This window comes from Paenibacillus cellulosilyticus (assembly GCF_003182255.1).
Classification (GTDB): Bacteria; Bacillota; Bacilli; order Paenibacillales; family Paenibacillaceae; genus Paenibacillus_T; species Paenibacillus_T cellulosilyticus.
Map to the genome: position 1 here is coordinate 115344 of NZ_QGTQ01000003.1, position 57671 is coordinate 173014.

Annotated in this window: 45 protein-coding genes (1 of these 45 only partly in view); 44 read left to right on the forward strand and 1 reads right to left on the reverse strand. The window is 53.5% G+C overall.

The annotated features are described in order from the left end of the window. Positions 1–61: 61 nt before the first annotated feature. From dapF to spoVM, 16 genes are all read left to right on the forward strand, one after another. Positions 62–892 (forward strand): diaminopimelate epimerase, encoded by an 831-nt coding sequence (gene dapF, locus DFQ01_RS05615; RefSeq protein WP_110042906.1) that lies wholly within the window; start codon positions 62–64, stop codon positions 890–892. A 413-nt stretch (positions 893–1305) separates the two neighbouring features. Continuing rightward, positions 1306–1566 (forward strand): extracellular matrix/biofilm regulator RemA, encoded by a 261-nt coding sequence (gene remA / locus DFQ01_RS05620; RefSeq protein WP_044479181.1) that lies wholly within the window; start codon positions 1306–1308, stop codon positions 1564–1566. A 13-nt stretch (positions 1567–1579) separates the two neighbouring features. Beyond that, entirely contained in the window at positions 1580–2197 is a 618-nt protein-coding gene (gmk, locus tag DFQ01_RS05625; RefSeq protein ID WP_110042907.1) for a guanylate kinase, read from the forward strand. A gap of 15 nt (positions 2198–2212) precedes the next feature. Next, on the forward strand, positions 2213–2440 hold the full coding sequence (rpoZ, locus tag DFQ01_RS05630; RefSeq protein WP_110042908.1) for a DNA-directed RNA polymerase subunit omega: 228 nt from the start codon (positions 2213–2215) through the stop codon (positions 2438–2440). 132 nt (positions 2441–2572) lie between these two features. After that, positions 2573–3796 carry a bifunctional phosphopantothenoylcysteine decarboxylase/phosphopantothenate--cysteine ligase CoaBC gene (gene coaBC, locus DFQ01_RS05635; protein ID WP_110042909.1) on the forward strand — a complete coding sequence of 408 codons (1224 nt, stop codon included), beginning with the start codon at positions 2573–2575 and terminating at the stop codon, positions 3794–3796. Then, complete coding sequence (gene priA, locus DFQ01_RS05640; protein ID WP_110042910.1) at positions 3793–6318, forward strand: primosomal protein N'; 2526 nt, start codon at positions 3793–3795, stop codon at positions 6316–6318. The genes coaBC and priA overlap by 4 nt, the downstream gene beginning before the upstream one ends. Positions 6319–6403: 85 nt before the next feature. Continuing rightward, positions 6404–6901 (forward strand): peptide deformylase, encoded by a 498-nt coding sequence (gene def, locus DFQ01_RS05645; protein ID WP_110042911.1) that lies wholly within the window; start codon positions 6404–6406, stop codon positions 6899–6901. Between the two features lie 7 nt (positions 6902–6908). After that, complete coding sequence (gene fmt / locus DFQ01_RS05650) at positions 6909–7862, forward strand: methionyl-tRNA formyltransferase (RefSeq protein WP_110042912.1); 954 nt, start codon at positions 6909–6911, stop codon at positions 7860–7862. Beyond that, positions 7859–9400, forward strand: a complete 1542-nt coding sequence (gene rsmB, locus DFQ01_RS05655) for a 16S rRNA (cytosine(967)-C(5))-methyltransferase RsmB (RefSeq protein WP_110042913.1) — start codon at positions 7859–7861, stop codon at positions 9398–9400. The genes fmt and rsmB overlap by 4 nt, the downstream gene beginning before the upstream one ends. Positions 9401–9503: 103 nt before the next feature. Then, positions 9504–10574, forward strand: coding sequence for a dual-specificity RNA methyltransferase RlmN (gene rlmN, locus DFQ01_RS05660; protein WP_110042914.1), 1071 nt, complete (start codon positions 9504–9506; stop codon positions 10572–10574). Positions 10575–10580: 6 nt separating this feature from the next. Beyond that, the gene (locus tag DFQ01_RS05665) at positions 10581–11345 is read left to right on the forward strand and encodes a Stp1/IreP family PP2C-type Ser/Thr phosphatase (RefSeq protein WP_110042915.1); all 765 of its coding nucleotides are present in this window, start codon (positions 10581–10583) and stop codon (positions 11343–11345) included. Further along, positions 11342–13510, forward strand: a complete 2169-nt coding sequence (pknB, locus tag DFQ01_RS05670; RefSeq protein ID WP_110042916.1) for a Stk1 family PASTA domain-containing Ser/Thr kinase — start codon at positions 11342–11344, stop codon at positions 13508–13510. Before DFQ01_RS05665 ends, pknB begins: the two co-directional genes overlap by 4 nt. Continuing rightward, positions 13503–14429, forward strand: coding sequence for a ribosome small subunit-dependent GTPase A (rsgA, locus tag DFQ01_RS05675; protein WP_110042917.1), 927 nt, complete (start codon positions 13503–13505; stop codon positions 14427–14429). Before pknB ends, rsgA begins: the two co-directional genes overlap by 8 nt. Before the next feature lie 3 nt (positions 14430–14432). Further along, the gene (gene rpe, locus DFQ01_RS05680) at positions 14433–15077 is read left to right on the forward strand and encodes a ribulose-phosphate 3-epimerase (RefSeq protein ID WP_110042918.1); all 645 of its coding nucleotides are present in this window, start codon (positions 14433–14435) and stop codon (positions 15075–15077) included. A 5-nt stretch (positions 15078–15082) separates the two neighbouring features. Next, complete coding sequence (locus DFQ01_RS05685; RefSeq protein WP_245946553.1) at positions 15083–15400, forward strand: hypothetical protein; 318 nt, start codon at positions 15083–15085, stop codon at positions 15398–15400. Between the two features lie 157 nt (positions 15401–15557). Continuing rightward, positions 15558–15638 (forward strand): stage V sporulation protein SpoVM, encoded by an 81-nt coding sequence (gene spoVM / locus DFQ01_RS05690; protein ID WP_010345573.1) that lies wholly within the window; start codon positions 15558–15560, stop codon positions 15636–15638. A gap of 382 nt (positions 15639–16020) precedes the next feature. On the opposite strand, the gene rpmB is transcribed toward spoVM, so the two are convergent. Continuing rightward, complete coding sequence (rpmB, locus tag DFQ01_RS05695) at positions 16021–16209, reverse strand: 50S ribosomal protein L28 (protein WP_110042919.1); 189 nt, start codon at positions 16207–16209, stop codon at positions 16021–16023. 537 nt (positions 16210–16746) lie between these two features. Between rpmB and DFQ01_RS05700 the strand changes: the two genes are divergently transcribed. The 28 genes from DFQ01_RS05700 to DFQ01_RS05835 form a co-directional block, all read left to right on the forward strand. Beyond that, the gene (locus DFQ01_RS05700) at positions 16747–17106 is read left to right on the forward strand and encodes an Asp23/Gls24 family envelope stress response protein (RefSeq protein WP_110042920.1); all 360 of its coding nucleotides are present in this window, start codon (positions 16747–16749) and stop codon (positions 17104–17106) included. Positions 17107–17164: 58 nt separating this feature from the next. Further along, positions 17165–18922 carry a DAK2 domain-containing protein gene (locus DFQ01_RS05705; protein ID WP_110043265.1) on the forward strand — a complete coding sequence of 586 codons (1758 nt, stop codon included), beginning with the start codon at positions 17165–17167 and terminating at the stop codon, positions 18920–18922. A gap of 56 nt (positions 18923–18978) precedes the next feature. Beyond that, complete coding sequence (locus DFQ01_RS05710) at positions 18979–19845, forward strand: DegV family protein (protein WP_110042921.1); 867 nt, start codon at positions 18979–18981, stop codon at positions 19843–19845. 5 nt (positions 19846–19850) lie between these two features. Then, positions 19851–21899, forward strand: a complete 2049-nt coding sequence (gene recG, locus DFQ01_RS05715; protein WP_110042922.1) for an ATP-dependent DNA helicase RecG — start codon at positions 19851–19853, stop codon at positions 21897–21899. A 187-nt stretch (positions 21900–22086) separates the two neighbouring features. Next, on the forward strand, positions 22087–22374 hold the full coding sequence (locus DFQ01_RS05720) for a stage VI sporulation protein F (RefSeq protein ID WP_110042923.1): 288 nt from the start codon (positions 22087–22089) through the stop codon (positions 22372–22374). A gap of 394 nt (positions 22375–22768) precedes the next feature. Then, positions 22769–23737: an aldo/keto reductase gene (locus tag DFQ01_RS05725; RefSeq protein WP_110042924.1), complete on the forward strand. Its 969-nt coding sequence runs from the start codon at positions 22769–22771 to the stop codon at positions 23735–23737. 107 nt (positions 23738–23844) lie between these two features. After that, positions 23845–24954 carry an ABC transporter ATP-binding protein gene (locus DFQ01_RS05730; protein ID WP_110042925.1) on the forward strand — a complete coding sequence of 370 codons (1110 nt, stop codon included), beginning with the start codon at positions 23845–23847 and terminating at the stop codon, positions 24952–24954. 37 nt (positions 24955–24991) lie between these two features. Continuing rightward, the gene (locus DFQ01_RS05735; RefSeq protein ID WP_110042926.1) at positions 24992–27952 is read left to right on the forward strand and encodes an extracellular solute-binding protein; all 2961 of its coding nucleotides are present in this window, start codon (positions 24992–24994) and stop codon (positions 27950–27952) included. Continuing rightward, positions 27939–28838, forward strand: a complete 900-nt coding sequence (locus tag DFQ01_RS05740; RefSeq protein ID WP_342769982.1) for a carbohydrate ABC transporter permease — start codon at positions 27939–27941, stop codon at positions 28836–28838. Before DFQ01_RS05735 ends, DFQ01_RS05740 begins: the two co-directional genes overlap by 14 nt. A 4-nt stretch (positions 28839–28842) precedes the next feature. After that, entirely contained in the window at positions 28843–29691 is an 849-nt protein-coding gene (locus tag DFQ01_RS05745) for a carbohydrate ABC transporter permease (protein ID WP_425452369.1), read from the forward strand. 14 nt (positions 29692–29705) lie between these two features. Then, positions 29706–31865 carry a YIP1 family protein gene (locus DFQ01_RS05750; protein ID WP_174812422.1) on the forward strand — a complete coding sequence of 720 codons (2160 nt, stop codon included), beginning with the start codon at positions 29706–29708 and terminating at the stop codon, positions 31863–31865. Next, a complete protein-coding gene (locus DFQ01_RS05755; RefSeq protein ID WP_110042929.1) occupies positions 31862–34135 on the forward strand; it encodes a DUF5696 domain-containing protein in 2274 nt (757 codons plus the stop codon). Before DFQ01_RS05750 ends, DFQ01_RS05755 begins: the two co-directional genes overlap by 4 nt. Further along, a complete protein-coding gene (locus tag DFQ01_RS05760) occupies positions 34132–35001 on the forward strand; it encodes a carbohydrate ABC transporter permease (RefSeq protein WP_110042930.1) in 870 nt (289 codons plus the stop codon). The genes DFQ01_RS05755 and DFQ01_RS05760 overlap by 4 nt, the downstream gene beginning before the upstream one ends. Before the next feature lie 29 nt (positions 35002–35030). Further along, positions 35031–36044, forward strand: a complete 1014-nt coding sequence (locus DFQ01_RS05765; protein ID WP_110042931.1) for a carbohydrate ABC transporter permease — start codon at positions 35031–35033, stop codon at positions 36042–36044. Between the two features lie 200 nt (positions 36045–36244). Continuing rightward, positions 36245–37576, forward strand: coding sequence for an LLM class flavin-dependent oxidoreductase (locus tag DFQ01_RS05770; protein ID WP_110042932.1), 1332 nt, complete (start codon positions 36245–36247; stop codon positions 37574–37576). Positions 37577–37578: 2 nt separating this feature from the next. Then, the gene (locus tag DFQ01_RS05775) at positions 37579–38895 is read left to right on the forward strand and encodes an LLM class flavin-dependent oxidoreductase (protein ID WP_110042933.1); all 1317 of its coding nucleotides are present in this window, start codon (positions 37579–37581) and stop codon (positions 38893–38895) included. Positions 38896–38920: 25 nt separating this feature from the next. Further along, positions 38921–40306 carry an ABC transporter substrate-binding protein gene (locus DFQ01_RS05780; protein WP_110042934.1) on the forward strand — a complete coding sequence of 462 codons (1386 nt, stop codon included), beginning with the start codon at positions 38921–38923 and terminating at the stop codon, positions 40304–40306. Positions 40307–40374: 68 nt separating this feature from the next. Continuing rightward, positions 40375–41709, forward strand: a complete 1335-nt coding sequence (locus DFQ01_RS05785; protein ID WP_110042935.1) for an LLM class flavin-dependent oxidoreductase — start codon at positions 40375–40377, stop codon at positions 41707–41709. 37 nt (positions 41710–41746) lie between these two features. Further along, positions 41747–43165: an ABC transporter substrate-binding protein gene (locus tag DFQ01_RS05790; protein WP_245946554.1), complete on the forward strand. Its 1419-nt coding sequence runs from the start codon at positions 41747–41749 to the stop codon at positions 43163–43165. Positions 43166–43242: 77 nt separating this feature from the next. Beyond that, positions 43243–43998 (forward strand): NADPH-dependent oxidoreductase, encoded by a 756-nt coding sequence (locus DFQ01_RS05795; RefSeq protein ID WP_110042936.1) that lies wholly within the window; start codon positions 43243–43245, stop codon positions 43996–43998. A gap of 90 nt (positions 43999–44088) precedes the next feature. Beyond that, positions 44089–45468: an LLM class flavin-dependent oxidoreductase gene (locus tag DFQ01_RS05800; protein ID WP_245946569.1), complete on the forward strand. Its 1380-nt coding sequence runs from the start codon at positions 44089–44091 to the stop codon at positions 45466–45468. Between the two features lie 461 nt (positions 45469–45929). Further along, a complete protein-coding gene (locus DFQ01_RS05805; protein ID WP_110043269.1) occupies positions 45930–46892 on the forward strand; it encodes an aldo/keto reductase family protein in 963 nt (320 codons plus the stop codon). A gap of 207 nt (positions 46893–47099) precedes the next feature. Beyond that, entirely contained in the window at positions 47100–47693 is a 594-nt protein-coding gene (locus DFQ01_RS05810; protein ID WP_110042937.1) for a PadR family transcriptional regulator, read from the forward strand. Continuing rightward, on the forward strand, positions 47690–49591 hold the full coding sequence (locus DFQ01_RS05815) for an ABC transporter ATP-binding protein (RefSeq protein ID WP_245946555.1): 1902 nt from the start codon (positions 47690–47692) through the stop codon (positions 49589–49591). Before DFQ01_RS05810 ends, DFQ01_RS05815 begins: the two co-directional genes overlap by 4 nt. Beyond that, the gene (locus DFQ01_RS05820; protein ID WP_110042938.1) at positions 49588–51354 is read left to right on the forward strand and encodes an ABC transporter ATP-binding protein; all 1767 of its coding nucleotides are present in this window, start codon (positions 49588–49590) and stop codon (positions 51352–51354) included. The genes DFQ01_RS05815 and DFQ01_RS05820 overlap by 4 nt, the downstream gene beginning before the upstream one ends. After that, complete coding sequence (locus DFQ01_RS05825) at positions 51329–53257, forward strand: ABC transporter ATP-binding protein (protein WP_245946556.1); 1929 nt, start codon at positions 51329–51331, stop codon at positions 53255–53257. The genes DFQ01_RS05820 and DFQ01_RS05825 overlap by 26 nt, the downstream gene beginning before the upstream one ends. Positions 53258–53383: 126 nt before the next feature. Beyond that, positions 53384–54325, forward strand: a complete 942-nt coding sequence (cysK, locus tag DFQ01_RS05830; RefSeq protein WP_110042939.1) for a cysteine synthase A — start codon at positions 53384–53386, stop codon at positions 54323–54325. Positions 54326–54596: 271 nt separating this feature from the next. Continuing rightward, positions 54597–57671: the 5' portion of a sugar-binding protein gene (locus DFQ01_RS05835; protein ID WP_174812421.1), read on the forward strand. The gene runs 1428 nt beyond the window's last position; the window shows 3075 of its 4503 coding nt (coding positions 1–3075); its start codon is at positions 54597–54599; the stop codon falls past the right edge of the window.

Sequence of the window (57671 nt, forward strand, 5' to 3'; positions counted from 1 at the left end):
AAAATGTCGGCGGCTGCTCGCTAGCGGCTGCTTTTATGACTTGCAGAAGGGACCGATTTCAATGGAATTTGTGAAAATGCACGGACTTGGCAATGACTTCATCGTCGTAGCAGGAGAACAAGCGCTGCCTGAGAATGCATCGGAACTGGCGATCGAGCTTTGCAACCGATTCTTTGGTATCGGAGCGGATGGTCTTGTTTATATTCTGCCTAGCGAAAAGGCGGATTTCCGGATGCGCATCATCAACTCCGACGGTTCGGAGGCTGAGCAGTGCGGTAACGCAATCCGCTGCGTATCCAAATATGTGTACGACAACAAGCTGATCGACCGCACGAACATTACGATTGAGACGCTTGGCGCAGGCGTTCAGCCTGTACAGCTTAACGTGAAAGATGGCGTCGTAGAGACGGTACGCGTTGACATGGGTGAACCGATTCTGAAAGGTCTGCAGGTGCCAACTACGATCGATGCCGATCGTGTAATCGAGCAGCGTCTTGAAGTGGACGGACGTACATTCACATTCACGGCCGTATCGATGGGCAACCCGCACTGCGTTATTTACGTGGACGATGCGGTCAATTTTGATCTTGCGGCATGGGGACCAAAAATTGAAACGCATCCAACGTTCCCGCGTAAAACGAATGTAGAGTTCGTTACGGTAAACTCTCGTTCGCAAACGGATATGCGCGTATGGGAGCGCGGAGCAGGCCCTACGCTTGCATGTGGCACAGGTGCTTGTGCAACGGCTGTATCCTCTGTACTGAACGGTCTGACAGACCGCAACGTGACGGTTTCGCTCAAGGGCGGCGACCTGTTCATCGAGTGGAACGAGGCAGACAATCATGTGTACATGACAGGCCCAGCGGCGGTTGTGTTCGCAGGCAAGCTTTAATAATTCAGGAACCAATAGTGGGGTCGGGCAGCCGATCCCACTTTCTGCTCTATCAATGAAAGCGGATTAATGACTTGATATGAGCATAAGGGGTCATTGACGAGTCCCGCACCCGTACGTGGATAGTCAGCCGCAAGTGGAGCATTTGGTCGAATTTCGGTGTTTTTCGCCGATATTCAGCTGATTTATACAAAAATAGCTTGTGAGATGCATTAAAATCCTTTAAAATAGATAAACAATGCACTTGCCATGCCGGTACGAGAGTATGAGAGCCTCTGGATTCGTCAACACTAGTGCAGGGCTCTGCCAAACCTTTCTTTTTTCCGGCAGCCGGGACTTGCTCGTTCCGAATCTTAGCAAGCATTTTTCATTCGTACGCAGTTTGCATGTGAAGACCGGAGGGGGAAGTTGAGATGGCAATCAAGCTTATCAATATCGGATTCGGCAATATCGTGTCCGCCAATCGGATCATCTCGATCGTCAGTCCGGAATCGGCACCGATCAAGAGAATTATCCAAGAGGCGCGGGATCGTCATATGTTGATTGATGCAACATACGGTCGCCGGACGCGTGCAGTCATCATTACGGACAGTGACCATGTCATCCTGTCTGCTGTGCAGCCAGAGACTGTGGCGCATCGTCTGTCCGCCAAAGATGACGATAATGACGAATAGTACGGGGAGTCTTATGAACAGAGGATTATTGATCGTTTTGTCCGGGCCGTCCGGAGTTGGCAAAGGAACGGTGTGCGCTTCTTTGCGTCATCGTATGCCTGAGCTCGTTTATTCCGTATCTGCGACGACGCGCAGCCCGCGGCAAGGCGAGATTAATGGAATCAATTATTTCTTCAAATCGCAGGAACAATTTCAAGATATGATCGCGAATGACGCGCTGCTGGAATGGGCCGAATACGTTGGTAATTATTACGGCACGCCGCGTGATTTTGTCGATCGGACACTTGCTTCGGGCAAGGACATTATTCTTGAAATTGAAGTGCAAGGTGCGCTCAAGGTGAAACAGAAATTCCCTGAGGGCGTATTTGTATTCTTGATGCCGCCTTCGCTCGATGAGTTGAAGTCGCGCATTACAGGCCGTGGAACGGAGAATGCGGACGTTATCGATCACCGTATGACGGTTGCAGTCGAAGAGATGAACCTGCTTCAGCATTACGACTACGCTGTCGTGAATGATGAGATCGATGCTGCATGCCAGCGAATCCAAAGCATCATTACTGCAGAGCACTGCCGCGCGGATCGGTTAATGACCGAACTGCCGCAAATGCCTGCAGCTTCAGAGAAAGCATAGATGAGGTGAGAGGATATGCTGTATCCATCCATTGATGAAATGATCGAGAAAGTAGACAGTAAATACAAGCTGGTTGTGGCGGCATCCCGTCGCGCGCGTATGCTGCGCGAAGGTTCAAAGCCAGAAATTCGCAACGCGAAGTCGCACAAGCAGGTAGGCGTAGCGCTTGAAGAGATTTACCATGATATGCTCGTGGTTGAATCGGTAGAGCCTGCAGCATCCATTAAGAACAAGAACAGGTAAGATCGGCAGAGGCGAGTGAACTGCCGGCGATATCGCATGCTTGACTCGCCCTATACTGGCCGAACAGAACGGCAGAAAAGTGACAACCGGATTGCGGTTGTTATTTTTTTGTTTTCGGAAGGGAGCGATCGGATGAAAGGGAAAACGATTGTACTCGGCATCACGGGTGGTATTGCGGCTTATAAGGGCGCCGCGCTGTGCAGCAAGCTGACGCAGGCGGGGTTCGATGTGCATGTCATGATGACAGAGGGCGCAACGCAATTCATCACGCCGCTTACGCTTCAAGCGCTATCCCGTAATCCTGTGCATACAGGCGTATTTGAAGAGCAGAATCCTAATGTAATCACGCATATCGATTTGGCTGATCGCGCAGATATGATCATCGTCGCTCCAGCGACGGCGAATACGATTGCAAAGATGGCACATGGACTGGCGGACGATATGCTTAGTTCGACGCTGCTTGCAGCAACTTGTCCCGTAGTCGTAGCCCCGGCAATGAATGTACATATGTACGAGCATCCTGCTGTCCAGCACAATTTGCGCCTGCTTGCGGAACGTGGCGTTACTTTCATCGAGCCGGAGACTGGCCAATTGGCGTGTGGTTATGTGGCCAAGGGGCGTCTCGCAGAGCCTGAGTCCATCGTGGCGATCGTATGCGACATGTTCGCTGAGTCCGCACGGAAGCCGCTCGCGGGGAAGAAAGTGCTCATTACGGCGGGCGGAACGGTGGAACGACTTGATCCGGTGCGCTATTTGACGAATGATTCCTCTGGCAAAATGGGCTTTGCGCTCGCTGCTGCCGCTCGCGACTTCGGCGCTGATGTAACGGTAGTCGCGGCGAAGACGACTGCCAAGATTCCCGATGGCATCTCGCTTGTTCGTGTTGAATCGGCTGAGCAAATGCTTGAAGCGGTATTGTCGCGGTTCGAGCAATCGGACCTCGTCATTAAGTCTGCGGCTGTCGCCGATTATCGGCCGGTCGTACGAGCAGAGTCCAAGATCAAGAAGAGCGGTGATCGGATTATGCTCGAACTGGTCAAGACAACCGATATTCTACAGACGCTAGGCGAACGGAAAACGTCACAGTTTCTAATTGGCTTTGCGGCAGAAACCGGAGACTTGGATCATTACGCAATGGACAAGCTGCAGCGCAAGCGCGCTGACCTTCTCGTTGCCAACGACGTGAGTGAAGATGGTGCGGGCTTCAATACGGATACGAATATTATTCGGATATACGACAAGGACGGTTTGGTTGAAGCTTTGCCGATTATGTCCAAGCTCGATGCGGCCAAGCGTGTGCTCAAGCTAGCGTCAGAACGGATGACCCAGACGGAGGCCAAGGAGGTGCGCGAATGATCGCGCGCGTCATTGTAGATGTGCCGAGCCGTCAGACGGATCGGCCTTTTGATTATGAAGTGCCGCAGGAGCTTCAAGGCTGGATCGAGCCCGGAAGCCGTGTTGGCGTACCGTTCGCAGGACGCGTGCTTCAAGGCTTCGTTATTGGTCTTGCTCCGCTGGATACGGCTGAAGTAGACCGATCGAGACTGAAGGCAATCGCCGAACTGCTTGATCCGCTGCCGCCGCTGCGACCTGATCTCATTGAACTTGCAGAATGGGTCAGCGACAAGTACTGCTGTACGATGATTGCAGCGCTGCAAGCGATGCTGCCAGCAGCACTTAAAGGCAAGGCGGAGCGATATGTCCGTTGGAGCGAGTCGTTCGAAGCCAATGAGCCTGCAGCCGCAGCGGCGGTACTGCTGCCCGAAGGCATGCGGGAATGGTTGAAGCGCAGTGGGGCAGTCAAGCTTGATGCACTTCGTGAACGTTTTCCGGACGCCGCCGAATATGTGAAGGCCGCCATTCGATTAGGCCTGCTCGAGGAGCAGGTGGCGATCCGAGACAAAGTCAGTATCCGCAAGGTTCTGACGGTGTTCCCGCCGGATAATGTAGAAGAAGCGGAGATCGCAATTGAACAGTGGCCTGCTCGTGCTGCGAAGCAGAGAGATATTCTTGCTCACATGCTTAGTGTGGGTACTTCGATGCCGATGCAGCAGCTGCTTGCGGAGACGGGCTCTTCGGCTTCGGTCGTCAAGGCGGTTGCCGATAAGGGCTGGCTTACCATTCGTGAGGTCGAGACGGAACGTGATCCTTATGCGGGGCGTTTGTTTAAGAAGACTGAACCGCTGAAGCTGACAGAAGGCCAAGCGCAGGTGCTGGAGCAGATTGCAGCTTCCGTCCACGCTCGTGAACCGAAGCCGTTTCTGCTTCATGGGGTAACGGGTAGTGGTAAGACAGAAGTATATTTACAAGCCATTCAAGAGTGCCTCGATATGGACCGGCAGGCAATCGTACTCGTTCCGGAGATCTCGCTTACGCCGCAGATGGTGGAGCGCTTCAAGGGACGATTCGGCGATGCGGTAGCGGTGCTGCATAGCCGGTTGTCGCACGGTGAGAAGTACGATGAGTGGCGCAAAATTCGAGAGCGCCGCGCGCAGGTAGCGGTCGGCGCTCGGTCGGCCATATTCGCTCCGTTCGAATCGATTGGCTTAATTATTATCGATGAGGAACATGAATCGAGCTATAAGCAGGAAGAAAGTCCGAAGTATCATGCTCGCGACGTTGCAGTGAAGCGAGCGAGGCAGCACGGCGCTGCCGTCGTGCTCGGGTCAGCAACGCCTTCGCTCGAATCATATGCAGCGGCAACTGCGATACGCTCGCAGCATGGCAGCGGTGCGTCAGCAGCGGCTGCGCTGCTGACGATGCCTGGACGCGTTGCAGATCGCCCAATGCCGCCGGTCGAGGTCATCGATATGCGCAGTGAACTGCAAGCGGGCAATCGTTCGATGTTCAGCCGCAAGCTGTATGAAGAGCTCGCTAATCGATTGGAAAGAGGCGAGCAATCGGTACTGCTGCTTAACCGGCGCGGATATTCGACCTTCGTCATGTGTCGATCCTGTGGCTACACAGCGATGTGTCCGCACTGCGATATTTCATTGACCTATCATCAGAAGACGCGCCTGCTCCGCTGTCACTACTGTGGACATTCGGAAGGTGCACCTGCCAAATGCCCATCCTGTGAGAGCGAGCATATCAGATTCTTCGGTACGGGTACGCAACGGGTTGAAGAAGAACTGGTGAAGCTGTTCCCGGGTATTCGCGTCATTCGGATGGACGTCGATACGACGACGGAGAAAGGCTCGCACGAGAAATGGCTCAAGCTGTTTGGCGAGCGGAAGGCGGATGTGCTCCTTGGTACGCAGATGGTTGCAAAAGGTCTCGACTTTCCGTATGTGACGCTCGTCGGGGTTATTGCAGCAGATACTTCGCTCCATCTGCCGGACTTCCGTTCAGCCGAACGGACCTTCCAACTGCTGACGCAGGTGGCGGGACGCGCAGGACGGCATGAGCTGCCCGGTGAAGTCGTTATCCAGTCGTATGCGCCGGAGCATTATGCGATTCAGACCGCGCAGCAGCATGATTACGAGTCGTTCGTTCGGGAAGAGTTGATGCATAGGAGGGCAATGGGTTACCCGCCATATTGCCGGTTAATCCTAATCACGATGTCGCATGAGCAGCTGCCGATGTTGACCGATGTTGGCGAACGATTCGCACAGCGGCTGCGTGATGCGGCGGGCGTCGCGGGCGTCTATGGCAGAGTGGATGGAACGAGTGGACCCAAGGCGTTGGACGTGCTTGGTCCTGTTGCTTCGCCAATCGCACGTATGAAAGATCGCTACCGTTTTCAATGTATGATAAAATATCGTGGAAACGTTGATGCAACTGGCTTGCTCAACAAAACGCTCCAGCCGTTCCTGCAAGGGACGGAAGGCCGCGGCGTGCAGTTCGGGATTGATGTTGATCCTCATATGATTTTATGAGATAGATACCAGCTAGGCGGCGATTGCGCCGTACTTATTCATCCTATCGAAATTAATTAATCATCTAAGAAAGAAGGGAAACTTCATGGCAATTCGTATTATTGTGAAAGATCCAGATCCAGTTCTGCGTGAGGTTGCGAAGGAAGTAACGAAATTCACGCCGAATCTGCATAAGCTGCTTACCGATATGGCAGCAACGATGTATGACGCAGAGGGCGTTGGCCTTGCTGCGCCTCAAGTTGGCATCTCTAAGCGTGTCATTGTTGTCGATGTTGGCGATGAGCGCGGTCTGATTGAGATGGTGAACCCTGTGATCACCCATAGTGAGGGTGATCAATACGGTCCAGAAGGCTGCCTCAGTATTCCGAACCTGAATGGCGATGTGAGCCGCTTCAACCGTGTCGTTGTAGCAGGCCAAGACCGCAACGGCAATCCGTTCGAGGTTGACGCTGTTGGCTATCTGGCTCGTGCGTTCCAACACGAAATCGATCACTTGAACGGTATTCTGTTCACCGATATTGCAGAGAACGTATTCGACATCACGAAGCAACAGCAGCAGCGCCGGCGCAAGGACGGAGAGTGAGCCTTACATGAAAATCGTGTTTATGGGGACGCCATCATTTGCGGTCTCTTCGCTTGAACGCGTGCTGGAGGGCGGCCATGAGGTGGTCGCCGTCTTCACGCAGCCAGATCGTCCGAAGGGCAGAAAACGTGAGCTGACGCCGCCGCCTGTGAAAGCGGCTGCAATCAACCACGGTATTCCCGTTCATCAGCCTGAACGTATGCGCAGCGAGGAAGCAATCAAGCTAGTTGAATCGCTGAAGCCGGACTTAATCGTAACGGCTGCATATGGTCAGATCCTGCCCCGTGCTGTACTCGAAGTACCTCGTCTGGGCTGTATTAACGTACACGGCTCGTTGCTGCCGAAATATCGCGGAGGCGCACCCATTCAGCGTTCCATTATTAATGGTGAACGCGTAACGGGCGTTACCATCATGTACATGGCTGAAGGTCTTGATACTGGCGATATGATTAGCCGCATTGAGGTGCCAATTGAAGATACGGATACATCCGGAACGTTATTCGAGAAGTTAAGCATCGCAGGTGCGGATCTGCTCGCACGCACGCTGCCTCAGATCGAAGCAGGCAATGTTACGGCAGTTCCGCAGGTGCACGAGGAAGCGACTTATGCTCCAAACTTGACGCGTGAGGATGAACGGATCGATTGGTCCCGCAGCGCACGTCAGCTGTTCGATCAAGTACGCGGCTTGTCGCCGATGGCAGGCGCCTTCACGCTTTGGAATGGTGAGCCGTTCAAGGTGTGGCGCTGCGTCGTAGAGCGTGCTGAGTCTGCAGAAAACGGTGCACAGGCGCCGGGTACGGTGCTGTCAGCTGATGCGGAAGGTATCGTCGTTCAGACTGGCACAGGTACACTCCGCCTGCTTGATATTCAGCCAGCCGGCAAACGTACGATGCCCGCGGCGGAATGGTTGAAAGGTGCACGTCTTGAACGTGGACAGCAGTTCGGCGGTGACGGGCAATGAATAATGCTAAAACGGGCGGCAGCACAGTCGGAAACGGCAATCGCCCTGCGAATAAATTAAATGCGAAGCCTCGTACAGCAGGAGGCAAGGGGTCCGGTCAGAAGCCAGGCTCTAGGCCGAATGGGGCTGCTGGCAACGGTGGTGCAACAGCTAAACGTCGTCCTGCTACAGCTCGCGAAGTAGCGCTCGACGTACTTATTAAGGTAGAGCGAGAGCAGGCGTTCAGCAACCTTGTGCTGAATACGGCACTGCAGCATGCAGAGCTGTCTCGTCCTGATGCTGGACTTGCAACGGAGCTTGTATATGGGACGATTCAACGTAAGTTGTCGCTTGACTATGCACTCGCTGAGCTGGCATCGAAGGGGCTCGCGAAGCTGGAGCCATGGGTGCTGCAGCTGCTTCGGCTTAGCGCTTATCAGATTTTGTTCCTTGATCGCGTGCCCGCACACGCAGCGGTGAACGAAGCGGTCACGATCGCGAAGCGCCGTGGACATGCCGGTATTTCCGGCATGGTGAACGGAATGCTTCGCAACCTAATCCGGCGCCGCGAGGAGTTGTCGTCGGAAGCGGCGGCCGGCCAGCGAGGGCTTAGCCCGGCCCGCCGCATCGCGCTCCGCCACTCGTATCCCGAGTGGCTCGCTGCCCGCTGGATCGCCGCCTATGGCGAAGCGGCGGCGGAGAGCATCTGCGCGGCTGGCAATGAGCCGCCGCGCGCCAGCATTCGCGTCAATCCGCTTCGCGGGACGCGCGACAATGCGATCTCGATGCTCGCAGACGCTGGCATCGAGGCGGAAGCTTCGACGCTGTCTCCTTACGGCGTCGTCGCTCGAAGAGGCGGCAGCCTCGCGGACACGATTGGTTTCCGCGATGGCCGCTGGACGGTACAGGACGAGAGCTCGATGCTCGTCGCTCAGGCGGCTCAGCCGGCACCAGGCATGACGGTGCTCGACTGCTGTGCTGCGCCAGGCGGCAAGTCGACGCATCTGGCTGAACTGATGCGCAACGAGGGACGTGTGATCGCGAATGATTTGCATCCACATAAGCGGGCTCTAGTGGAGCAGCAGGCGCAACGGCTTGGACTGAGCTGCATTGAGGCCGTTACAGGAGATGCAGCGGAGCTGGGCAGCCGATTCGCGCCATCGAGCTTCGATATCGTGCTGTTGGACGCACCATGCTCTGGTCTAGGCGTAATCGCTCGAAAGCCAGAGATCAAATGGACGAAGTCAGAGGATGATATTGCGGCGATTGCTTCGATTCAACATCAGCTGATTGATTCTGTTGCAAGCTTGGTTAAGCCAGGTGGTCGTCTCGTATACAGTACATGTACGATCGAGCGAGACGAGAATGAGAAACAAATTGAGCGTTTCCTTAAGCAGCATGCCGACTATGAACTGGATACGAATTGGCCGGATGAACTGCTTGCTTCGCTGCGCGAGGCAGGGGCTGTCGGAGCTGACTTCCGCGGCGATGTTCAACTGCTGCCAAGCCACGTAGGAAGCGACGGTTTTTATATAGCAACGCTCCGCAGACGGGCCTAGCTGGGCCTTTGTGGTCTGCGATAGGTGTTTGTGGTAAAATAAATCATCAGCGGATGCGTATATGACGCGTCCGTCTTATTTTAGACGTAGGTGTGATAACTAAATGGCAAAAAAAATTACTCTGCCGGAAAAGCCTGCCATATATGACTATACGCTCGAAGAGCTGCAGCAATGGATGAAGGACAACGGCGAACCAGCCTTTCGTGCTGGACAATTGTTTGACTGGTTGTATGTCAAACGCGTACGGAGCTTCGAGGAGATGTCGAACCTGCCGAAGTCGCTGCGCGACAAACTCGTCTCGCAGTTTGGTTTCGTTACGCTTACCGAAATTACGAAGTTCGAGTCGAAGGATGGAACAGTCAAATTTCTGTTCAATCTCCATGACAACCACGCAATCGAGACCGTTGTTATGCGGCATAACTACGGCAACAGCATTTGCGTTACGACGCAGGTCGGCTGCCGTGTCGGCTGTACGTTCTGTGCCTCGACGCTTGGCGGCCTGAAGCGGGACCTGACAGCGGGTGAGATTGTCGCACAAGTTGTATGGGCGCAGCAGCTGCTTGATGCAACTAATGAGCGTATATCGAGTATTGTAATTATGGGAATAGGCGAGCCGTTCGAAAATTACGACGCAACGATGAATTTCCTGCGTATTATGATTCATGAGAAGGGGCTCAACATTGGTCAGCGCCACATTACAGTCTCGACTAGTGGCATCGTGCCGAACATTTATCGTTTCGCGGATGAGAACACGCAGATTAACCTGGCGATTTCGATCCATGCGCCGAACGATGCGCTTCGTTCGAAGCTGATGCCGGTTAACCGTCGTTTCCCGTTCAACGATGTGATGGAGTCGCTTCGCTACTACATTGCGAAGACGGGTCGACGCATTACGTTTGAATATGCATTGATCGGTGGCGTTAATGACCGCCCTGAGCATGCAGAAGAGCTTGCGCAGGTGCTGCAGGGCATGCTGTGCCACGTTAACCTGATTCCGGTTAACCACGTGCCTGAGCGCAACTATGTGCGTACTCCGCGCGACGATATTTTTGAATTCCAGCGCATTCTCGAAAGGAACAAAATTAATGCGACGATTCGCAGGGAGCAGGGCCACGATATCGCGGCTGCATGCGGCCAGCTGCGGGCGAAGCATATGGAATCCACTGCGAGGTGATCCGGATTGATAATTGCTAGCCGTACGGATATTGGACGCGTCCGACAAGTAAATGAGGACAGTCATTGGGCTGTGCAGCTGCCTTCTGGCATAGTTGCTGCAGTCGTTGCTGACGGAATGGGAGGTCATCTCGCAGGCGAGGTGGCCAGCCGCATGACGGTTGATTCGCTTCAAGCATCGATCAGCAACGCGGCAGCTGGAATGACGGACGAGGAATGCGAAGCAATGCTCCAGTCAGCGGTTAAGCAGGCAAACGAAGTTGTGTATACGACAGCTTCGAGCAATGAGCAATATAGCAATATGGGAACAACAGTTATTATCACTCTCGTTGAGGGTGAACGGGCGGTTATTGCCCATGTTGGCGACAGCCGTGTATATAAAGCAAATGCAGAAGGACTCGTACAGCTTACAGACGATCATACGCTGGTCAATGAACTTGTGAAGTCCGGGCAGATTACACCCGAGGAAGCTGCTGTGCATCCTCGCCGCAATGTGATCATGCGCGCTGTTGGCACAGATCCTGAGGTAAGCGCCGATGTGTCGGTCTATTCTTTTGCGCCATCAGACATTCTCTTGCTGTGCAGCGACGGGTTAACCGACATGGTTGGCCATGATCTCATGCTGGAGACACTGCGTACGGAAACCTTGGATCTTGACGGAAAGGCGGAACGTCTCGTTTCGCTGGCGCTGCATGCAGGCGGCGATGATAATATTACCGTTGTGCTCTTGCAGGGTGACGCCAACAGAATCGAGGGGAGTGTCGAACATTGATCGGACATGAGCTTGGAGGACGTTACGAAATTATTTCTCGGATCGGCGGCGGCGGCATGGCGCTCGTGTACAAAGCCCATGACGTGCTGCTTAACCGTAAGGTTGCAGTTAAGGTGCTTCGTCAGCAATTCGTGCATGACGAAGAGTTTATTCGACGGTTCCGTCGAGAAGCGCAATCAGCGGCATCTCTGTCGCATCCGAATGTTGTGAGCATTTATGATGTTGGACGGGAAGACGATGTTCACTTCATTGTTATGGAATATGTAGAAGGCAGCAATTTGAACGAGATCATTCATGAACGCGCTCCCTTGCAGCCAGAGGAAGCGGTACATATTGCTGCGCAAATCTGTGATGCGCTCGTTAGTGCGCATCAGAATCAAATTATTCATCGTGATATTAAGCCTCATAATATATTAATTGGCAATAACGGCAGAGTGAAGGTGACCGATTTCGGCATCGCACGCGCTGTGACCGCATCGACTATTACGCAGACCGGTTCTGTAGTTGGCTCCGTGCATTATTTCTCGCCGGAGCATGCGAAAGGGACAAGCACAGGAGAGAAATCCGATCTTTATTCCTTAGGTATTGTGCTGTACCAAATGCTGACTGGCAAGCTGCCATTCCATGGCGAAAGCCCGATCAGTGTTGCGCTTAAGCATCTGCAGGAGACGTTCGTGGAGCCGCGGGCGCTTAATTCGCTTATTCCACAAAGCGTTGAGAACGTCATTTTGCGCGCCATGCGCAAAAATCCGTCCGAACGTTATGCGTCAGCTGGCGATATGCTGCGTGATCTGGAAACATGTTTGCTGCCAGAGCGCCTGCATGAGCCGAAGGCAGTATTTACAGCAATCGCGGATGATTTGGACGAGACGCGCGTCATGCCTGCTATTCGTCAGACAGCATCGGCGGGGCGCATCGACGATCGCTCTGTACAGTCCTCTCAAGAACGCACACCTGCTGGTGCGACCCTTCATGGCACGCAGCAGATTGAGTGGGAGGAGGATGCGAAACGCAAGCCATGGTGGAAGCGTCCCGTGACGTTGATCATCGCCACGCTCATCATTATCGCTGGTCTCTACTTTGCGGTGAGATCTGTTACGAACAGTCTTGACGTGCCTGAGGTTCAAGTTCCGTCTGTCATTAATATGACATTGGAAGAAGCCAAGCTGAAGCTCGAAGAACAAGGCTTGATGATCGAGGAACCCGTTATATACGAGTATTCGGATGATGTTGCCGAAGGGTACGTATATGATCAATCCAAGATGAACATGAAGGTTAAGGAAGGCGCGTACATTAAGCTATACGTCAGCAAAGGCAGCGAGCTTTCGACGATGAGCAATTACGTCGGTCAACCGATCGCGAATGCGAAAGAGGACCTGGCAGCACTAGGCATCGAAGATACACGTGTTACGACGACACAGGAATTCAGCGACCAAGAGCCGGGCACGATCCTAGCACAGACGCCAGAAGCAAATGCGCAATTCGATCCGAAGACGGAAACCGTGCATTTCACGGTAAGTAAAGGTCAGGAAACAGTCGAAATGCCGCAGCTGGTAGGCAAGAAGGAAGCAGAAGCGAAGGTGCTTCTGAGCCAGAAAGGCCTGAAACTGTCGGATGATAATATCGTAAGAGAAGAGAGCTACGAGCCAGAAGGCACCGTTATTGGCCAGTTCCCTTATCAAGCGGGCGAAGAGGTCGGCAAAGGCGCCGAGGTTTCGATTACAGTAAGCTCGGGCTTGCCGAAGGACGCAATTGAACGGACGCTCAACCTTCTTATTTCGCCGGCGCAGGCAGGTACGACAAGCGAGATCAAAATTACGTACTCCGACGCAACGGGTGAGAATAAAGCTTGGGGCACGCGCAAAATTAAAGATACGCAGCGCTTCTCCGTAAAGGTTATCGTAGCGCCGAATAAGGATGCTACCGTAACCGTTATGCGTGATAATCAGCTCGTTGATTCGTTCCCGGTCACATATGAGGACAATTCAGCTCCGATTGACCAGACGATACCAGGTCAAGGGCAAACGGAGACTGAGCAGCAGCCGTCGGAGCCAACCACAGGTACGGTAGGAACTGACGATGCCACCGCAACAACGAATGATCAGCAGACAACTGACAACAGCTCGCCAGATGGCGGGGATGAGGATACCCATCAACATGACTAATAATAAAGAGCTGCAAGGCACGATTGTCAAAGCGCTTGCCGGCTACTACTACGTTCAGCCTGCCGATGTGCAGGCTGAACGTGTACAATGCCGGGCGCGTGGTGTTTTTAAGAAGCGTGGCGTGTCGCCGCTCGTCGGGGACCGCGTTCATTATTCCATGACGGATAATGGAGAAGGAACGGTTGAAGAAATCCTGCCGCGAGAGTCGGAGTTAATTCGCCCTCCTGTGGCGAATATCGAGCTTGCCGTACTTGTGTTTTCAGTCACGGAGCCGGAGCTGAGCTTTCAGCTGCTGGACAAGTTCCTCGTACATATTGAGCATGCGGGTCTGGACACCGTGATCTGTTTAAGTAAAAGCGATTTGACGGAAGCGGAGGGCAAGCTGGGCGAATCTGCCCGAGAGGCGCTGCAGCGCGTTAAGAACGTTTATGAACCGCTTGGCTATGAAGTATTCTTGACGAGCGCCAGCCGCTCGGAAGGCTTCGATCAACTGCGCGACAAGCTTAATGGAAGCTTGTCTGTATTCGCTGGGCAATCGGGCGTGGGCAAGTCCTCCATGCTGAATGCGCTTGTTCCAGGCTTATCGCTTGAGACGAATGCGATAAGTGATCGGCTCGGACGAGGTAAGCATACGACTCGACATGTTGAGCTTATTGATATTGGGCATAACGGTTTCGTGGCAGATACGCCTGGCTTTAGCCAGCTTGATTTTCAGGAGCTTGGAATTGAAGATTTAGGCTATTGCTTCCGCGAGATGCGAGAGCTGTCACCATCTTGCAAGTTCAGAGGCTGTACGCATGTGCATGAGCCGGGCTGCGCCGTCCTAGAGGGGTTGGCTGAAGGCACGGTGGATGCAGGGCGGCACGCTCACTATATAACGTTCATGGAAGAGATGAAAGAGAAAAAGCGGAGGTACTAACGTATGACTATTATTGCACCGTCGATTTTATCGGCTGATTTTTCGAAACTGGGAGAGGACGTACTGGCAGCTGAGCAAGCCGGCGGGGATTGGATTCATATCGACATTATGGATGGTCACTTCGTGCCAAACATGACGTTTGGTCCGATTGTTGTTGATTCGATTCGTAAGTATACGAAGCTCCCATTCGATGTACATCTGATGATCGAGAAGCCAGAGCTGTACATCCCGGCCTTCGTGAAGGCTGGTGCAGATCGGATTACGGTACATGCAGAGGCATGCGTTCACCTGCATCGCGTTATCCACCTGATCAAGGAGCATGGCTTGCCAGCAGGCGTTGCGATTAACCCAGGAACACCTGTATCGGCCGTTGAACCGGTGCTGGAGGACGTAGATCTCGTTCTTCTCATGACGGTTAATCCAGGCTTCGGCGGTCAATCGTTTATTCCGCAATCGGCTGCTCGTCTTCGTCAGTTGCGCACGATGCTGCAAGAACGTGGACTTGAGCGTATGCACGTACAAGTAGATGGCGGCATTAATGCTGAGACGGCGGCAATCGTGCGTGAAGCAGGCGCGAATGTGCTTGTTGCAGGCAACTATGTATACGGATCGGCTGATCGCGCTGCGGCAGTCGCATCGCTGCGGTGATGGGCATGAGTAAACGTGTGAAGCCTGTCATTGACGTTGACCTTGATGAGGATGAGCGCAAACCGCGCACGGTGCTGATCGTTATTGTATTTAGTTTCGTCTGCGGACTTTGCTTGAGTCTGTTCGCTTCGATTGGCGGCCCGATCAAATATTTGTTCTCACTGCTGGCGCTTATTGTCGGGATCAAAATGTTCGGCAAGCTGGATCGGGTAGGACCGCGAATTTGGTTCGTCAGCTTGTCGATTATATGGTATTTAGTTCTGACTGTCATTATTGCTTTTGTCATGTATATTCAAGATAACCCGCTGCCGGCAACCGGCTAGCCTCATGTCCGCTCTGGAATAGGACGACTTGATCATGCATAGGATGGTTACATGAACGAAGGCTCTTGAGATGCACTGGGGTTTGCAGGTTCGTGCAGCATTCATGTAGGCAGTCAGTACCACATTTCGATGAGCGCGCTTTGGGGAGGGATGGAGCATGAAATTTTACACGATCAAGCTGCCGAAATTTTTGGGCGGTTTCGTCAAGGCCATCTTGAATACGTTCCAAAAAAACTAATGCGGCCGATTCGGCGATAGTACGATCGTGGAATGGTACACGAGGGATGTTCCACTACGCATGTTCGGAACATGCCCTCTAGCGCCGCATGCAATTTCTACCCACCTAAATCCTCCCTGCTAGGGAGGACCCCATGGGACTCCCGTCCCCTGGACCCCGGAAGGGAAGACGTGAGATAGGCAGAGATGCGCTCGCATACATAGATGTTAGGACTCGCATGCCCTACGGGCAAAGCTTACTTTTGTTGCGTGACAGAGTGCTAATACGAAAAGAATAAAACTGTGATAGGTGATATTCTTCTCAGAACTTATAAATACAAATAACAAAAAGACCGCATCCGTAGGACGCGGTCTTTCGTTGGTTGCGCAGAACGCAGACCTTATTATACGCGAGTTACTTTGCCGGATTTCAGCGCGCGAGCGCTCACCCATACGCGTTTCGGTTTGCCGTCGACGAGGATGCGCACTTTTTGTACGTTTACGCCCCAAGAGCGGCGGTTTTTGTTGTTAGCATGGGATACGTGGTTGCCCGTGCTTGGCGATTTGCCAGTGATTGCACATTTGCGAGACATGGATACACCTCCTTAATTGAAGCGGAGCATACGGCTTCGCAAGCATCCGCCCACATGAGGCAGAGCAGAACAGCATGGAAAGCATCCGCTGAAAATACCTTGATATACGTCATCGAATACTGCGACTTCCAGAGGAAGCGGCATATAAACATACCCAAGTATCGTATCACAATTTCCTTTTCCTTGTCTAGTCCTGAGGGGGCGCTGACATCGGATTCATGAGCAAATAAAGTGCCATTCTTAAGATAGGAAGCGAAAAACAGCCATTCTATTGCATTTGAGCTAGCCGAATGTCGAAAAACATTGTAGAATGTCGTTAACACTTTGTTTTACGCCCATTTATTAAGTTTCTGGGGCCAATGGGTCAAATGTGTGAACGTGTAAAGCGGTCTGAGCCAGGGCACAGGTCTGTCTAGGTTTGGATGCGTTTACATCTATTGAAAGATGAAGTGGTGTACGCTTCTATATCTGTATTCTTTATAGTACAATGTTGAAAAGTCCACAATAGAGATACATGAGGAAAAGGAGCGAGTTTCCATGCCACTGCAGCTTAGCACTGAACTTGGAAAAGTGTTGATTACTGATGAATGCATTGCCGTTATTGCAGGTTCCGCGGCATTGGAATGCTACGGTCTTGTCGGTATGGCATCCCGCAAGCAATTGAAGGATGGAATATCCGAGCTGCTGGGACGAGATAATTTGTCCCGCGGTGTCGAAGTGCGGAACGAGCAGGATCGCTTAAACATCGACTTGCATATAATCGTGAGCTATGGAACCAAAATATCCGAGGTTGCGCATAATATTCAAACGAAGGTCAAATATGTGCTCAATGATGTGATCGGACTTGAGGTTGATCAAGTACAAATATTTGTACAGGGCGTGCGGATACTTAAGTAGTTAGGAAGGGGAATAGTCGTTGAGCAAGCGCACGATTAATGGAATCGATTTTGCCCGAATGGCTGCTGCCGGGGCTGATCAATTAAATCACAACGCTGAGCGCGTGAACGCGTTGAATGTTTTTCCAGTACCAGACGGCGATACGGGTACGAATATGAATTTGACGATGACATCTGGGATGAAGGAGCTGCAAGGTAAAACCTCTCCACATCTAGGGAAGGTCGTCGAAGCGTTATCCAAAGGATTGCTGATGGGTGCACGGGGCAATTCGGGCGTTATTTTGTCACAGCTGTTTAGAGGTTTTGCGAAGTCTCTCGCAACGTTGGAGGAAGCAGGTCCGGTACAACTGGCTGCTGCGCTGCAATACGGCGTTGATATGGCCTATAAGGCTGTTGTAAAGCCGGTTGAGGGTACAATTCTTACCGTTGCCCGCGAAGCGGCGAAGCATGCTGTCACGATATCTCGTCGCATCGGTACTGCGGACGAGCTCATGCGTGAAGTGTATGAGAAAGCGAATGAGGCACTGCAGCGCACACCGGAACAACTGCCGGTATTGAAGCAGGTTGGCGTCGTCGATTCCGGCGGTCAAGGTCTTGTTTATATATACGAGGGTTTCGCACGCGTATTGTCCGCATTGGATGCGCCGCAGCAGGAAGCATCGGAAGCAACAGCAGTTACTGAAGCGGCATTGCCTGAGGATGTTGGCATGGCTGATCGTCTTCGCAGCGCAGTAGCCGGTCGTCCGGGACATTCCGCGCAAGCGCGTTTGGCGACGGAAGACATTGAGTTCTTATATGACATGGAATTTTTTATCGATCGTAATAAGGCTGCGAAGAATGCACCGGTATTCAACGAGCAACGCTTCAAGGAAGCGCTCGCGAAGGATGGCGACTCCATCCTTGTCATCGAAAGCGATGATGTTATTAAGGTGCACGTTCATTCTCGCAAGCCTGGCGATGTGCTGAATCTCGCACTGCCATTCGGCGAATTAATCGATATTCATATATTAAACATGCGGGAGCAGCATCGCGACCTGCTGGAAGATGAAGGGCATGGTGAGCCTAACTCGCTGCCAAGTCCAGAAGCGCTTGCAGCTGCTGAAGTGCTGACAGGTGGAGCTGCGCCGCAGACGACATCACCAGAGCAGGTGCACGAATATGCGCCATTCGGCATCATTGCCGTTGCCATGGGTGAAGGTATCGCGGAAATTTTACTCGATAACAATGTCGACATTGTACTGTCGGGCGGACAAACGATGAATCCGAGCACGGAAGATTTCGTGAAGGCGATTGAAGCTTTGCCAGCAGAGCATATTTTCCTGCTGCCGAACAATGGCAACATTATTCTCGCAGCCGAGCAGGCCGCAGAGCTCGCAGGACGCAGTGTGTCGGTATTGCCGACTCGCACGGTGCCACAAGGGCTTGCTGCAGCACTTGCGTTCCGTGAGGATGAGTCGATCGAACGCAATGGCGAGCTGATGAAGCGCGCAGCAGAATCGGTTCGCTCGGGACAAATTACGCAAGCGGTTCGCGATACGTCGATTGACGGTATTGCCATTCGCGAAGGTGATTTCATCGGTATACAAGAGAAAGCGATCGTCGTATCGACATCGGATTTGAGCGATGCTTGCCGTACATTGCTTGGCGGCATGCTTGAAGAGGGTGGCGATCTGATCACGGTGTTGACAGGCGAGGATGCAGATGCTGGCGTTACGAGCCAGCTGAAGCAGTGGCTGAACACAGAGCATCCGGAAGTGGAAGTAGAAGTGCTCGAAGGTGGCCAGCCGCTGTATCCATACGTATTCGCAGTTGAATAACAGCGAAGCTTACGCTTATAATCACTACTAATCAGAGGTAGAAGGAGGAGGCGCGTATGACAACGATTCGAATCGTGACGGACAGTACGGCGGATTTGCCGGCTGATGTACGGAAGCAGTTTGGGATCGAGATGGTGCCGCTTCAGCTTTCATTTGGCGACGAGACGTTTCTAGATGCCGTAACGATTGAGACCGACCAATTCTATAAGAAGCTGGCCGCATCGGACCAACTGCCAAAGTCGTCCCAGCCGTCGACGAATGCGTTCAAAGAGCTGTATGAACGCATTCTGACGGAAACGCCGGATGCACACATTATTTCCATTCATTTATCCGCTTCATTAAGTGGTACTTATCAATCTGCTGTCATCGGCAGTACGATGGTGGAGATCGAAGACGCTGAGTCGCGCATTACGGTGTTTGACTCCAAATCGGCCTCAATCGGGATTGGCGTACTCGTACTGAAAGCAGCGGAAATGGCTGCAGCAGGCAGCTCGAAGGAACTGATAATTGCTGTCCTTGAGCAGCTTCGCACTGATACGAAAATTTATTTTCTCGTTGATACGCTCGAATATTTGCAGAAAGGCGGCCGTATTGGCAAAGCCTCGGCTGTCATCGGTTCCTTGCTTAACATTAAGCCCATCTTGACGCTCGACGAGGACGGCGTTGTTTCCTCGATTGATAAAGTGCGTGGGCAGAAGAAAGCGATGCTCCGTATTATGGAGCTGCTGGGCCAGAAGTTCAACGGCCAGGAGCCCGTTACGGTGACGTTCGCTTATGCACAGCGGATCGAGGGCGCGCATGAGATGAATGAACTGTTGAAATCCCATTTCAACGTTCAGGGTACGACTTATTTTGAGCTTGGTCCTGTTATCGGCACGCATGCCGGTCCGGGAACAGTAGGTCTTTTTATGCATAGGGTGTGAGAGGAATGAAGCTGGATCAAATTCCGGTCCGGCAAGTTAAGGGCGTGAGCGCGCAGAAGGAAGGCGAGCTTCACGCCTTTGGCGTCCGTACGGTTGCCGATTTGCTGGACTATTATCCGTTCCGGTACGAGGATTACCGGCTGCGGGATTTGGCGGAAGCCAAAGACGGGGAGAAGGTTACGGTTCAAGGCGTTATACGCAGTGTACCACTGTTGGCACGATTCGGCCGGGGCAAAGCGCGGTTGACGTGTCTGGTTGAGGTTGAGCATTTTCTCGTAAAGGCGGTTTGGTTTAATCGGGCCTTCCTGCAGGATCAGCTGACGCTTGGCCGCGAAATTACGATTACAGGCAAGTGGGAAGCGCATCGTCATCAAATGACGGTGTCTGATTCCGAGTTTCCAGACCGCGGCAAAGCCCGAACGGGAACGCTGCAGCCGGTCTATTCAGTCGGCGGGGGATTGACGAACTCGTGGATGCGCAAGACGATCGGGCAAGCGCTCGTGCAGTTCGGCGATCTGATCGAGGAGAGCTTGCCTGCGGATATTGTGGCGAAGCATCGGCTTATGCCGCTGCGTGAAGCCATTATGCTCATTCATCATCCTGATGGGACCGCGGAAGGGCAGGCCGCGCGGAAGCGGCTCGTCTACGAGGAGCTGTTCTGGTTCCAGCTGAAGCTGCAAGCCTATCGATCGTTGCAGCGTTCGCGTTCGGAAGGTATGGCGTTTCCGATCGACAGCGCAACGATTCGAGAATTCGCAGCTACGCTGCCTTTCGAGCTGACGGATGCACAGAAGAAGGTTATTAACGAGATTACGCAGGATCTTCGTCAAAAGCACAGCATGAACCGCCTGCTGCAGGGTGATGTCGGCTCCGGTAAGACGGTAGTCGCGGCGACTGCGCTGTATGCCGTTGCGAAGGCTGGTTATCAGGGGGCGCTGATGGTGCCGACCGAGATTCTAGCCGAGCAGCATCTGCGATCGCTGCAGCGGTTGTATGAAGGGACAGGCATCGAGGTTGCGCTGTTGACGGGCAGCTTAACGGCTCGCCGCCGGCGTGATGTCATTGCAGGCTTGCAAATGGGACTTATTCATATCGCGGTTGGTACACATGCCCTTATTCAAGATGATGTCATGTTCCGCTCGCTTGGTCTTGTCGTTACCGATGAACAGCACCGGTTCGGAGTGAATCAGCGAAGCATTCTTCGCAGGAAGGGCTGGAGCCCAGATGTGCTGACGATGACGGCGACGCCGATACCGCGTACGCTGGCTATTACAGTATTCGGCGATATGGATGTCTCTACGATTAAGGAACGGCCGAAGGGGCGTAAGCCGATTAAGACGCATTGGACGAAGCCTTCGGCAATGGAGCGTGTGTTCGAGTTTATCGAACGTGAAGTAGCGCTTGGCCGTCAAGCCTATGTCATCTGTCCGCTAATAGAAGAATCAGAGAAGCTCGACGTTCAGAATGCGATTGAGATGCATGCAACGATTGCGATGTCGCTGCCGAAGCTGAAGGTCGGCCTATTGCATGGGCGGATGACGCCAGCAGAGAAGGACGAGGCGATGGGGGCGTTTGGCGCTAACGAGACGCAGGTGCTGGTCGCAACGACGGTCGTCGAGGTCGGCGTGGATGTACCGAACGCAACGGTGATGGTCATTATCGACGCAGAGCGGTTTGGACTATCGCAGCTCCACCAGCTGCGGGGCCGTGTGGGCCGCGGTGAGCATCAGTCGCATTGCATTCTAGTAGCAGATCCGAAGTCCGAGAATGGACGCGAGCGGATGAAAGTCATGACCGAAACGGATGATGGCTTCGAGGTTGCAAGGCGGGACCTTGAGCTGCGTGGACCTGGTGATTTCTTCGGAACGAAGCAGAGCGGTGTTCCTGACTTCAAGTTGGCTGATATGGTCGCAGATTTCGAGGTATTAGAGGAAGCTAGAGACGATGCAGCTGAATTGGCCGGGGCAGAAGATTTCTGGACGAATCCAGAGCGGGCTTCGATGCGCAGTCGATTGCTGCAGGATCCTCTATTCCAAGGCGAGCAGCTCGATTAATAATCGAAGCGTAGGTAAGCGTTCTGCCTTCGCTTCGATTTCTCCGGAATGAAGCCTACTACGCCGTTGCACGGATGGCGATAGTCGTTTCACCTTGAGAGGCAACTTCTGGGGACGAACGGCATATGTATAAGCGATTGCCACATACGGCGGTCGGTTGCCGTTCCGCCGGCTGGAGGTGTTTCCCATGAGCTATCAGAAATTCGGCATCCGGCCTGATTTGGTCGAGCGGGTTAAATTCAAAATGAAAAACCCGGTCGTCAAGGACCGGATGAAGCAAATGCTTGCGAACGTGAACAAGTTTGATCTTCAGGACCGCGCAAAGGTGCGCAAGCTGGTCAAGTCGGCTGCTGCAGCGCTATCGGAAAATTTGACGGATACACAGGAGGAGCAAATTATTACGTTCATCCTGAGTCAAAAAATCGACCCGAACAATACGTTCCATTTGTTGAAGCTATGGGCGACGTTCCGATAAGGAACAGACCAGCTGCGCGACATCGGTTGTGACAATTAGAGGCTGGCTGTTAGAATCGACAGTCGTGCCGAAGCATGAAGGCAGCACCGTTGTAAGTCGGCGGGCTGCTTTTTTGTTTAAATGAGCGAGTTGTTTTTTTGAAAATGGCCGGTGATTGCTGGTTGACGAGCCTAACGGACTGTGATAAATTTAACACACCGCATGGGAATACTAGGAATTAACTTGACAATATCCATAAGCGCTCGCTAGTAAACTGGAGGCGTATGGCATGGTTAGCAATAACCATAGCTGTGCGCCTCTTTTTGTTTTTATTTTTGGCATGCGCAAATAACGAGGTCTCGAAGCTAGTTATTTGTTCATGAAATCGATAAGACCATGATAGGAGGATACACAGATGGAATATCGCAAATTTGGCAGAACAGGATTGAAGGTTTCGGCGGTAAGCTTGGGGACGATGGCATTCGGGCGTTGGATTGATGAAGAGGCGTCTGCGACGATTCTAGATTTGGCGCTGGACAATGGCATTAATCTAGTGGACACCGCGAATGTTTATGGTGAAGGTGAATCGGAGCGAATTCTCGGCCGATTGTTGAAGGAAAGACGGCAGGATATCGTATTGGCAACGAAGGTGCATGGGCGCGTAGGACAAGGCGTGAACGACGGCGGTCAGAGCCGGTATCATATTTTCAAAGCGGTAGAGGATAGCTTGCGTCGGCTTCAAACGGATTATCTCGATTTGTATCAGGTACATCGGTTCGACCCGAATACGCCGTTGGAGGAAACGCTTCGTGCGCTGGACGATCTGGTCCGTCAGGGCAAGGTTCGCTATATCGGCGCTTCGAACTTCGCGGCTTGGCAGCTAGCGAAAGCGCATGGTATCAGCGCCTTGCATGGGTTAGAACGGTTCGAAAGTCTCCAGCCCGAGTACAGCCTCATCTCGCGTGAGATTGAGCAGGAAATCATTCCATTCGTACAGTCCGAGCAGGTAGCCGTCATCGTGTATAGTCCACTCGGCAGAGGTATATTGTCCGGCAAGTATCGTGCAGGAGAGGCACCGCCGGAGGGTTCGCGCCTAGCCGCAGGCGAGCAGCGTCTTGAGCAGCTGCTGCAGAAGAATGCGCTCACCGTCGCAGAGGCGATTCGGCCGCTTGCGGAGGAACAAGGCCTTGCGCCTGCACAATATGCGCTGTCGTGGGTGCTCAGTCGTCCGGGCATTACATCAGCTATTCTCGGCGCTTCCAAGCCGGAGCATATTACAGAAGCGGTTAAGAGCTGGCATGTGCGGCTAAGTGAGGATGACCTGAATCGCGCAGATGAAGCGCTTGCCCTAGCATTACAAGGCCGAGCAGCCGTACTTAACTGAGCAAAGACGATTAAATAACGAATTGCATACATTCTACCGTTCCAATGGGGGATATCTGGTGAAAGCGCGGATATCCTCTTTTTGATGGACGAAATGGGGGATACATGATGGCAGGTGTTCGCATCCAGCATCTGTACAAGCGATATGGCAAGGAGAAGCAGGCGGTTGTATCCGATTTTGAGCTGGAGATCAAGGATAAAGAGTTCATCGTATTCGTTGGCCCTTCCGGCTGTGGCAAATCTACAACGTTGCGAATGATTGCAGGTCTGGAGGAAGTGACGGAGGGCGAGATTTTTATCGACGATCAGCTGGTGAACAAGCTGCCGCCGAAGGATCGAGATATCTCGATGGTGTTCCAAAACTACGCGCTGTACCCGAACTTAAGCGTATACGAGAATATTGCATTTGGTCTTCGGATGCGGAAGCTGCCGAAGCATGAGATCGATCTGGCTGTTAAGCAGGCGAGCCGCGTGCTGGAGATAGAACCGTATTTGCACCGCAAGCCGAAGGATCTGTCCGGTGGTCAGCGGCAGCGCGTTGCGCTGGGACGAGCGATCGTTCGTAACCCGAAGCTGTTCTTGATGGACGAGCCGCTCTCGAATCTTGATGCGAAGCTTAGAGTGACGATGAGGATGGAAATTACGAAGCTTCATAAAAAGCTTGGTACGACGTTCATCTACGTGACGCATGATCAAATCGAAGCGATGACGATGGCCGACCGAATCGTGGTCATGAAGGGCGGCATCATCCAGCAGTGCGATACGCCGGAGCGCGTCTATTCTAAGCCTGCGAATATGTTCGTGGCGGGGTTTATCGGCTCGCCGCCGATCAATTTCATTCAAGGCCGCATTGTTGAAACGCCTATCGGGCGATTAGAATTTCAGACCAATCGATTTCAGCTCAAGGTGAATGAAGCAGAGGAGTATATTTTGCGGTCTAATAACCAAGTAAACAAGTCTATTATACTTGGAATTAGGCCGGAGAACGTGAAGCTGGAAGGGCTGTTCTCAGAGACGATTATTACCGGTATCTATCGAGACAATGAGCTGATGGGAGCTGACCGGTTCCTGTACTTGGATATCGGACAGGAGAAACCGCTCATCGCCCGGGTCGACCCGGACAATCGGTTCAATGAGAATGAGAAAGTAAAGGTAGAGCTCGATCTGTCGAAGGCGCACTTCTTCCATCAAGAGACGGGCGTACGATTGACGGAGTAATCGCCGCGTGAATTGAAGGAGGGGGTGGCAGGTCGTCATGAAGAAGAAGCAGTATTGGTTTCTCGGAACGGGTCTAGTGTTCATCGCAGCGGTGCTGTATTTGTCCATAGGGCCGAGTGGGTCTGCTAACGATGACAACGATCATATAACGGACGTCCGTTTCGAGGATTTGACCGCTAATTATGAATACGATCAAGATCCATATTACAGCGAAGCACTTGCGAAGTGGCAGGAGCAAGGGCTTAAGGATGCATCTACTACGGTACAGATTGATGGTTCTTCGCCGTCGAGCGTATCAGATGAACAAACGATTCAAACGGGCAGCTATGGCGGCAAATCCAATGTGCTCGTATGGAACACGGCCAAGTCCGGTTGGGTGGAGTATTCGTTCCAGACCTCGGAAAGTGCACTGTATGAAATTCACGCTTCCTATCTGCCGCTGAAGGAAGAGGGACGAAAGGCAGCTGTCCAGTGGGATGTGACGATAGATGGCAAACATCCATATCGAGAAGCATCCGCTATCGCGTTGTATCGAACATGGGAGGATGCGCGGCCGATCTTGACGAACAGTGACGGCGATCAGATCCGGCCTCGCTCGACCGATATTTCGGAATGGAGCGACAAGCCTTTCGTGGACTCTGGCGGTGCTTATTCAGAACCGCTGAAGTGGTACATCCCTGCTGGTAAGCATACGATTCGGCTGCAGGGTCACGAGCCGGTTGCGGTCGAGCGGCTGTCGCTCGTACCGGCTGAGAAGATTCCAAGCTATGAGGAAGTAAAGGCGAGTCAAGCAAATGTACCGGCAGCAGCAGGAGAAGCAATTACGCTGCAGGCGGAAGATTTTACGTATAAGAATGACCCTGCGATTAAGTTGTTTTCAGACAAAAATGACCGCTCCATACCGCGCTATGCAGGTCGCATTATTTATAATACGGTCGGCGGACTGCGGTGGCTGGAACAAAATCAGGAAATTACGTGGACGTTCGAAGTACCGAAGACGGGCCTCTACAAATTTGGTTTCCGCGCGCTGCAAAACACGATTGCGCAGAAAACATCGTTCCGAACGATCCGAATTGACGGCAAGGTGCCGTTCAAAGAGTTCGAGGCTTACGGGTTCCCTTATCGCGCAAGCTGGGAAGGGACGGTGCTTCAGGATGCGAATGATCAGCCGTATCTGGTGAAGCTTGAACAAGGCAAACATACGCTGTCGCTGGCGGTGACGCTGGCTCCGGTCAAATCGGCGCTGATCGATCTCGAGCGGCTCAATGCGCATCTGGATGCGATCGATTGGGATTTGCGGACGGTGACAGGTTCCAATAGCAAGAAGACGCTTGACCGTAACCGGACTTGGGATATGGAACAGGACTTCCCGGGGCTTACGGACAAAATGAAGCTTGCGGCAGACGCGATGTCTGTGCTGTCCAAGCGGCTCGTTGCCGCCAATGGCAATAAGGACTCGATCAGCCAAGGGCTCGATACGTCGGCGAAGGACCTTCGCTCGCTTCTGCGCAAGCCGGAGGAGATTCCGTACAACGTGGATGAAATCTCCTCGATGCGGGAGAAATTCGGCACCTTCATCGAGACGTTGATGAAGCAGTCGCTGCAGCTCGATGAGGTGTATATCATTCCGGCAGCAGCTCAGCCGCCGAAAATGACAGCGAACCTACTGGCAACCGTGTGGGGAAGCGTGCAAAATTTCGGCTATTCATTCGACTCCCGCGACAGTCTGCGGGACATGGATCAGACGAAGCTGAATGTCTGGGTGCAGCGCGGCCGCGACTATGTCGACCAGCTGCAGCAGTTGGCGGATGAATCGTTCACGCCGGAGACTGGCATAGAAGTGAAGGTCAATCTGCTGCCGAATCCCGAGCTGCTGCTCATGTCTAATAGCGCAGGCGTCCAGCCGGATGTGGCGCTCGGCTTGACACAGGATTTGCCGGTCAACTATGCGATACGAGGATCGCTGGTCGATCTGTCGAAGCTCGACGGCTTCAACAAGCTGTATCCGCAGTTCAGCCCTGGATCGTGGCTGCCGCTCTATTATAACGGCGGTTATTACGGGGTGCCGGAGACGCAGTCGTTCCAAGTGCTCTATTACCGGAAGGACATCTTCAAGCGGCTTGGCTTGGAAGTGCCGCAGACGTGGGAAGAGGTGTACGACCTGCTGCCGACGCTGCAGCAGAACTTCATGAACTTCTATATTAATCCGAAGGAGTTCGCGACGTACTTTTATCAGAATGGCGTCGATTTCTACGAGCCAGGCGGACTGAAGTCTGCACTTGATACGCCTGCTGCCTACAAGGCGTTCAAGCAGTGGACCGACTTATTCAACACGTATGCGATCGATCGTGAAGTATCAAGCTTCTATCAGCATTTCCGCAATGGGACGATGCCGGTTGGCATCTCGGACTACAACATGTATGTCCAGCTGTCCGCGGCTGCGCCAGAGCTGAATGGCCGATGGGGCATCGCGCTGCTGCCAGGCGTGAAGCAGACGGACGGAACCATTACGAGATGGGCTGGCGGCGGACAGCGGACAGGCGTTATTTTCGAACGGTCGAATAAGCAAGAGGAAGCATGGAAGTTTCTGCAGTGGTGGCTGTCGACAGATACGCAGGAGCAATACGGCTCCGATCTGGAAGCGATGAATGGCGTAGCCTTCCGCTGGAACACGTCGAATGTCGAGGCGTTCCGCAAGCTGCCATGGAAGCAGGAGGATGCAGACGTTATCTTAGGCCAGTGGAAATGGTACAAGGATATCCCGAACGTTCCGGGCGGTTATTTCCTCGATCGCGAGCTGGGCAATGCTTGGACCCGTTCTGTCGTTGGCACGACGAATTATATGTCCTCTCTTGAACAGGCGGCGCGGGACATTAATCGCGAGCTTCTGCGCAAGCAGCAGGAGTTCGGCTTTGCAGACAAGCTTGGACACACCTTGAAGAAGCTGGATATACCTGTCGTAGATCGGCCTTGGGAAGGGATGGATGGAAGTGAGTAGGCTGTGGTCGTTTCGAACGTCGTATCTGTTTATTGCACCGTTCTTGATATGCTTCACGCTGTTCATCGTCATTCCGATTATTGCCGCTGTGGGCTTAAGCTTTACGTACTACAACGGCATTGAGCGGCCGCGTTTTATCGGGTGGAGCAACTTTCAATATTTGATCTCGCAGGACCTGTTGTTTCTGAAATATGCGATCCCGAACACGTTCAAGTTCGCGATTATCGTTGGACCAGGGGGCTATGCAGCGGCATTCCTGCTGGCATGGCTCATCTCCAAGCTGCGCGGCAGCGTACGCAAATGGGTGGCGCTTGCGATGTACACGCCGTCGCTCACGATCGGCATTGCGATGACGATCATCTGGCTGCCGTTGCTGTCGGGCGACCGAATCGGTTATCTCAACAGCATCTTACTGAAGCTCGGATTGATCGATGTGCCGAAGCTGTGGGTGACGAATCCTGATCTGCTCATGAACTCGATGATCGCCGTTACGTTGTGGTCGAGCATGGGGGTTGGCTTCCTGGCTATGCTGGCCGGCATTCTCAACGTCGATACGACGCTGTATGAGGCAGGCAAAATCGACGGCATCCGCAACAGCCTGCAGGAGCTGTGGTTTCTGACGATTCCTTCGATGAAGCCGCAGATGCTGTTCGGCGCCGTTATGGCCATCGTCACGACCTTCAAGACGGGATCGATCGGCGTTCAGCTGTCAGGGCAGAACCCGACGCCGTCGTATGCGGGTCACCTGATCGTCAACCATATCGATGACTACGGATTTATCCGGTTTGAAATGGGCTATGCGGCAGCGATATCCGTCTTCCTGCTCATCGTCATGTACGGAGCCAACAAGCTTAGCTGGAGCTTGTTTGGTTCGAAGGAGGAATGAGCTTGTGAGATCGTCCAATCTAGTCGCGCGAATCAGCTTCAACACCTTCATGCTCGCTTTATCGGTGTTTATGATTTTGCCGATCATTTATATTTTCAACCATGCGTTCAAGCCGTACCATGAGCTGTTCGTTTACCCGCCGACGTTCTTCGTGAAGGAGCCGAACGTGCAAAACTTCGTTGAACTGTTCTGGGTGACGGCGAATTCGATCGTGCCGGTGACGCGGTATTTGTTCAACAGCGTGGTCATCTCGGGGCTCAGCGTACTCGGTGTAACGATCGTTAGTGCGTTATGTGCATACCCGCTGTCGAAGCATCCTTTTCCGGGCAAAAAGTTCATCTTCTCCACGATTATTCTGATGCTTATGTTCACGCCGGAAATCGTGCAAATTCCGCGTTATCTCGTCGTCAGCGAGCTCGGCATTATGAATACGTATTGGGGGCATCTGCTGCCGATTCTCGCATCGCCGGTTGCGGTGTTCCTGCTCAAGCAATTCATCGATCAAATTCCGGACTCGTTGATCGAGGCTTCGAAGATTGACGGTGCGAATGAGGTGGTTACATTCGTACGAATTGTCATTCCGATGTGTATGCCTGCAATTGCCACCGTCGCGATTCTGGCCTTTCAGAACTCGTGGGGCAATATCGAGACGTCGACGTTGTTCATGCAGGATGATGAGATGAAAAATTTCCCGTACTTCCTCTCGACGCTCACGAACAATCTGGCGAATAACGTGGCACGGCAGGGGGCGGCGGCGGTCGCTGCGCTTATCATGCTTATTCCGAACTTGATCTTCTTCATCATTCTACAGAGCAAGGTCATCTCTACGATGGCGCATTCCGGCATCAAATAATGGGGGGAGTCTGTTTGAATACCCAATGGCTGCGGATCGTGTCCGCCCTGGCTCTCCTGCTCACTTCGACCATTCTCGCCCTGCCTGGCTCTGGCTCGCGCGCCTTCGCCTCGCAGCTGCCTTATGAAACGTATTATAAGGACGGCTTCGGCCAGCTCGTGAAGACGCAGGCAGCGTACTTGCCAGCGGGCGTTCTTGGTTATAATCTGGCGACTGCTGATGCGGCCGCAGTCAGCAGCGGAACAACTGCGACGACGAAGCTGCCGCTTAATCAGCCGAAGGATCTGTTCGTCGATGAGCAGGACAATATTTATATCGCCGATACAGGCAACAATCGAATCGTTCAGCTGGATTCAACTGGACAGTTCGTTCGGGAACTAACCGTTCCAGACAGTCCGCTCAAGAAGCCAAGCGGCGTGTTCGTCAATAAGGAAGGGAACATTTACGTTGCGGATACAGGCAATAACCGGGTCGTGACGCTGGATGCCCAAGGCAGACTGCTGAAGTCGCTCGATCGTCCGAAGTCCTCGTACCTCCCCGCTTCCTTCAAGTATGATCCGATTAATCTGATCGTGGACAAAAGGGGCTTCATCTACGTCACGACGCTTGGCGCATATCAGGGGCTTGTCGAGCTCGATCCGGACGGTAATTTCATCGGCTTCTTCGGACCGAACCGCGTCAAGTTCTCGGTATTCGATTCGTTCAAGCGGTTCGTCTACACGCGTGAAATGTATCAACGCGAGCTGAAGAAGCTGCCAGGCGCAATCGCGAATTCGACGATTGACCGCGAAGGCTTCATCTATACCGTCACGAAGGAAATTCAGACGAACCAGATCAAGAAGCTGAACATCGCGGGTCTCGACCAATTGCCGGGCAAGAGCGATTTTGCTTCGCTGCAGAGCGGACGGTCGTTCGGGGAACTGCTGCACTGGCAGCGGGATCTCAGCCCGCAGCTGAATGACATTACGGTCGATAATGACGGCAATATTACGGTAGTCGATTCCATATGGAATACGATCAGCCAATATGACCGCAGCGGCAATCTATTGTTCTTCTGGAGCAGCGATACGATTACCGCGACATCCAAGACGGGTGTCGTGAAGACGCCGGCTGCAATCGCGAACAATTCGAAGAACGAGCTGCTCATTCTCGACGGCACGAACAATCTCATTCAAGTGCTGCGGCCTTCAGCGTTCGGCAGCCTCGTACATGAAGCGAATGCGCTGACGCAGGAGGGCAAGTACGTGGAGAGCGAGCCGCTCTGGAACGAGGTCAGAAGGCTAAATGCGCAGTATTCACCTGCATTGATCGGTTTGGCGAAGGCGGCCTACAAGCAGGAGGACTACCAACGCGCTCAGCAGTTGTTCTATGAAGCGGGCGTTATTGGCGGCTATTCGGAATCGTTCTGGCAAAATCGGCTGGCGTGGTTCCAACGGCATTTTGGGCTGTTTATGAACATCGTTATTGCTGTTGGCGTTGTATTGCTCCTATGGGGTAAGCTCAAGCATCGACTGAGATTCGCTTCAGGCTGGTCGCTGCCCGTGCCATCGGAGCATTCGCTGGCAAGCAGACTGCGTCATCTATTCGTGTTGATTAAGCAGCCGGTCGACGGATTTTACTCTATTCGTTACGAAGGCAAAGCGAGCCTGGCGAGCAGCTTGATCATACTCGCAGCTGCGATTGCCGCATTTGGTTACATGGAAGCGGGAACGAGCTTTGTTTTCAACCCGAAGGTGCAGATCGGCATCGATCTTGTTCCATTGACGGTGCAGTTCATCGGCATATGGGTGGGATGGGTAGTATCGAACTATCTAATCAGCTCGCTGCTTCGTGGTGAGGGACGGTTCAAGGACGTATTATACGGCAGTTCTTATGCCTTATTTCCTATTATCCTCATTGGAATACCTGTCACATTGTTGTCCCGAGCAATGACATTGGATGAACTGTCGATCTTTCATTTCTTGAAGCTGGCCATTGTGCTCTGGACGGCGCTGCTGTTCATCTGGATGGTGCAGGGCATACACAATTACACGTTCATCGAAGCGATCTTCGTCATTGTGCTGTCGCTCATCGCGCTGACGATTATCGTCATTCTGATCTTTATTCTGATCAGTCTGAGCAACGAGCTGATCAACTTCATTAATTCCTTGTATCAGGAGGTGATTATCCGATGAGCAAACGCAGATGGAATGGATGGCTCATAGCTCGATTGGTGCTTTCCACGGCTGTGCTGCTGGTCATGGGATGGATTACGCTGCTGATCTGGAATCCCTGGGGAGACGATGTGGAGCAAAAGGTGGATGCTGCTGCGCTGTTCAATACGGCCGAGCATGTCCCTTACAAGGCAGGGCTGCCGAATGAGCAGGGCTTTCAGCTGTTCGCCGAGTCGGATCGGTTGAAGCTGCTGGTCGATCCAGCTACGGCGCATTTCCAAGTCGTCATGAAGGATACGGGGAAAGTGTGGCGCTCCTACCCAGACCCGACGCATTGGAAGGATGAGAAGGCGACCGGCACTTGGAAAAATCAACTGACTTCGCCCATTATCATCGAGTACGTCAATGCGAACAACTACAAGGCGTCATCGGTATCGAATGGGTTAATTGAGAACCAAGGATACTTGGAGGATTTCAAACAGACCGAGAAAGGCTTTACGGTCACGTTCGCTTTTCCCAAGATCCAATTCAAAATCCCGATCGAAGTCGAGCTGGATAACGACTATGTAGAAACTCGAATCAAAGATGCCGGCATCGTCGAAGGCAGCTTAAGCCTGCTGAACGTTAAGCTGTATCCGTTGTTTGGCGCGGAGCCGTCTGTCGGCCAGGATGGTTATATCGTACTCCCAGACGGTTCGGGATCGCTCATCCAATTCCAGCAGGATCGTACGATGCAGCAGCTGACGTACAACGAAAGCGTCTACGGACCGGATGCATCCTATTACTATGAATACACCGATAGGCAGCGGATCGCGATGCCGGTATATGGGCTTAAATCTGGTGATCAAGCGTTCATCGCGATTCTGACGCAAGGCGAATCGTTCGCGAACGTCTTCGCCGCGCCTTCCGGCTCGATAGGCAGCTCCAACTGGGTGACGGCAGAGTGGCAGTATCGGAAGCGCTTCTATCAAAGCGTTAGCAAAAGCACGGGCGAAGGCTTCTACACGTACAGCGGCGATCGGTTCAACACCGATACGCGTGCGACTCGGTACTATTTGCTCGGGACGGAGCAGAGTGATTACACAGGCATGGCTGCCGCCTATCGAAACTACTTGATCAACGAGCGGGGGGTGAAGCCGATCCAATCGCCGAGAAAGGATATTCCGTTCTTCCTCGATCTCGTTGGCGCTGACATTGAGAAGGGGCTCTTCTTCGATTCCTATCTGAAAGCAACATCGACCGACGATGCGAAATCCATCGTCAGCCGATTGTATGACAGCGGCATTAAAAATCAGCAGGTGCTGTTCGCCGGCTGGCAGCAGGACGGCTACAGCACGCATGGCGGCTACTTCCCGGTCGATAAGCGGATTGGCGGCAATGAGGGGATGAAGTCGTTCATCACATTCGCGCATTCGCTTGATATTCCGGTTTATCTGACAGCTAATTATACGCTCAATACGAATGGCGACGATGGCTTCTGGTGGCGGAGAGACGGCCTGCGCAATATGGCGGGCACCGTACTGGAATATAAGCCGAAGAATCATGATCAGGATGCCAGTGATTATGTAAGCCCAGGGTTCTATAAGAAGGTCGTGGAGTCTGATCTGAAGAACTTCAAAGCGCTGGGCGCAGATGGCATCGATTTCGAGGACGGCATTACGCAGCAGGTGAATACGGACTACAACTCTCGCTATCGCGCTAGCCGCGGTGATGTGGTCGATATTCAGCAGCAAATTGTGCAAGAGACGAAGGAGCAGCTAGGCTCCGTCGCTGCGAGCAATGCGAATTTCTATGCATTGGATCAGCTGGATCATATCCATCGTCTTGCGAGTGATTACTCGTATGATGTGTTCGTGACGGAATCGATTCCTTTTGCCCAGATTGTGCTGCATGGGCTCAAGACGTACACGCTTGAATGGTCGAACCTGCGTGACGAGTGGGACGATGAGTTTCTGCGCAGCATCGAGTTCGGCGCATACCCGACGTATGTGCTGAGCGGCGACCATGCAGATGATCTCAGACGTTCTTATTCTTTGTGGTATTACAGCCTGAATGTGAACGATTGGATCGACCGAATCCAGGAGGAGTATGCGAAGGCGAATGCCGCGCTTGCGCCTGTGCAGGATCGGTTTATTACCGCTCACCGCACGCTTGCTCCGGGGGTTAAGGAGACGGTGTACGATGGCGGCTATCGCATTATCGTCAACTACAACGAGACGGACTATGCCAAGGATGGTCTGGTCGTACCCGCTAACAACTATGTCGTCAGAGAAGGGGGCACACAGCCATGAAACTAGGCCGCAGACTAGAAGCACAGACGCTGCGCAAGCTGGAAGGCTCCTTGTTCATTGCGCCATGGGTGTTCGGCTTCCTGACCTTCGTCGCGTTCCCGCTTGGCTTCTCGCTCTACATGAGCTTTCATCAGGTCAAAATCACGGTAAACAGCGTGCAGTATACGTTCATCGGCTTCAAGCACTACCGTGAAATATTAATAGCGAACGGCAGCCTTCTCTATGAGGAGCTGTTCCCGTTCTTGCGCGAATCTGCCATGATGATTCCGATCATTCTTGTTTTCTCGCTGCTGATCGCGATCCTGCTCAATTTGAAGTTTCCGGGCCGGACGCTGTTTCGGGTTATTTTCTTCCTGCCGGTCATCTTCTCTTCGGGTCAGATCGTCCAGGAGTTTATTGCACAGGGGGAAGGCTCGCTCAGCATTATGGAGACGCTGCGGATCGATTACTATTTGCAGGAATACGTTCCTGGCGCATGGGCGGCACCGATTCAGAAGGTCATGGGTTCTTTCGTACTGGTGCTGTGGTATTCCGGTGTGCAGATTCTGATCTTCTTGGCGGGGCGTCAGACCTTGCCGGCTGCTGTGTATGAAGCATCCCGGATTGACGGATCAGGACCTTGGAGCACGTTCTGGAAAATAACGCTGCCGGGACTCGTGCCCTATATTTTCCTCAATCTGATGTACACCGTCGTAGATCTGTTCACCTTCCCGTCCAATCCGATCGTCAGCCGGGTCAATACGACCAACTACGGCAGCTCGAGCGCGCTCGCTTGGATTTATTTCACGATCATTCTGGTGTTCGTGCTGCTGACGCTGCTGCTGTACAGCCGCGTGGACAAATCGTTGTCAGGCAGCAAGAAGTAACCGCTCGTTAAGAAAGAGGTGAGAACAAGATGGGATTCTTAGATAGAGTCAGCGTGCCGCTTGAGCGGATGAATCGCGTCCCGAAGCTGCGAGGCAAGCTGGATGATCTGCAGCGCAATCGGAAGCTTCGCAGCAACCTGGAGCTGCTGCGATATCGGGTGCTCGGCACGGAAATCGATAAAGGGCTGCTGTTCAAGGCAGCTGTCTATATCATTCTGATCAACGTGGCCTTCATCTACCTGAAGCCGATTCTGTACATGATGACGACGATGGTGAAGGATGCGCGCAATATTCTTGATCCTTCTGTCATTTGGGTGCCGAAGTCGATTTATTGGGGGCATCTGAAGGAAGCGGCCGATATGCTGCATTACGGGAAGAGCTTCCTAATCAGCCTGTCGCTCGCTTCATCAGTGGCTGTCCTGCAGGTATTCTCCTGCGCGATAGCGGGTTACGCGTTCGCGCGGCTGGACTTCCCATTCAAGAAGCTGTGGGGCGCGCTGCTGCTGTTTACGTTCATCATGCCGCCGCAGATCACGATCCTGCCGTCGATCATGCTGTTCAAGAGCTTCGGCTGGCTGAATACATTCCTGCCCATGGTAGTGCCGGCGCTGTTCGGTCATGGGCTGAAGGGGGCATTGTTCGTCATTATTTATCGGTCTTTCTATTCGACGCTCCCGAAGGAGCTCGACGAAGCGGCACGGATGGACGGAGCGGGTCCGTTCCGCATGTTCTTCCGCGTCATGTTCCCGATCGCCCGCTCGGCAACGGTTGTTGTCGTGTTGTTCTCGTTCGTGTGGAACTGGAACGACTTCTACTTCCCTTCGCTCTATATGTTCACGGCTGAGCATGTGCCGCTGTCGATTACGCTTGCCCGGATGGCAGGGGAAATGAAGACCGCAGAAGGGGCAGGCGAGCTGACAGTATACGCGGAGGCGATCAAGATGGCGGCGTCGTTCCTGATCATTATGCCGCTGCTCTTTGTCTATTTGTTCGCGCAGCGCTGGTTTATCGAAGGGGTTGAACGATCAGGGCTTGTGGAGTAACGATCGAATGATTGCGCTGAAAAAAGTTCGGTTGAATCGGTTGACAGTTTTGGTTGATCCGTGGTAGATTCATATCCAATACGATATATCGTATTAAGTTCATAAGAATTGTCGGTATTAATCAACCGGATAGCCGGAGATTGCCTTAGGGGCATCTCCGGCTATTTTTATTTGCTTGAGAGAAAAGGGAGGGGATCACGATGAGTCAGCATGAGCGCAAGCTGCATTTGAATGCTTTTCTAGCTGCTACCGGCCATCATGAGGCATCATGGCGGCATGAAGATACGCACCCTGAGCGTGGCGTTGATATCCAGCACTACATCGAGTTGGCGCGCATTGCTGAGCGGGGGCTGCTCGACTCCGTGTTTCTGGCAGATGGGTATTGGGCGCATTCAGGTGCGCTGGAGCCATTCACGCTGCTGGCAGCCATTGCTTCGGTCACGAAGCATATCGGTCTTATTGCTACCGTGGAGACGACTTATAATCAACCGTTTCATGTTGCACGCAAATTCGCCTCTCTTGATCATATCAGCAAGGGCAGAGCGGGTTGGAATATCGTCACTGGCGCTGGCCCTGCTGCTGCGCATTTCAGTAAGGAGCAGCATCCGGTCCATCATGAGCGGTATGAATCGGCGGAGGAGTTCGTGGAGATCGTCAAACGGCTGTGGGACAGCTGGGAGGATGATGCCGTCCGCAATGACAAGGCGAGCGGTGTGCTGTACGACGATTCGAAGATCCATACGATCGATTGGCAGTCGGAGCGATACGCCGTGAAGGGGCCGCTCAACATCGCTCGTCCGGTGCAGGGCTATCCGGTGCTCGTCCAAGCAGGCTCCTCTGAGACGGGCAAGGAATTCGCTGCGCGATTCGCAGAGGTCATCTTCACGGCTCAGCTCACAATCGAGGAAGCCCGCGACTTCTACCGGGATGTAAAGGCGAGGCTGCCTCGCTACGATCGTACCGCAGATCAGCTGCAAATCCTGCCGGGCTTAAGCCCGATTCTCGCGGATTCGGAAGCGGAGGCGAAGGAGCTTGAGCAGGAGCTGTGGCGGCTGACAGATCATCAAGGGGCGATCAAGCGGCTGTCGGCGCAGCTGGGCGTCGATCTATCGAATCATTCGCTTGATGAACCGCTCACCGTAGAAGGTATCCTGACCAATGAACAAGTAACCGGCATGAAGAGCCGCCATCAGCTCATTGTTGATCTGATCGAGCGCGAGAAGCCGACGCTGCGTCAGGTGGTGAACAAGCTGGCAGGCGCGAGAGGTCACTTTACCTTCACCGGTACGCCGCTGCAGCTGGCGGACACGATCGAGCTGTGGTTCAAGACTGGCGCTTCGGACGGCTTCAACATTATGCCGCAAATTTACCCGAGTGGTCTGGAACGGTTCGTCGAGCAAGTCATTCCTGAGCTTCAGAACCGCGGCTTATTCCGTACCGCTTACGAGGATTCTACGCTGCGAGGCAATCTGGGGCTGGCACGCCCTGCGAACAGCCTGCTGGCGAATAAATTCAATCAAGAGGTGGTTTAGCAATGAGCAAATCGAATCGCAAAGTGCATCTGAACGTGTTTCTCCGCGCAACGGGTCATCATGCAGGCGCATGGCGCCACCCTGATTCCCATCCTGAGCTTGAGCTCGATATCGAGTATCTCGCCAAGCTGGCGCAGATCGCTGAGCGAGGCAAGCTCGACTCCGTATTTCTTGCCGATGGTTATGCGGGAGGAGGCAGCAAGCTGGAGCCCTTCACGCTGCTGTCTGCGCTTGCGACGGTCACGAAGAACATCGGCCTGATCGCGACGGTCGGCACGGTCTACAATGAGCCCTTCCATGTGGCGCGGCAATTCGCCTCGCTCGACCATATTAGCGGCGGCAGAGCCGGCTGGAATATCGTCACCGGCGCAGGCTCGGCTGCACATAACTTCAGCCGCGACGAGCATCCCGAGCATGCGCATCGCTACGAAACAGGCGAAGAGTTCGTGGAGGTTGTGAAGCAGCTGTGGGACAGCTGGGAGGATGACGCGCTTTTGTACGACAAGCAGGGCGGCAAGCTGGTCGATGCGAACAAAGTGCACGAGATTAACTTCAAGGGTCGGACCTATTCGGTCAAAGGGCCGCTGAACATTCCGCGGCCGCCGCAAGGTTATCCGGTGCTGGTGCAAGCCGGCTCGTCCGAGCTTGGCAAGGAGCTGGCGGCGAAGACGGCCGAAGTTATTTTCACGGCGCAGCAAACGTTTGACGCGGGCCGAGAATTTTACAGCGATGTGAAATCACGACTTGCTCGCTATGGCCGGACGGCGGATGAGCTCGTCATTCTGCCAGGGCTTGCACCAATCGTCGCCGATACGGAGGCGGAAGCACGCGATATCGAAGAAGAGCTGCACAGCTACGTAGATACGAAGCGGGCGCTTGAGAATTTGTCCGAACGGTTCACCGTCAATCTGAACGATTACGATCTGGATGATCTTGTCCCGCTCGACAAAGCGAAGCCATCCGAGGCGTTCAACGGCATTCGCAGCCGACAAGAGGTCATTATCGATGCGGCTCGCCGCGAGAGCTTTACGATTCGCCAGCTGCTCTATCGCAGCAACGGCGGGCACGGTCATATTACGTTTACCGGCTCGGTGCTTCAAACGGCCGATCTCATTGAGAAATGGTTCAACAATCAGGCAGCCGATGGCTTCAACGTACTGCCCCAGCTGTTCCCGACGGGACTCGAGACATTCGTCGACAAGGTTATTCCAGAGCTTCAGAACCGCGGGTTGTTCCGTACGGAATATGAAGGCACGACGCTGCGCGAGAGCTTGGGACTTCAGCGGCGGGCGAATGTTCGCCATCAATTAAGCAGTTAATAGACGGTTCAGGAGTGGATGCCATATGAGGACAAAAATAAGCGCATTGTTGGTCACTGTACTGTTCGCAACGGTGCTGACGGCGTGCGGCGGTTCGAATAAGGAGACAAGCGCGGGGACGGATTCTGGCAGTGCGTCAGCTTCGTCGGGCGATACAAGCGGCGGAACGGCAGAACAGGCCGATTTCAAGAAGCTCGGTGACGAGCCGCTTAAGCTGACCTTCTATAGCACGGGTGCTACGTTCACAGATACCGAATTCAACACGCTCATTGCGGACCCGATCCATAAGAAATATCCGAATGTGACGATCGAGCGGATTACGCCAGCAGCGACAACAACGCCGGAGGAAGTATTGTCGACACATGTGCCGGACATTATCTTTGGCAGCGTGCAGCAGCGTGTCATCCGAACTGGCGTCTATCAGGATTTGCGCGAGCTGATCAAGAAGCACAACTTCGATCTGAGTCGATTGAAGCCGATCGGTATTAACTACATCAAGGAAATTACGAAGGGCGATGGCGATGCGATTCTCGCGCTGCCGTTCAATATCAATCAGCACATTATGTATTACAACAAGGACATCTTCGATAAGTTCGGTGTCCCGTATCCGACGGACAAGCAGTTGACGTGGGATGAAGCGGTCGAGCTTGGCGCGAAGCTGACGCGCACCGAGAATGGCGTTAATTACATCGGTCTTGCGGTGGATAATCTGACCGGTCTGTCCAAGTCGCTCGGATTGCCATATTTGGATCGGGAGACAGGACAAGCGGCACTCGATACACCGGATTGGCTGCGCGTGTTCGAGCTGCAGAAGAAAATATTCGAAACGCCGGGCTATATTACGCCGGATGGAACCTGGAACTGGACACGGGATCACTTTATGAAGGATCAGAACATTGCGATGCGCGTATCTTGGCTCGCTAACATGGTCGGACCGCTGGAGGAGCTGCGCCAGCAGGGGGTTGAGTTCAACTGGGATATAGCGCCAGCGCCGACCTTCAGCGATCATCTCGGACAGACGAGGGAAGCGCAAATTCACGCCATTGCCATCAACAGCCAAAGTCCGCATAAGGACGAGGCTTTCCAAGTCATCGCTGAGATTCTGTCCGATGATGGCCAACGTATTATCGCTAGGAATGGCCGCGTGCCTGCTATCATTAATCCGGACCTCGAGAAGGAATATGGCGCAGACATCCCGGTGCTGCAAGGGAAGACGGTTCAAAACGTCTTTATCGGAGAACCGCTGCAGGAGCACTTCATTCATCCTTATGAATCGGAAATTTCGAAACGTTTGACGGAAGCAGCGGAGGATTTGGCGATTCACGGCTTAGATGTCAACTCGGCGATTCGGAAGGCGACGGACGCGATCAACAAGGATGTCGAGACATTGAAGACGACAATCGGGCAGTAGGTTGGATCGTCGACGGAGATGACGAAGCAATTAATGAGGAAGTTCAATGGCAAGGAGTGATTAGAGCCATGAGTAATAAGCATAGACAGTTGAATCTGAATGCTTTCCTGTACGGGACCGGCCACCACGAGGCATCGTGGCGGCTTCCCGAAACCTCGCCGGAGCGCAGTCTGGACTTCGAGCATGTGCTTCGAATCGTACAGACGGCTGAGCGCGGCTTGCTGGATTCCGTGTTTCTCGCGGATGGCTATTCTGGCCGCTCCAACAAGCTGGAGCCGTTCACGCAGCTGGCTGCTTTGGCAAGCCGGACGAAGCATATTGGCCTTATCGCGACGGTTGGCACGACGTACAACGAGCCGTTCCATGTGGCGCGTAAGTTCGCTTCGCTGGACCATATCAGCAAAGGCCGCGCGGGGTGGAATATCGTGACGGGCTCTGGTTCGGCGGCGGAAAACTTCAGTCGGGAGGAGCATCCTGAGCATTCGCTGCGATACGAAGAGGCGGACGAATTCGTTGAAGTGGTGAAGCAGCTGTGGGACAGCTGGGAGGATGATGCGGTGCTCAATGATAAAGCCTCTGGCACGCGCATCGAACGCAGCAAGGTCCACAAGATTGATTACAAGGGCAGCTATTACAGTGTTCAAGGACCGCTCAATATTGCCCGGCCGCCGCAAGGCTATCCGGTGCTCGTCCAGGCAGGCTCCTCCGAGAGCGGCCGAGAGTTCGCGGCCAAGGTCGCAGAGGTGATCTTCACCGCGCATCAAAGCATTGGAAGCGCGCAGGCGTTTTATTCCGATGTGAAATCGAGGCTGGCCAAATACGGCCGGACACCGGATCAGCTTAAGATTTTGCCGGGCATAAGCCCGATTCTGGCCGATACGGTGGAGGAAGCGAAGGAGATCGAGAATCAGCTGTTCGAGTTCGTGAACAAGGAAGGCGCCATTAAGCGTTTGTCGGAACGGCTAGGTATCGACCTATCCGATTATCCGCTGGATAAACCGCTGTCGCTGGAGGGTGTACGCCAAACGGATGATGTGAACGGCAATAAGAGCCGCCATCAGCTCATTCTCGATCTCATAGAAGACGAAAGTCTGACGCTGAAGCAGCTTGTGAATCGACTGGCTGGCGCGCGTGGTCATTTCACATTCACAGGTACGCCGCTGCAGCTAGCGGACGTCATCGAAACTTGGTTCCTGAATGGTGCGGCGGACGGCTTCAATGTGATGCCGCAGATTTATCCGAGCGGGCTGGAAGTGTTCGTCGACAAGGTTATTCCAGAGCTGCAGAACCGCGGAATGTTCCGAACCGCCTATGAAGGCCATACGCTGCGGGACAACTTAGGCTTGGCACGGCCGGCGAATGAGCGCCATCGGGCTCATGCCGTGAATGAATCGATAGGTTAAAACTGTGCTGTTATTACACTAGAGGAGAGATTACATCGTGAAAAAACTTACACTAAGCGCCATCGTACTGCTGCTCGTCATGCTGACGGCAGCATGCGGTAACAGCGGAGGTGATGGGAAGGGCGGCGAGAGCAAGACGGAATCATCTTCCGCGAATGCTGCCCAAACGGATTCTAGCAAGGAGGATGCCGCCCCAACTGCTGAAGCGGAGCAGGCGGATTTCAAGAGGTTGGGCGATGAGCCGTTAACGCTGTCGTTCTACAGCACAAGTGGTACGTTCCCGGATACTGAGTTCAAGACGCTCATTGCCGACCCCATCCATAAGAAATATCCGAACGTGACGATTGAGCGCATTACGCCAGCGGCGGATACGACAGTGGAGGAGGTGCTGTCCACTCATACGCCAGACATTATTTATTCGTCTTCCACAACGCATCAGGAAGTCATTCGGACAGGCGCTTATGAGGATTTGCGTGAGCTGATCAAGCGTCACAACTTCGATGTGACGCGGATCAAGCCGATTCTGTGGAACTACATCACGGAGATCACGAAGGGCAAAGGCGACCAGATTTATGCGATTCCATTCAACTCCAATCAGCATGTGCTCTACTATAACAAAGATATTTTCGATAAATTCGGCGTTGAATATCCAACGGATGAGCAGCAGACATGGGATCAGATCCTCGAGATTGCCAAGAAATTGACGCGTACCGAGAACGGCGTTCACTATATCGGCTTGTCCGTTGACAATCTGACGGGTCTTGCCAAAGGATTAGGTCTGCCTATTCTCGATCACGAGACCGGCAATGCAGCGCTGGATACGCCTGAATGGCATCGTATCTTCGAGCTGAATAAGCAGATTTTCGAAATCCCTGGCTATATAACGCCAGAGGGGACGTGGAACTGGGGCCGCGATCAGTTCATGAAGGATCAGGTCGTTGCGATGCGCGTCACGTGGCTGGCAAACATGGTCGGACCGCTGGAGGAGCTTCGACAGCAGGGCGTAGAGTTCAACTGGGACATTGCGCCGGCGCCAAACTTCGAGGATCAGCTGGGCAAGACGCGGGAGGCACAAGTCCATACGCTGTCCGTGAACAGCCAGAGCAAGCATAAGGATGAGGCTTTCCAGGTTATCGCCGAGATCTTGTCGGATGATGGCCAGCGCATTCTCGCAAGAAACGGTCGTATTCCTGCGATTACTAATCCAGATCTGGAGAAGGAATACGGCCTCGACATTCCAGTGCTGCAGGGTAAGAAGGTTCAGAACGTGTTCATCGGAACACCACTGCAGGAGCATTACTTCCATCCATTCGAGACGAGTATCTCGAGTAGACTAACCGAGGCCGCCGAGGATCTAGCAGTCAACGGATTGGATGTCAACTCCGTCATTCGCAAGACGTCTGATGCGATCAACAAAGATGTTGAGACGCTGCGGACGACATATGGAGATCAATAACCGACAGGAGGCGGGCAGAGGAGGCGTTTCGAGCGCCCCCTCGGTCTCGCTTACCCGCGCTCATAAGGAGAGTTACGATGAACGATACAATCGCATTGTTGCAGAACCACCGTTCCATCCGCAAGTTCAAGGATACAGTCATTCCGGAGGAGCAGATCAAGCAGATTGTGCTCTCCGGACAGGCGGCATCGACGTCCTCCAATATTCAAGCGTACAGCGTCGTCGTCGTGAAGGACCCGGTGAAGAAGCAGAAGCTGTCCGAGCTGTCCGGCAATCAACAACAAATAGTGGAGAGTCCGGTATTCCTGATCTGGTTGGCGGATTTGAACAAAATTCAAACGGCAATTCGGCTGCACGAGGACGTGGAGCTGAAGCAAAATGTCGAGACGTTCCTGCTCGGCACGATCGATGCGACGCTCGCAGCTCAGAACGCTGCAATAGCAGCCGAATCGCTCGGATATGGCATCGTCTATATTGGCGGTATTCGCAACAATCCGCAGCAGGTGACGGAGCTGCTCGAACTTCCGCCGCTTGTGTATCCCGTGTTTGGCTTGAGCATCGGTGTTCCCGATCAGGAGCCTGATCTTCGTCCGCGTCAACCGCTTGAGGCGGTCTATCACGAGGAGACTTATCACAATGAGCGGGTGGTTAGCGCTATTCGTGACTACGATGAAGTTACTCGCCACTACTATGCTACGCGCAAGGGCGGCGTTGGCAGAGGCGGTGAGCAGGAGACGATCTGGTCCCGCGAGATGCTCCGACGTTTCAATTCCGATAGGCAGCGCGGTCATTTGCACGGCTTCCTGACCGACCGAGGCTTCGAGCTGAAATAATCGACCATTCAAATGATGAGGAAAGACGAGGTGTCTCGCTTGAGTTTAAGTCATCCACAACAGGCGAAAAAGGCGCATTTTAATGCATTTATGAGAGGCTCCGGGCATCATTCTGCTGCTTGGAAGCATCCCGATTCCAATCCGAAGGAGGATCTGGATCTCGACTACTACGCGAAAATTGCGCAGATTGCAGAACGTGGCTTGTTCGATTCGCTGTTCATGGCGGATAACTATTCGGGCTTGGGCCGGCGGCTGGAGCCATTCACGCTGCTGTCTGCGCTCGCGGCGCTGACGAAGCATGTTGGTTTTATCGCGACGGTCAGCACGACGTATAACGATCCGTATCATGTCGCTCGGAAGTTCGCTTCGCTGGATCATATCAGCAAAGGCCGAGCGGCATGGAACATCGTCACCGGTCATTCCAAGGAGGATGCTGAGAACCTCAGCAGACTTGAGCATCCCGATGTTGCGAAGCGCTATGAGATCGGCGACGAGTTCGTCGAAGTGACGAAGCAGCTGTGGGACAGCTGGGAGGAAGACGCACTAATCTATGACCGTGATACTGGCATTGCGCTTGATTCGAGCAAGGTGTACGAGATCAAGTTCCAAGGTCAGTATTACAACGTAAAAGGACCACTGAACATCCCGAGACCGCCGCAAGGCTATCCGGTGCTCGTACAAGCGGGATCATCCGAGAATGGTAAGGAGCTCGCTGCGAAGACAGCTGAGGTCATCTTTACCGCTCAGCAGACGCTTGGCGCTGCGCAGGAATTTTACTCGGATGTCAAAGGCCGCTTATCCAGGTATGGCCGTACGCCAGACCAGCTCCTCATCATGCCGGGCCTAAGCCCGATCGTAGCCGATACGGAGGCCGAGGCGAGAGACATTGAGGACGAGTTCAACGCACTGCTCAATCCGAAGCAGGCGCTGAAGCGGCTGTCGAACTATTTTACAGTCGACCTGACCGAGTATTCGCTCGACAGCCTCGTACCCGTCGACAAGGCGAAGCCGTATGGCACGATCACAACGGGTATTACAAGCCGCCAAGAGGTTGTCGTTGACGCCGCGAAGCGGGACAACATGACGATCCGGCAGTTTCTCGCAAGAAGCGCGGCTGCCCACGGTCATGTCTCGTTCACCGGCTCCGTCATCCAGACGGCTGATTTCATCGAGAAATGGATTCGCAACAACGGCGCCGACGGCTTCAACATTCTCCCGCACATCTATTACACAGGACTGGAGACGTTCGTCGACAAAGTCGTTCCCGAGCTCCAAAACCGCGGCCTTTTTCGCACGGCCTACGAGGGCACCACACTCCGCGAAAACCTCGGCCTCGCGCGCCCCGAGAACAAAAACCGCGCGATCTGGGCGCTCCGCAGAGAGTTGGAGCAGGAGCAGCAGAAGCAGCAAGAACAACAGAAGGAGCGGCAACAAGACCAGCAACAAGAGCAGCAGCAGAAGGCTCAGTAAGAGCGCGGGCCGAGGAAACGCTATTTGCAGCTAATCAGCCCCCGAGGGCTCTAAGGAACGCAGATGCGCTTATTTGATGGTTTTTCTCGCATGAAGCCTGAACTTTGACCGAATCGCGACTGTTTATGTAATCTCTTTCGACAAGTCGTAACTCCCCAGCAGAACTGGAAAGCGTGTCCCACAGGGACGAAAGCGGGTATTTGCTCGCATGTTAGGTCTCATCGAATTCGTCTGCAAGCACTTATACGTTTCTAGAGTACTCAAACGTAAAGCGTGTCCCGAAGGGGACTAAAGCGAGCACACGCTCATCGGTATATAGACCAGTCATTCCGGGGTCCCGGGGTTGGAAACCCCGGGGGCCCTCCCTTGCAGGGAGGGTTTGGGTGGGTAGAAGTCCCGAGGGTTTGGGTGGGTAGAAAATCTAGTGAGTAGAAAAATTTAGGAGGTCTTATAAAATGTCAATCCAATATCGTAACTTAGGTGCAAGCGGTTTGAAAGTAAGTGAAATCAGCCTCGGCAGCTGGCTGACGTATGGCGGTTATGTCGAGCGCGAGAACGCGGTCCAGTCCATTCGCAAGGCGTACGAGCTAGGCGTCAATTTCTTCGATACGGCCAATGTGTATGCGAAGGGTGAAGCGGAGCGCGTAGTCGGCGAGACGCTGCGTGACTATGAACGTGAGTCGTATGTGCTCGCGACGAAGGTATACGGCAGAATCGGCGATGGTCCGAACGACCGAGGCTTATCCCGCAAGCATGTCATCGAGTCGGCGAACGCCAGCTTGAAGCGGCTTGGCTTGGATTATGTAGATGTGCTGTACAGTCATCGTTTCGATGCCGAGACGCCGCTGGAGGAGACGCTCCGTGCTTTCGAGGATCTGGTCCGCCAAGGCAAGGTGCTTTATGTAGGCGTGAGCGAGTGGACAGCAGCTCAAATTACGGAGGCGTTCGCGATCGCGGACAAATATTTGCTCGACCGTATCGTCGTTAATCAGCCGATCTACAACTTGTTCGAGCGTTATATCGAGAAAGAGATTATTCCGCTTGGCCTGAAGAAAGGGTTCGGCCAGGTCGTCTTCTCGCCGCTGGCGCAAGGGCTGCTAACGGGCAAATATTCGTCGAACGCCCAGGTGCCAGCTGATTCGCGCGCTGCGAAGCACGATAATTTCAAAAATAAGCTTACGGAAGAGAAGCTTGCGAAGGTTGAGCAGCTGCAAACGATCGCCCGCGAGCTCGACATTACGGTAGGCCAGCTCTCGCTCGCTTGGATTCTGAGACAGTCAAACGTATCGAGTGCCCTCGTTGGTGCGAGCCGTCCAGAGCAGGTGGAGGAGAACGTGAAGGCGTCCGGTATCGTGCTGGATGAATCTACACTGAATCGAATTGCGGATATTATCGAGAACAACCCGGTGCCTTCAAGAGCGTAGTTGTTTTCGATTCGAACTAGCGGTTATAAGTGGAATGCGAACAAGCTCCAGTAAACCGATCGTTTACTGGAGCTTGTTATGCGTGCAGACTAGTCGATTTGATCGTCAGGGAAGGATTGCCAAATAACGATATTGCCAGATAACGATATATCGCATAGAATAAAACCATAATCAATACGATATATCGCTAATGGGGCGTGATACAACATGTCAAAGGAATGGCAGCAGGAAGAACGATTGTTTTTGCACTTGGGGAATGAACGGGACACGAATGGTTCCGGTAAACGGTATTTCAGCCGGGGCGGTGTCAAATACGCACTGCTGGAGCTGCTGCAGCAGGAGAATATGCACGGCTATCAGATGATGAAAGCGCTGGAGGAGCAGTCTGGCGGCACGTATAAACCGAGCGCTGGCTCGATTTATCCGACGCTGCAGATGCTGCGGGATCAAGGCTTCGTTACGGCATCGAAGATCGACGGTAAGAAAGTGTTCGAGATTACGGACGACGGACGTGCCTATCTGCTTGAAGAACGGGACAATGAGGAGAATCATGCATCCGGCGAGGAGCGCCAGGAACAGGGTTTTGCCGAAGAGGAAGAAGCTCGGCCTGAAGGGGTCCGCCGGAATCGCCGGCTGACGCCGAAGGGCAAGGAGCTGCTGCATCTCCTCAAGGCAGCGGAACGTGCGGCGCTTACCGATCCAGATAAAGCACAGGCTTTGCGCACCATTCTGCACGGTTTGCTCGTATCGCTGCGGCATATTACGGAAGGCACGGAGCAGGGAAGGGAGGCTTCCCAATGAGCGGGCCGAATCCGATGCCCGGCCAGTTCCGTCCAGGCGGCGGAATGGGTGGCGGCGGAATGAGACGTTTTGGAACGGGCGAGAAAGTGAAGCCGGCGAGCATCTATGGGATGTTCGTCCGCATTTTCGCGCATGTCCGAGTGCAGTGGAAAGCATTGGTCATCTCGATCATCTGCTTAACCGCCATCTCGCTGCTGCAGTTCGCTATTCCGCAATTAACGCGCGTCACCATCGACCACATCATTCCGGACCAGGCTTATAACAAGCTGTTTCTCATCGCCATCGGTATTCTTGGCTCGGCAGCGCTGCTAGGCGTTCTCGGTTACTTCAGTACTTCGCTCATTGCTTCGATTGGGCAGAAGGTGCTGTACGATCTGCGCAACGACTTGTACCGCCATCTGCAGAGCATGGACATATCCTTCTTCGACCGCAATCGGACCGGTGACCTGATGTCCCGCGTCACCAACGATGTTAATATTCTTCAGCAAATGATTTCCTCCAGCATGATGCAGCTTGTAACGGACTTATTCACCTTCACGGCTATCGCGCTTTATATGCTGTGGATTGACTGGCGTTTAACGCTGCTGCTGCTTGCGACTTTCCCTTGCATGCTGCTGACGACGCGGTTGTTCGGCAAGCGGATGCGCGCTTCGTTCCGTACCGTTCAAGAATCGGTAGCGGATGTGAGCGACCATCTGCAGAACGCATTGACTGGCATTCGACTGATCAAATCGTTCACTGCCGAGCAATACGAGGAAGAACGGTTCGCCAAGCGAACAGAGCGCAACATGGATGCCAACATCCAAGTGGTACGTCTGCGGGCGGCTTATGAACCGATTATCGATTTTCTCAATTTCGTCGGGTTGGCCATCGTGCTCGTGTTCGGCGCATGGCTCGCGATGAAGGGCCATATGACGGTCGGTACGATCGTCGCGTTCACCGCATACTTACGTCTGCTGCAAAATCCGATTCGCCATTTCAGCCGGATTATGAATACGATCCAGCAAGCGGCGGCGGGCTATGAGCGGATCATGGAGATTTTGAACACGAAGGCGGAGGTTATCGAGAAGCTGGACGCTGTTCGATTGCCGCCAGTTGACGGGCGCATCGTATTCGACAAGGTCGATTTTGCCTACAATCGAGATTCGTCTGTCCTGTCGCAGTTCGATCTGACGCTTGAAGCGGGACAAATTACAGCGCTCGTTGGCTCCTCTGGTTCAGGCAAGTCGACAATTGCGCATCTCATTGCAAGATTTTACGATCCGCAGAGCGGCTCCATCACCGTAGACGGCCTCGGCTTGAAGGATGTTACACTGTCCTCGCTGCGCGAGCAGATCGGGATTGTCTCGCAAGATATTATTTTGTTCAACGGCTCGATTATGGACAATATTCGTTACGGCCGTTTGGATGCAACGGAGGAGGAAGTACACGCTGCAGCAGATGCGGCGAATGCCAGCGACTTCATTGCGTCGTTCCCGCAGGGCTACGAGACGATGATCGGCGAACGCGGCGTGAAGCTGTCGGGCGGCCAGAAGCAGCGGATCTCGATCGCAAGAGCGATTCTTAAGAACCCGCGCATCATCATTCTCGACGAAGCGACGGCATCGCTTGATACCGAGTCCGAGCAGCACATTCAAGAGGCGCTGGCGAAGCTGCTGAAGGGCCGCACTTGTCTCGTTATTGCGCATCGTCTATCTACGATTCAGCAGGCGGATCGCATCTACGTGCTGGAGCAGGGACAGATTGTCGAGAGCGGCAGCCATGCAGAGCTTCTCCAGCTGTCCGGACGTTACAAACAGCTGTATGAGCTGCAATTTCCGAAGAAGGGGCGCAGCGAAAGCGACAGCAGCAGCGTAGGGAAGAAGACGACTCATCATAGGGAAGTGAAGGCGTTGTGAAACCAAAACGGATTTTACTCGATTTTTTCCGCGCGACTTGGTACTTTTATTTGCTTTCTTTATGCTTTCATCTCATATCCAATCTGATCAACGTGTTCTATCCGAAGGTGCTTGGCAGCTTCACCGATAAGCTCCAACAAGGCGGGCTGACGCATGATCTCATCATTCATTACAGCGTGCTGCTGCTTCTGATCGGCGCGGGCGCGGTGCTGTTCAACGGCATCGCAATGTATTTCATTATGTATGTCGGGCGCAAATTCGAATTCAACGTCCGCGGCGGCTTGTTCCAGCATTTCACAGGGATGGGCGAGCGGTTTTATTCGAAAAATGGGGTCGGCAAGCTGCTCAGCTACTTCATGAACGACGTAACGGCGGTGCGCGAGTCGATATCCATGGGCTTCAACGCTACAACGAATGCTGCGATGCTTATCATTTCGGCGGTTACGATGATGATCATTAGCGGCATTCCGGTCTATTTGATCGCGGCATCGGTGTTCCCGCTTCTGCTCATTCCGTTCATCGTTGTTTATCTAGGTCCGATTATTCGGAAGCGGTCGATGGAGGTACAGGAGGCACTCGGTACGATGACCGAAACTGCTGAGGAGCAGTTCGGCGGCATCCGCGTGACGAAGAAATTCGCGGTTGAACCGATCATGAACGAGCGGTTCGGGAAGACGGTCGAACAGATTCGCCGCAATCAGCTTCGGCTTGTGCGCGTATCCTCGTTCTTCCAAGCGCTGATCCCGCTTCTTGGCACGATCGCACTTATAATTGCGCTCGCACTCGGCGGGTATCTGACGATTACGCAGCATGTTTCGCTCGGTAATTTCGTCGCGTTGACGCTTTACGTGCGGATGATGATGAACCCGCTGCAGCAGATCGGCAACGTCATCAACTCGATTCAACGCTCGCGGGCGTCGCTGGAGCGGCTTAACGCGCTGCTCTCGCAGCAGCCCGACATCGTCGAGAACGACGGAGCGAAGGCGATCGATCTCTCGCATGCGGATATTAAGATCGAGAATCTGACGTTTACGTACAATCCAGATTCAGCGCCGGTCCTCCAAGATATTAATGTTCATATTAAGTCTGGGATGACGCTTGGCATTATCGGCCGAACGGGAAGCGGCAAGACGACGCTGATGAAGCTGCTGCTTCGCACGTACGATCCAGCGCCGGGGACGATTCGTTATGGCGATACGGATGTCCGGGATCTAACGCTCGAGAGCTTGCGCACACAGGTGGCGTATGTGCCGCAGGATGGCTTTCTGTTCAGTACGACGATTCGGGAAAATATAGCGTTCTACAAGCGCGACTCCGCGCTGTCGGACGTAGAGACGGCCGCGCAGCAGGCGCAAATCTACAGCAATGTCGTCGATCTGCCTGACCGCTTCGAGACGCGGCTCGGTGAGCGGGGGCTGACGCTGTCCGGCGGCCAGCGCCAGCGCACGAGCCTTGCCCGCGGCTTGATCAAGAACGCGCCAGTCATCATTCTCGATGACAGCGTGAGCGCCGTAGACGCGGTGACGGAGAAGGACATTATCGCTTCGATTCAGAAGGAGCGCCATCAGAAGACGACGATTATCATCGCGCATCGGATTAGTGCCATCAAGCATGCGGACGAAATTATCGTGCTTGATGGCGGTGTGATCGTGCAGCGAGGCACACACGACCAGCTGCTGCATGAAGAGGAGGGGCTGTACGCTGCCCTTCATGCGATTCAGGAGGAGGGAAGTCTGCATGCGACCGGCACAAGCCATTCATAATTGGCAGATGGATCAGAAGGCGGACGTCAATCAGCCTGAGCCGAAGCCGCAGTATGTCTCAGCGTTCCGAGCGATGTCCGGCTACATCCGGCCTCATCTATGGGGCTTCACGTTAGTACTCTGCTGTACCATCATTGCGATTTTATCGGATCTGCTGCAGCCATACCTGATGAAGATCGCGATCGACGACAATCTGATGGCTGGCAAAAACGACTTTAGCGCACTGCTCATCATCTGCTTCGTATACTTAGGATTGTCGCTATCCAGCTTCGTGTTCTCTTACATTCAGAACAACGTGCTCCAAGGCATCGGGCAGAGCATCGTCTCCCGCATTCGGAAGCAGCTGTTCGGCCATATCATGAAGCAGTCGATGGGCTACTTCGATCGGACGTCGAGCGGCAGCCTCATTACGCACGTATCGAGCGATACCGAGGCGCTGAACCAATTTTTCAACCAAGTGTTACTGAGCTTGTTCCGCGACGGATTGACGCTTGTGCTCATCTTCGTCATGATGTTCAGGCTTGATGCGACGCTTGCGCTCTATTGCTTAATTCTAATGCCGATCATTGCGGTCATCGCGATCGCGTTCCGTTCGTTCATGCGGACGACCTATCAGTTGGCGCGTACGAGGCTGTCTCGGATGGTCGCTTTCGTTGCCGAGAACCTGTCGGGCATGCATCTTATTCAAGTGTTTCATCAGCAGAAGGAACAGGAGAAGCAGTTCAACGAGCGCAACAAGCTTTATTTTCAGGCCAATCTGCGTGAGATTCGAACGAACGTCTTATTCGGACGTACCTTCGATATATTGAGCAATCTGTCGGTTGCGTGTATAACGTGGATCGGGGGCAGCGCGGTGCTTGGCCATCATCTCGAATTCGGGGTGCTGTATGCGTTCATCACGTATATCCGCCAGTTCTTCCAGCCGATCAACACGATTACGCAGCAGTGGAACACGCTTCAGTCGGCGACGGTGGCGATCACGCGGATTTGGACGATCTTTGCGACGAAGCCCGATATTGAGGATCGCGTGGAAGGACAAGACGATGTCGCAGCTGCCTCAGAGTCTGGTAAGAAGAAGGCGAATGGGCTGAGACAAATGACGCTGGCGACCGCACGGGGACAGGAAGCGGTAGACGAGGAGAACGGGCTTGTGCTTGGCGACGTGAAAGGCGACATTGCCTTCGAGCATATCTCGTTCAGCTATGAGGAGGGCATTCCGATCATCCGGGAGCTCGATCTGCATATCTCTCCGGGCGAACTCATCGGGGTTGTAGGCACGACTGGCGCGGGCAAAAGCTCGCTCATCAGCTTGCTGTGCCGCTTCTACGATGTGCAGGAGGGCAGCATCCGCATCGATGGTACGGATGTGCGTGACATTCCGCAGGCAACGCTTCATCGACTGGTTGGACTTGTCCAGCAGGAGCCTTACCTATACTCAGGCAGCATTATCGATAACGTCCGGATGTTCGACGAGACGATTACGCGCGAGGAAGTGATCGCGGCTTGCGAATTCGTCGGTGCGGATGCGATTGTTCAGAAGCTGCCGGAAGGCTACGATACGAAGCTGTCCGAACGGGGCAGCGGCTTGTCCGCAGGCGAGCGGCAGTTGATCTCCTTCGCCCGCATTATCGTGTTCAAGCCAAAAGTGCTCATTCTGGACGAGGCGAGCGCCAATCTGGACTCGCAGACGGAGCAGCTCATTCAGAATGCGCTGAACGTCGTGTCTCAGCAGCGGACGACGATCGTTATCGCTCACCGGCTGTCTACCATCATGCAAGCTGACCGGATTATCGTCATGAGCCGCGGTCAGATCGTCGAGCAGGGCAATCATCATGAGCTCATTGAGCTTGGCGGTCAGTATCGGGAGCTGTATGAGCATTCGCAGGGGCAGATTGCAGGCTAGCACTTGTTTGCTGCATGGAGTGCATGCGGATGCAAATGCGTCAGTACGAAGGCGACGGCACATGCCGACATAGGCATTTGGAAAATAGATGGATGGTTTATCAAATATGTCGGAGGAGGTTATGCCATGTCTCTAGTCGTGAATAACATTACCGAATTAATTGGAAGGACGCCGCTCGTTCGACTGAACAACGTGCCTGCGGGCAGTGCCGAAATTTACTTGAAGCTGGAGTTTTTCAATCCCGGCAGCAGCGTAAAGGATCGGATCGCCATCAGCATCATTGAAGAGGCGGAGCGAGACGGGCGGTTGAAGAAAGGCGATACGATCGTTGAAGCGACGAGCGGCAACACGGGTATCGGGATTGCGCTTGTTGCAGCAGCGAGAGGTTATAAAGCGATTCTCGTCATGCCGGAGACGATGAGTCTCGAACGGCGCAATCTGCTTCGCGCTTATGGTGCAGAGCTTGTTCTGACGCCAGGCCCTGAAGGAATGAAAGGCGCGATTCGGGTTGCCCGCGAGCTGTCGGAGCGGCATCCGGACTATTTTCCAGCTCAACAGTTCGATAATGCCGCCAATGCGAAAATCCACCGGGAAACGACCGGTCCCGAAATCATCCGAGCGATCGAGTCGCTCGGCGGCACACTGGATGGTTTCGTAGCTGGGGTCGGCACAGGCGGTACGATTACAGGGGCGGGCGAGGTGCTGCGTCAGCAGTATCCGCACATTCATATTGCGGCCGTTGAGCCTTTAGCCTCGCCTGTGCTCTCTGGCGGCGCACCAGGACTGCACAAAATCCAAGGGATCGGAGCGGGCTTCGTCCCATCGATTCTGAACACGGATATTTATGATGAAATCATCCAAGTGAGCAATGAGGATGCGTTCCAGGCGGCACGGACGGCGGCGAAGGAAGAAGGCATTCTTGGCGGTATCTCCTCTGGTGCTGCCATCCATGCTTCCCTTCAGTTAGCGGCTCGGCTTGGTACTGGCAAGCGGATTGTTGCGATCATTCCGAGCAACGGGGAGCGGTATTTGTCCACGGTGCTGTATCAGCAGGAGCAGCAGCTGTAGTTTCTGGCGTATCTTGAGACGTCCCATCAGGGGCGTCTTTTTTGTATGGCAAAAACAATATTTTCAAAGGTAGTTTACTAGTTATTGACCAATTCCCTCACTTGTTTACAATCGGTAAACTTTCAATGTAACGGAGGCAGGCGTCCATTCCAGAACAGCCAACACATGCCGGCCATGTAGTCGGTGCACCTAGAAACGCCTCCAAAGTACGATGCCATGCATGCCCCTATGGGGTGTTTATGGAATATACATTGAAAGGAAAGGTGCATGGATGAAGAGGCAAAAATGGAAGCGCTTCACTTCATTGTTCATGGCGGCCGCGTTAGTGATGACGATGTTCGGTGCGGCGCCCAAGCAAGCGAAGGCGGAGACCGTATCGCTCTCGTTCGATTTCGAGGACGGTACGACGCAAGGATGGACAGCTAGGGGGGATACGTTGACGGTCGAATCGGATACGGGGTACAGCGGTACGCATGCGCTGAAGTCCTCCGCTCGCCAGGCGACCTGGAACGGACCAGGCTATAGCTTGTTATCTCAGCTTCAGCCAGGCGCGGTATACCAGATCGAGGCTTATATCAAGCTGCCGGACGGCACAGCCGATACGACGGCGAATATGACGGTTGGGCGTAAAGCTGCGGGAGAGACTGCGACTAATTTTGATTCAGTCGCCTATGGCAAGCCGGTTACAGCCGGAGATTGGACCAAGCTATCGGGGAGCTATACCTACACCGGTGACGTGACGGCTTTGCAGCTTTATTTTGAGCTGGCAACGCTTGATTCGTTCTATGTCGATCATATTACGATTACGCAGACGAGCGCAGAGGATACGGGCGGGTCGAATACGGTTCCGGATGAAGAAGAGTGGACAGGACCGACCTCGCTGTCGACTGACTTCGAGGATGGTACTCTGCAGGACTGGGGGGCACGCGGTGGCGTTGAGGTGCTGACGTCCGAGACGTCGGTGTCTCATGGCGGCGAATACAGCATGCTCGTCTCGAATCGTCAGCAGGGATGGCATGGGGCGCAGCTCGATGTGACGCCTGTTATTCAAGAGGGCAAGACGTATGCAATGTCGGCGTGGGTTCGACTGCCTGAAGGAACGGCCAACACGCCAGTGTCGATCGTCGTTCAGCGAACGACAGGCGGGACAAATTCCTACGAGATGGTGAAGTCGACGCAGGCTAATGCGAACGGCTGGGTACAAATTAAGGGCCAGTATACGGTAGCTAACCCGATCGGGTATCTGGGCGTTTATCTCGAATCGTTCGATTATCCGACGCTGAGCTTCTATGTGGACGACTTCTCCATTGAGAAAGTGCCAGACGTCGTGCCGATCACCATTCAGCAGGATATTCCGAATCTGAAGGATTCCTTCACAGACGATTTCAAGCTGGGCACAGCCATCGTCGCTGAAGAAATCAGCGATTTGAACGGCCCGGGTGCTCAGTTGATCAAGAAGCATTTCAACAGTATCACGGCGGGCAACGAAATGAAATGGGATGCGACGGAACCGACTGAAGGCAATTTCACCTTCGATCGAGCCGATCGAATTGCCAATTTCGCTTTCGATAACGGCATTGCGCTGCGCGGCCATACGCTGGTCTGGCATTCGCAGACGCCGGATTGGGTGTTCAAAGACGAGAATGGCAACCTGGCCAGCAAAGAGGTGCTGTTTGCTCGCATGAAGAGACACATTGATGAAGTCATGGGTCATTATAAGGGTAAAATCTATGCTTGGGACGTTGTGAACGAAGTGATTGAGCCTGGCGACAATAAGCCGGGCGGTCTGCGCAATAGCAAATGGTATCAAATCGCGGGCGAAGAGTTCATCGAGAAGGCATTCGAGTACGCACATGCGGCAGATCCGAATGCGAAGCTGTTCATTAACGACTATGGCACGGATAATCCGGTCAAACGTCAGGATCTGTACGACCTGGTCAAGCGGCTGAAGGCGAAGGGCGTTCCAATTGACGGCGTTGGTCATCAGACGCATATCGGCATTGCGAATCCGACCATCCAAGCGATCGACGAAACGATCGAGAAGTTCACGGACCTCGGCGTCGAGCAGCAAGTGACGGAGCTCGATATGAGCGTCTATACGAGCGATAACGATGCGTATGAGACGTTCCCTGAGGAGCTGGCGATCAAGCAGGCGTATCGTTATAAAGAATTGTTCGATGTGTTCAAAAAGCATGCCGACGACCTTACAGCCGTTATCTTTTGGGGCAAGGACGACCTGAACACATGGCTGCGCACCTTCCCGGTCACGCGCAATAACTGGCCGCTGCCGTTCGATGAACGGATGCAGGCGAAATACACATACTGGGCACTGGTTGATCCTTCGCGCCTGCCGGCTCTTCCAAGGGATCCGAAAGCGGTAAGAATTGCGAAAGGCACACCTGTCATCGATCACTCGCAGGAGCTGCTGTGGCTGAATCAGACTGCGCAGCAAATTGACGGCAGCAAGGTGAATGGCAATCTTAAGCTGCTGTGGGACCCGACGCATTTGTACGCAACGGTGCAAGTGAATGATGCTTCCATCAACGATAATGATACCGTCGAACTGTTCCTCGATGACAACAACTCGCATGCCGCAAGCATCGAGGGAGACGACAAAGCTTATGTGTTGAAGCGTTCCGGCGAAGCGGTAGACGGTGTTACGTATACGGTAACAGAGAAAACGGGCGGCTACATCGTTGAAGCGGCTATTCCGATAACAGGCGGCGACATGAACGTCGGCAAAGGCTTTGATGTTCGCTTGAAGGATGCGGATCAGGCTAATGCCGTGACCTCTTGGAGCGATTATGCCAATGCACAGAATACGAGCACGGCGAACTACGGAAGGCTGACGCTCGACAATGGCATCCAGTCGATGAATGCCATCAAATCGCTCTCTCCGGTTGAAATCGACGGTGTAGAGGGCGAAGACGTATGGTCTGAGGCGAATACGATTGAGACGAACCGGCAAGTCGCGGGCAATGGAGGCGCGACCGGCACGGCCAAGGTCGTGTGGGATGACCAGTATTTGTACGTCATGGCTCATGTGACGGACACTGCGCTGAGTGACAAGAGCGCTAATGCATGGGAACAGGATTCGATCGAACTGTTCCTGGACAGCAATAATCACAAGTCCGATAGCTATGAAGCCGACGATGGGCAGTTCCGCATTAACTTTAAGAACGTTCAATCGTTCGGCGGCAATGCAAGCGCATCCCGGCTGGTGTCCGCAGTGAAGCTTACGGAGACCGGTTATGATGTAGAAGCTCGAATCGCGCTTCCGGATGCAGCGGAGGGCAAGACGATCGGCTTCGATTTCCAAATCAATGACGATTCGAATGACGACGGC

What these genes read in the sequence shown, in the direction of transcription:
- DFQ01_RS05800 (WP_245946569.1), top strand. Translation starts at nt 44,089, where the DNA reads ATGAGAGGCTCCGGGCATCATTCTGCTGCTTGGAAGCATCCCGATTCC.
- recG (WP_110042922.1), top strand. Translation starts at nt 19,851, where the DNA reads ATGAAGCTGGATCAAATTCCGGTCCGGCAAGTTAAGGGCGTGAGCGCG.
- DFQ01_RS05725 (WP_110042924.1), top strand. Translation starts at nt 22,769, where the DNA reads ATGGAATATCGCAAATTTGGCAGAACAGGATTGAAGGTTTCGGCGGTA.
- priA (WP_110042910.1), top strand. Translation starts at nt 3,793, where the DNA reads ATGATCGCGCGCGTCATTGTAGATGTGCCGAGCCGTCAGACGGATCGG.
- rsgA (WP_110042917.1), top strand. Translation starts at nt 13,503, where the DNA reads ATGACTAATAATAAAGAGCTGCAAGGCACGATTGTCAAAGCGCTTGCC.
- rsmB (WP_110042913.1), top strand. Translation starts at nt 7,859, where the DNA reads ATGAATAATGCTAAAACGGGCGGCAGCACAGTCGGAAACGGCAATCGC.
- DFQ01_RS05780 (WP_110042934.1), top strand. Translation starts at nt 38,921, where the DNA reads ATGAGGACAAAAATAAGCGCATTGTTGGTCACTGTACTGTTCGCAACG.
- DFQ01_RS05775 (WP_110042933.1), top strand. Translation starts at nt 37,579, where the DNA reads ATGAGCAAATCGAATCGCAAAGTGCATCTGAACGTGTTTCTCCGCGCA.
- dapF (WP_110042906.1), top strand. Translation starts at nt 62, where the DNA reads ATGGAATTTGTGAAAATGCACGGACTTGGCAATGACTTCATCGTCGTA.
- DFQ01_RS05760 (WP_110042930.1), top strand. Translation starts at nt 34,132, where the DNA reads ATGAAACTAGGCCGCAGACTAGAAGCACAGACGCTGCGCAAGCTGGAA.
- rpe (WP_110042918.1), top strand. Translation starts at nt 14,433, where the DNA reads ATGACTATTATTGCACCGTCGATTTTATCGGCTGATTTTTCGAAACTG.
- DFQ01_RS05705 (WP_110043265.1), top strand. Translation starts at nt 17,165, where the DNA reads ATGGCTGCTGCCGGGGCTGATCAATTAAATCACAACGCTGAGCGCGTG.
- DFQ01_RS05740 (WP_342769982.1), top strand. Translation starts at nt 27,939, where the DNA reads ATGGAAGTGAGTAGGCTGTGGTCGTTTCGAACGTCGTATCTGTTTATT.
- DFQ01_RS05785 (WP_110042935.1), top strand. Translation starts at nt 40,375, where the DNA reads ATGAGTAATAAGCATAGACAGTTGAATCTGAATGCTTTCCTGTACGGG.
- DFQ01_RS05765 (WP_110042931.1), top strand. Translation starts at nt 35,031, where the DNA reads ATGGGATTCTTAGATAGAGTCAGCGTGCCGCTTGAGCGGATGAATCGC.
- DFQ01_RS05810 (WP_110042937.1), top strand. Translation starts at nt 47,100, where the DNA reads ATGTCAAAGGAATGGCAGCAGGAAGAACGATTGTTTTTGCACTTGGGG.
- rlmN (WP_110042914.1), top strand. Translation starts at nt 9,504, where the DNA reads ATGGCAAAAAAAATTACTCTGCCGGAAAAGCCTGCCATATATGACTAT.
- remA (WP_044479181.1), top strand. Translation starts at nt 1,306, where the DNA reads ATGGCAATCAAGCTTATCAATATCGGATTCGGCAATATCGTGTCCGCC.
- def (WP_110042911.1), top strand. Translation starts at nt 6,404, where the DNA reads ATGGCAATTCGTATTATTGTGAAAGATCCAGATCCAGTTCTGCGTGAG.
- DFQ01_RS05735 (WP_110042926.1), top strand. Translation starts at nt 24,992, where the DNA reads ATGAAGAAGAAGCAGTATTGGTTTCTCGGAACGGGTCTAGTGTTCATC.
- DFQ01_RS05825 (WP_245946556.1), top strand. Translation starts at nt 51,329, where the DNA reads ATGCGACCGGCACAAGCCATTCATAATTGGCAGATGGATCAGAAGGCG.
- fmt (WP_110042912.1), top strand. Translation starts at nt 6,909, where the DNA reads ATGAAAATCGTGTTTATGGGGACGCCATCATTTGCGGTCTCTTCGCTT.
- coaBC (WP_110042909.1), top strand. Translation starts at nt 2,573, where the DNA reads ATGAAAGGGAAAACGATTGTACTCGGCATCACGGGTGGTATTGCGGCT.
- DFQ01_RS05795 (WP_110042936.1), top strand. Translation starts at nt 43,243, where the DNA reads ATGAACGATACAATCGCATTGTTGCAGAACCACCGTTCCATCCGCAAG.
- spoVM (WP_010345573.1), top strand. Translation starts at nt 15,558, where the DNA reads ATGAAATTTTACACGATCAAGCTGCCGAAATTTTTGGGCGGTTTCGTC.
- DFQ01_RS05730 (WP_110042925.1), top strand. Translation starts at nt 23,845, where the DNA reads ATGGCAGGTGTTCGCATCCAGCATCTGTACAAGCGATATGGCAAGGAG.
- DFQ01_RS05685 (WP_245946553.1), top strand. Translation starts at nt 15,083, where the DNA reads ATGAGTAAACGTGTGAAGCCTGTCATTGACGTTGACCTTGATGAGGAT.
- DFQ01_RS05720 (WP_110042923.1), top strand. Translation starts at nt 22,087, where the DNA reads ATGAGCTATCAGAAATTCGGCATCCGGCCTGATTTGGTCGAGCGGGTT.
- rpmB (WP_110042919.1), bottom strand. Translation starts at nt 16,209, where the DNA reads ATGTCTCGCAAATGTGCAATCACTGGCAAATCGCCAAGCACGGGCAAC.
- DFQ01_RS05755 (WP_110042929.1), top strand. Translation starts at nt 31,862, where the DNA reads ATGAGCAAACGCAGATGGAATGGATGGCTCATAGCTCGATTGGTGCTT.
- DFQ01_RS05710 (WP_110042921.1), top strand. Translation starts at nt 18,979, where the DNA reads ATGACAACGATTCGAATCGTGACGGACAGTACGGCGGATTTGCCGGCT.
- rpoZ (WP_110042908.1), top strand. Translation starts at nt 2,213, where the DNA reads ATGCTGTATCCATCCATTGATGAAATGATCGAGAAAGTAGACAGTAAA.
- DFQ01_RS05815 (WP_245946555.1), top strand. Translation starts at nt 47,690, where the DNA reads ATGAGCGGGCCGAATCCGATGCCCGGCCAGTTCCGTCCAGGCGGCGGA.
- DFQ01_RS05700 (WP_110042920.1), top strand. Translation starts at nt 16,747, where the DNA reads ATGCCACTGCAGCTTAGCACTGAACTTGGAAAAGTGTTGATTACTGAT.
- cysK (WP_110042939.1), top strand. Translation starts at nt 53,384, where the DNA reads ATGTCTCTAGTCGTGAATAACATTACCGAATTAATTGGAAGGACGCCG.
- DFQ01_RS05770 (WP_110042932.1), top strand. Translation starts at nt 36,245, where the DNA reads ATGAGTCAGCATGAGCGCAAGCTGCATTTGAATGCTTTTCTAGCTGCT.
- gmk (WP_110042907.1), top strand. Translation starts at nt 1,580, where the DNA reads ATGAACAGAGGATTATTGATCGTTTTGTCCGGGCCGTCCGGAGTTGGC.